The organism is Haloplanus sp. XH21, from assembly GCF_023276355.1.
GTDB classification, from domain to species: Archaea; Halobacteriota; Halobacteria; order Halobacteriales; family Haloferacaceae; genus Haloplanus; species Haloplanus halobius.
The window spans coordinates 890,466-948,136 of the sequence record NZ_JALLPL010000001.1 but is presented as its reverse complement, the minus strand read 5'-3'; the positions used below and the strand labels follow the sequence as shown (position 1 = coordinate 948,136).

At 62.8% G+C, this 57,671-nt stretch carries 49 protein-coding genes and 1 tRNA gene (2 of these 50 cut by a window edge); 28 read left to right on the top strand and 22 right to left on the bottom strand.

The window, feature by feature from the left end:
- Positions 1-694 carry the 3' end of a type I restriction endonuclease subunit R gene (locus MXB53_RS04845; RefSeq protein WP_248896095.1) on the top strand. The gene continues 2,282 nt to the left of window position 1, outside the view, so the window shows 694 of its 2,976 coding nt (coding positions 2,283-2,976); its start codon lies beyond the left edge, outside the window; the stop codon is at positions 692-694.
- 61 nt (positions 695-755) lie between these two features.
- Positions 756-2,723 carry an ATP-binding protein gene (locus MXB53_RS04840; RefSeq protein WP_248896093.1) on the top strand — a complete coding sequence of 656 codons (1,968 nt, stop codon included), beginning with the start codon at positions 756-758 and terminating at the stop codon, positions 2,721-2,723.
- A 38-nt stretch (positions 2,724-2,761) separates the two neighbouring features.
- Here the strand turns inward: MXB53_RS04840 and MXB53_RS04835 are convergent, their stop codons facing one another.
- Entirely contained in the window at positions 2,762-5,344 is a 2,583-nt protein-coding gene (locus tag MXB53_RS04835) for a GmrSD restriction endonuclease domain-containing protein (protein WP_248896091.1), read from the bottom strand.
- Positions 5,345-5,730: 386 nt separating this feature from the next.
- Between MXB53_RS04835 and MXB53_RS04830 the strand changes: the two genes are divergently transcribed.
- The 3 genes from MXB53_RS04830 to MXB53_RS04820 are packed head-to-tail and all read left to right on the top strand — an operon-like array spanning position 5,731 to position 7,608.
- The gene (locus tag MXB53_RS04830; protein ID WP_248896090.1) at positions 5,731-6,972 is read left to right on the top strand and encodes a tyrosine-type recombinase/integrase; all 1,242 of its coding nucleotides are present in this window, start codon (positions 5,731-5,733) and stop codon (positions 6,970-6,972) included.
- Positions 6,973-7,029: 57 nt separating this feature from the next.
- Positions 7,030-7,182: a hypothetical protein gene (locus MXB53_RS04825; protein ID WP_248896088.1), complete on the top strand. Its 153-nt coding sequence runs from the start codon at positions 7,030-7,032 to the stop codon at positions 7,180-7,182.
- A gap of 33 nt (positions 7,183-7,215) precedes the next feature.
- On the top strand, positions 7,216-7,608 hold the full coding sequence (locus MXB53_RS04820) for a DUF8104 domain-containing protein (RefSeq protein ID WP_248896086.1): 393 nt from the start codon (positions 7,216-7,218) through the stop codon (positions 7,606-7,608).
- Here the strand turns inward: MXB53_RS04820 and MXB53_RS04815 are convergent.
- Positions 7,591-8,232 carry a hypothetical protein gene (locus MXB53_RS04815; protein WP_248896085.1) on the bottom strand — a complete coding sequence of 214 codons (642 nt, stop codon included), beginning with the start codon at positions 8,230-8,232 and terminating at the stop codon, positions 7,591-7,593. The genes MXB53_RS04820 and MXB53_RS04815 overlap by 18 nt on opposite strands.
- 7 nt (positions 8,233-8,239) lie before the next feature.
- Positions 8,240-9,262 carry a Cdc6/Cdc18 family protein gene (locus MXB53_RS04810; protein ID WP_248896083.1) on the bottom strand — a complete coding sequence of 341 codons (1,023 nt, stop codon included), beginning with the start codon at positions 9,260-9,262 and terminating at the stop codon, positions 8,240-8,242.
- Positions 9,263-9,384: 122 nt separating this feature from the next.
- Here MXB53_RS04810 and MXB53_RS04805 point away from each other — a divergent pair, with 122 nt between their 5' ends.
- Together MXB53_RS04805 and MXB53_RS04800 are read left to right on the top strand one after the other, a co-directional pair.
- Complete coding sequence (locus MXB53_RS04805; protein ID WP_345779717.1) at positions 9,385-10,233, top strand: Cdc6/Cdc18 family protein; 849 nt, start codon at positions 9,385-9,387, stop codon at positions 10,231-10,233.
- Positions 10,234-10,906: 673 nt separating this feature from the next.
- Positions 10,907-11,623, top strand: a complete 717-nt coding sequence (locus MXB53_RS04800) for a ZIP family metal transporter (protein WP_248896081.1) — start codon at positions 10,907-10,909, stop codon at positions 11,621-11,623.
- A 106-nt stretch (positions 11,624-11,729) separates the two neighbouring features.
- On the opposite strand, the gene MXB53_RS04795 is transcribed toward MXB53_RS04800, so the two are convergent.
- Positions 11,730-11,888 carry a hypothetical protein gene (locus MXB53_RS04795; protein ID WP_248896079.1) on the bottom strand — a complete coding sequence of 53 codons (159 nt, stop codon included), beginning with the start codon at positions 11,886-11,888 and terminating at the stop codon, positions 11,730-11,732.
- 67 nt (positions 11,889-11,955) lie between these two features.
- Between MXB53_RS04795 and MXB53_RS04790 the strand changes: the two genes are divergently transcribed.
- Entirely contained in the window at positions 11,956-12,507 is a 552-nt protein-coding gene (locus MXB53_RS04790) for a hypothetical protein (protein WP_248896078.1), read from the top strand.
- A 121-nt stretch (positions 12,508-12,628) separates the two neighbouring features.
- Positions 12,629-12,703: transfer RNA gene (locus MXB53_RS04785), tRNA-Glu, on the top strand.
- 137 nt (positions 12,704-12,840) lie between these two features.
- On the opposite strand, the gene MXB53_RS04780 is transcribed toward MXB53_RS04785, so the two are convergent.
- From MXB53_RS04780 to MXB53_RS04765, 4 genes are read right to left on the bottom strand one after another with little or no spacing between them, the layout of a single operon-like run.
- The gene (locus MXB53_RS04780; RefSeq protein ID WP_248896077.1) at positions 12,841-16,026 is read right to left on the bottom strand and encodes a SpoVR family protein; all 3,186 of its coding nucleotides are present in this window, start codon (positions 16,024-16,026) and stop codon (positions 12,841-12,843) included.
- A complete protein-coding gene (locus tag MXB53_RS04775; RefSeq protein WP_248896076.1) occupies positions 16,023-17,360 on the bottom strand; it encodes a YeaH/YhbH family protein in 1,338 nt (445 codons plus the stop codon). Before MXB53_RS04775 ends, MXB53_RS04780 begins: the two co-directional genes overlap by 4 nt.
- Positions 17,351-19,606 carry a PrkA family serine protein kinase gene (locus tag MXB53_RS04770; RefSeq protein ID WP_248896074.1) on the bottom strand — a complete coding sequence of 752 codons (2,256 nt, stop codon included), beginning with the start codon at positions 19,604-19,606 and terminating at the stop codon, positions 17,351-17,353. Before MXB53_RS04770 ends, MXB53_RS04775 begins: the two co-directional genes overlap by 10 nt.
- A 1-nt stretch (position 19,607) precedes the next feature.
- Entirely contained in the window at positions 19,608-21,674 is a 2,067-nt protein-coding gene (locus tag MXB53_RS04765) for a PrkA family serine protein kinase (protein WP_248896072.1), read from the bottom strand.
- Positions 21,675-22,120: 446 nt separating this feature from the next.
- On the opposite strand from MXB53_RS04765, the gene MXB53_RS04760 reads away from it, so the two are divergent.
- Both MXB53_RS04760 and MXB53_RS04755 read left to right on the top strand, forming a co-directional pair.
- Complete coding sequence (locus MXB53_RS04760; protein ID WP_248896069.1) at positions 22,121-22,501, top strand: DUF5820 family protein; 381 nt, start codon at positions 22,121-22,123, stop codon at positions 22,499-22,501.
- 25 nt (positions 22,502-22,526) lie between these two features.
- Complete coding sequence (locus MXB53_RS04755; protein ID WP_248896067.1) at positions 22,527-22,976, top strand: UPF0179 family protein; 450 nt, start codon at positions 22,527-22,529, stop codon at positions 22,974-22,976.
- Here MXB53_RS04755 and MXB53_RS04750 read toward each other — a convergent pair.
- Positions 22,919-23,785 (bottom strand): M14 family metallopeptidase, encoded by an 867-nt coding sequence (locus tag MXB53_RS04750; RefSeq protein ID WP_248896066.1) that lies wholly within the window; start codon positions 23,783-23,785, stop codon positions 22,919-22,921. The two genes, MXB53_RS04755 and MXB53_RS04750, sit on opposite strands and share 58 nt — an antisense overlap.
- 88 nt (positions 23,786-23,873) lie before the next feature.
- Between MXB53_RS04750 and MXB53_RS04745 the strand changes: the two genes are divergently transcribed.
- Positions 23,874-24,368 carry a DUF309 domain-containing protein gene (locus tag MXB53_RS04745; RefSeq protein ID WP_248896064.1) on the top strand — a complete coding sequence of 165 codons (495 nt, stop codon included), beginning with the start codon at positions 23,874-23,876 and terminating at the stop codon, positions 24,366-24,368.
- Here MXB53_RS04745 and MXB53_RS04740 read toward each other — a convergent pair whose 3' ends face one another.
- The gene (locus MXB53_RS04740) at positions 24,369-24,854 is read right to left on the bottom strand and encodes a pyruvoyl-dependent arginine decarboxylase (protein ID WP_248896063.1); all 486 of its coding nucleotides are present in this window, start codon (positions 24,852-24,854) and stop codon (positions 24,369-24,371) included.
- A 90-nt stretch (positions 24,855-24,944) separates the two neighbouring features.
- On the opposite strand from MXB53_RS04740, the gene MXB53_RS04735 reads away from it, so the two are divergent.
- The gene (locus MXB53_RS04735; RefSeq protein WP_248896061.1) at positions 24,945-25,457 is read left to right on the top strand and encodes a gamma carbonic anhydrase family protein; all 513 of its coding nucleotides are present in this window, start codon (positions 24,945-24,947) and stop codon (positions 25,455-25,457) included.
- Between the two features lie 23 nt (positions 25,458-25,480).
- On the opposite strand, the gene MXB53_RS04730 is transcribed toward MXB53_RS04735, so the two are convergent.
- The 5 genes from MXB53_RS04730 to MXB53_RS04710 form a co-directional block, all read right to left on the bottom strand.
- Positions 25,481-26,251, bottom strand: coding sequence for a CehA/McbA family metallohydrolase (locus MXB53_RS04730; protein ID WP_248896060.1), 771 nt, complete (start codon positions 26,249-26,251; stop codon positions 25,481-25,483).
- Between the two features lie 41 nt (positions 26,252-26,292).
- Positions 26,293-27,210, bottom strand: coding sequence for a dihydrodipicolinate synthase family protein (locus MXB53_RS04725; protein WP_248896059.1), 918 nt, complete (start codon positions 27,208-27,210; stop codon positions 26,293-26,295).
- A 38-nt stretch (positions 27,211-27,248) separates the two neighbouring features.
- Positions 27,249-29,564, bottom strand: coding sequence for an efflux RND transporter permease subunit (locus MXB53_RS04720; RefSeq protein WP_248898068.1), 2,316 nt, complete (start codon positions 29,562-29,564; stop codon positions 27,249-27,251).
- A 54-nt stretch (positions 29,565-29,618) separates the two neighbouring features.
- Positions 29,619-31,247 carry a COG1361 S-layer family protein gene (locus tag MXB53_RS04715; protein ID WP_248896058.1) on the bottom strand — a complete coding sequence of 543 codons (1,629 nt, stop codon included), beginning with the start codon at positions 31,245-31,247 and terminating at the stop codon, positions 29,619-29,621.
- A gap of 128 nt (positions 31,248-31,375) precedes the next feature.
- The gene (locus MXB53_RS04710; RefSeq protein ID WP_248896057.1) at positions 31,376-32,428 is read right to left on the bottom strand and encodes a lamin tail domain-containing protein; all 1,053 of its coding nucleotides are present in this window, start codon (positions 32,426-32,428) and stop codon (positions 31,376-31,378) included.
- Positions 32,429-32,543: 115 nt separating this feature from the next.
- On the opposite strand from MXB53_RS04710, the gene MXB53_RS04705 reads away from it, so the two are divergent.
- The 6 genes from MXB53_RS04705 (at position 32,544) to MXB53_RS04680 (ending at position 37,864) form a co-directional block, all read left to right on the top strand.
- Entirely contained in the window at positions 32,544-32,900 is a 357-nt protein-coding gene (locus tag MXB53_RS04705) for an Hsp20/alpha crystallin family protein (RefSeq protein WP_248896056.1), read from the top strand.
- Positions 32,901-32,906: 6 nt separating this feature from the next.
- Complete coding sequence (locus MXB53_RS04700; RefSeq protein WP_248896054.1) at positions 32,907-34,580, top strand: ABC1 kinase family protein; 1,674 nt, start codon at positions 32,907-32,909, stop codon at positions 34,578-34,580.
- 198 nt (positions 34,581-34,778) lie between these two features.
- Positions 34,779-35,153 (top strand): translation initiation factor IF-5A, encoded by a 375-nt coding sequence (locus MXB53_RS04695; RefSeq protein WP_248896052.1) that lies wholly within the window; start codon positions 34,779-34,781, stop codon positions 35,151-35,153.
- Positions 35,154-35,993 carry an arginase family protein gene (locus MXB53_RS04690; protein WP_248896050.1) on the top strand — a complete coding sequence of 280 codons (840 nt, stop codon included), beginning with the start codon at positions 35,154-35,156 and terminating at the stop codon, positions 35,991-35,993.
- A gap of 31 nt (positions 35,994-36,024) precedes the next feature.
- A complete protein-coding gene (locus MXB53_RS04685) occupies positions 36,025-36,783 on the top strand; it encodes a Nif3-like dinuclear metal center hexameric protein (RefSeq protein WP_248896048.1) in 759 nt (252 codons plus the stop codon).
- A gap of 67 nt (positions 36,784-36,850) precedes the next feature.
- The gene (locus tag MXB53_RS04680; protein ID WP_248896046.1) at positions 36,851-37,864 is read left to right on the top strand and encodes a deoxyhypusine synthase; all 1,014 of its coding nucleotides are present in this window, start codon (positions 36,851-36,853) and stop codon (positions 37,862-37,864) included.
- 1 nt (position 37,865) lies between these two features.
- On the opposite strand, the gene MXB53_RS04675 is transcribed toward MXB53_RS04680, so the two are convergent.
- On the bottom strand, positions 37,866-40,127 hold the full coding sequence (locus MXB53_RS04675) for a hypothetical protein (RefSeq protein WP_248896045.1): 2,262 nt from the start codon (positions 40,125-40,127) through the stop codon (positions 37,866-37,868).
- 201 nt (positions 40,128-40,328) lie between these two features.
- Positions 40,329-40,454: a hypothetical protein gene (locus MXB53_RS15605; protein ID WP_283102230.1), complete on the bottom strand. Its 126-nt coding sequence runs from the start codon at positions 40,452-40,454 to the stop codon at positions 40,329-40,331.
- Between the two features lie 33 nt (positions 40,455-40,487).
- Here MXB53_RS15605 and MXB53_RS04670 point away from each other — a divergent pair, with 33 nt between their 5' ends.
- The 4 genes from MXB53_RS04670 (at position 40,488) to MXB53_RS04655 (ending at position 45,781) form a co-directional block, all read left to right on the top strand.
- Positions 40,488-41,489 carry a BtrH N-terminal domain-containing protein gene (locus MXB53_RS04670; RefSeq protein ID WP_248896043.1) on the top strand — a complete coding sequence of 334 codons (1,002 nt, stop codon included), beginning with the start codon at positions 40,488-40,490 and terminating at the stop codon, positions 41,487-41,489.
- 425 nt (positions 41,490-41,914) lie between these two features.
- Positions 41,915-44,695, top strand: a complete 2,781-nt coding sequence (locus MXB53_RS04665) for a DUF262 domain-containing protein (protein WP_248896041.1) — start codon at positions 41,915-41,917, stop codon at positions 44,693-44,695.
- Positions 44,692-45,261, top strand: coding sequence for a hypothetical protein (locus MXB53_RS04660; RefSeq protein WP_248896040.1), 570 nt, complete (start codon positions 44,692-44,694; stop codon positions 45,259-45,261). The genes MXB53_RS04665 and MXB53_RS04660 overlap by 4 nt, the downstream gene beginning before the upstream one ends.
- A gap of 325 nt (positions 45,262-45,586) precedes the next feature.
- Positions 45,587-45,781 (top strand): cold-shock protein, encoded by a 195-nt coding sequence (locus MXB53_RS04655; protein WP_049937282.1) that lies wholly within the window; start codon positions 45,587-45,589, stop codon positions 45,779-45,781.
- Positions 45,782-45,893: 112 nt separating this feature from the next.
- Here the strand turns inward: MXB53_RS04655 and MXB53_RS04650 are convergent, their stop codons facing one another.
- A complete protein-coding gene (locus tag MXB53_RS04650) occupies positions 45,894-47,465 on the bottom strand; it encodes a spermidine synthase (RefSeq protein WP_425601192.1) in 1,572 nt (523 codons plus the stop codon).
- Between the two features lie 178 nt (positions 47,466-47,643).
- Between MXB53_RS04650 and MXB53_RS04645 the strand changes: the two genes are divergently transcribed.
- A complete protein-coding gene (locus MXB53_RS04645; protein WP_248896036.1) occupies positions 47,644-48,084 on the top strand; it encodes a universal stress protein in 441 nt (146 codons plus the stop codon).
- Between the two features lie 17 nt (positions 48,085-48,101).
- Here the strand turns inward: MXB53_RS04645 and MXB53_RS04640 are convergent, their stop codons facing one another.
- Positions 48,102-48,425, bottom strand: coding sequence for a hypothetical protein (locus tag MXB53_RS04640; RefSeq protein ID WP_248896034.1), 324 nt, complete (start codon positions 48,423-48,425; stop codon positions 48,102-48,104).
- Between MXB53_RS04640 and MXB53_RS04635 the strand changes: the two genes are divergently transcribed.
- Positions 48,424-48,567: a hypothetical protein gene (locus MXB53_RS04635; protein ID WP_248896033.1), complete on the top strand. Its 144-nt coding sequence runs from the start codon at positions 48,424-48,426 to the stop codon at positions 48,565-48,567. The two genes, MXB53_RS04640 and MXB53_RS04635, sit on opposite strands and share 2 nt — an antisense overlap.
- Before the next feature lie 65 nt (positions 48,568-48,632).
- On the opposite strand, the gene MXB53_RS04630 is transcribed toward MXB53_RS04635, so the two are convergent.
- The 3 genes from MXB53_RS04630 to solA all read right to left on the bottom strand — a co-directional run bounded on the left by MXB53_RS04630 (position 48,633) and on the right by solA (position 54,452).
- Positions 48,633-50,489, bottom strand: coding sequence for a BCCT family transporter (locus tag MXB53_RS04630; protein ID WP_248896031.1), 1,857 nt, complete (start codon positions 50,487-50,489; stop codon positions 48,633-48,635).
- Positions 50,490-50,720: 231 nt separating this feature from the next.
- Positions 50,721-53,216 carry a GcvT family protein gene (locus MXB53_RS04625; protein ID WP_248896029.1) on the bottom strand — a complete coding sequence of 832 codons (2,496 nt, stop codon included), beginning with the start codon at positions 53,214-53,216 and terminating at the stop codon, positions 50,721-50,723.
- A gap of 93 nt (positions 53,217-53,309) precedes the next feature.
- Complete coding sequence (gene solA / locus MXB53_RS04620) at positions 53,310-54,452, bottom strand: N-methyl-L-tryptophan oxidase (protein WP_248896027.1); 1,143 nt, start codon at positions 54,450-54,452, stop codon at positions 53,310-53,312.
- Between the two features lie 162 nt (positions 54,453-54,614).
- Here solA and MXB53_RS04615 point away from each other — a divergent pair, with 162 nt between their 5' ends.
- The 3 genes from MXB53_RS04615 to MXB53_RS04605 form a co-directional block, all read left to right on the top strand.
- The gene (locus MXB53_RS04615; RefSeq protein WP_248896026.1) at positions 54,615-56,000 is read left to right on the top strand and encodes an aminomethyltransferase family protein; all 1,386 of its coding nucleotides are present in this window, start codon (positions 54,615-54,617) and stop codon (positions 55,998-56,000) included.
- Between the two features lie 161 nt (positions 56,001-56,161).
- Positions 56,162-57,013, top strand: coding sequence for a methylenetetrahydrofolate reductase (locus MXB53_RS04610; protein WP_248896025.1), 852 nt, complete (start codon positions 56,162-56,164; stop codon positions 57,011-57,013).
- 110 nt (positions 57,014-57,123) lie between these two features.
- A protein-coding gene (locus MXB53_RS04605; RefSeq protein WP_248896024.1) for an aromatic ring-hydroxylating oxygenase subunit alpha crosses the window boundary here: on the top strand, positions 57,124-57,671 show its start. The gene runs 619 nt beyond the window's last position; the window shows 548 of its 1,167 coding nt (coding positions 1-548); it begins with the start codon at positions 57,124-57,126; its stop codon lies beyond the right edge, outside the window.

Here is a 57,671-nt window from a genome sequence, read left to right as displayed (position 1 = left end):
TCTTGACAGCATCAGGAGCATGGAAAATCCTGGAGGCGATGAAGATGTCGAAGAGCTTGATTCTGCGATGAAAGAACTCGTTGCAGAAGGCGTTGGAATAGAGGACTTGGTGGAGCTTTCGGGGTTCGATACTTGGGAAGAAGAGAAGCCGATTCTCGGTGAGAAGTTCATGTCGGACGTTGAGGAGGTGGAGTTCGAGAATCTTCAGGTGAAGATGCTGGAGCAGTTGATCCGTAACGAGATATCAACTCGGAAGAAGGGTAACTTAGCGAAGTACGAGTCATTCGAAGAGGAGTTGGAAGAGACTATTGAGGAGTACAATAATGACTTTCTTTCTACTCAGGAGGTCATCAAGGAGCTCAAGGGTTATGCAGAGGAGATTCAGGAGACGGACGACCGACAAGAGCAGTTGGACTTGAGTGATGAAGAGCTAGCCTTCTATGATGCGATTTCAGCGAATACTGATACGGATATCGACGAAGAGACGCTGAAAGATATCGCTCGGGAGCTAAAGCAGAATCTGAAGGATAGTATCGAAGTTGATTGGACGAACCGTGAGAAGATTCGTGCCGAAATTAAGACCGAAGTGAAGGCAGTTTTGAGAGATAATGGCTTGAATCTCTACCAGCACGAAGATTTGGTTGATCCAATCGTAGCTCAGGCCGAAGCGTTCTATGGTGGTGCAGCGGCGTAGAATTTCAAAAGAAACTGTGCCTATCTTTGTATAGAAGAGAATTCCTCGTTTAGTCTTCGTAGTGAGTGTTGACGGCGAGAATCTACTCAACGTAGCGAAACGCAATGATCTCCTCGATGATCCAGAGGTACGGAAGCTGGTCTTAGCCGCCGGTATTTCCGACAATCATCACCTCCAAGAGACTGCCTCGAAAATTGTTCTGGGGAAGTCGGTTCGGCACTGGGAGTATCCTTTCGACCGGCAATCACACGTAGGAGATATCGAACTGGGAAGGACGTTCCAGAATCAGCGTTTCCAGCTTTCGCAGGAAGATCTCACTAAGCATCTTCTCGCTGTCGGGCAGTCGGGTTCGGGGAAGACCACGCTGTTCTACTCGTTGATGGAGGAGATTGAGAAGCCGTTCTGGGCGTTCGATCTGAAGCAGGACTACCGGCACGTCGACGACATCTTGGTACTCCCGTGGTCGGAGCTCCGGTTCAATCCGTTGAAGCCGCCGGAGGGTGTTTCGCCCCGGCGCTGGGCCCAGGTTTTCGCCGAGATCTTCGGCCACGCTACTGCTCTCCTCAGCGGTTCGAAGAACTATCTGGTGAAGAAGATTGTCGAGCTGTACCAATTGTACAATCTGTTCGACCGAGTCGAAAAACCGTATCCCAGTCTCCACGAGTTGGAGATGCTGATCAACTCGGATGGTGTCAACTTTGTCAGGAAACAGTCAGACTACCGCGATACACTGCTCAACCGTTTGGAGGCGATGAACCTTGTCGCTGGAACCGTCTTTGACTGTAGTCAAGGTTATTCGATCCAAGAGCTTCTACAGCGGGATGTTGTCTTCGAGTTCGACGGTCTTTCCCGAGACATTCAGAACTTCCTGATGGAGATTCTCTTTGCGTACGTCTTTGAGTACAGGTTGGCGCAGAGTCACAGGGACGAGGGGCTCAACCACGTCTTCTTCCTCGACGAGGGAAAGCGAGTTTTCTCGGTGTACAAGGAGCGGCAGGATGCTTCTGGTATTCCGGAGGTTGATGAGTTGACGGCGAAGATGCGGGAGTTTGGGGAGGGTTTGGTGGTTGCGGATCAGGAGGCTTCGAAGCTGACTGATTCGATCAAGGCCAATACCTACACCAAACTGCTACTGCCTACGGCGGGGAGGAAGCAGTTCCAAGCGGTTTCGGAAGCGATGAATCTCTCGGAGAGGCAGGCGGAGTTTGCCCAAGGCCTCGAAGTTGGCGAGGCGATTGTCCAGGTCGGAAGCGGTGACCCAGTCCCGGTCAAGCTCAAGAACTACGAGATAGAGAAGCAGGTTTCGGATGAAGTGCTCGAAAAACAGCAAGCGAAGAACTGGGACGAACTCGACTCAACTCCGAGGGATGCGACACCTGAGTTCGAACAGGCCGTCCTCTCCGACCAAGAGCCAAGAGAAATCCCTGACGACCCGGAAGGAGAGATCGAGGTCTCAGAAGACGCGGATCGGTTACTGGAAGATATCGTCGAGAATCCGTTCAAGTCTCTGACCGAGAGGTATGAGGAGTTCCCTAGCAGTTACAAGGGAAACAAGGCGAAGAACGACTTGGTCGACCATGGCCTTGTCGTCGAGAGGAACGTCCGGGTGGGGGAGCAGAGGAAGCTGCTTCAGTTGACGGAGAAAGGCCGGGACTACGCCGAGTCCCTAAATCTGGAAGTGAAACATATGGGTCGAGGCGGAGTAGTTCATCGGTACTGGCAGCATCGGATCAAGGATGCATTCGAAGAAGCGGGTTGGGATGCCTTCCTCGAAAAGTTCGATGCCGATGTCTACGTCAACATGGGAAACACAGAGTTAGTGGTCGAAGTAGCGATGGGCGATAACCCAAGAGAAATCGGCCACGTAGAGGATCACATCGAACGCGGATTCATCGTCTGGATCGCCTGCCGAAACAAGGAGATTCGAGACGGACTGAAGCAGAGACTGGAAGAGAACGGATTGGATTCTGATTCCGTGGTGTTTCGACTGTTTCGGCAGTTCAACGAGTTAGAGATCGATACCGAGTGAGCGTTTCGGGGAGTTCGGCGTATCGGAAAGTATGGTTGTTAGTTGATAATCCTCTGTACTTCGTTCCAGTCTTCTAGTATGTCGTTGCCTTTGTTCCACCACTCTTCGAATGGTGGTCGGGATGCTGCTTCGGTGATCTCAGCGTATTGTCCTCTTCCAATGGTGTTGATTGAGGGGATGTTGTAGGCGTGGTTCTCCGAGATCAGCCATCGGTCGTGTATTTCGGCTGCTGTGTCGCCTGAGATGACCCGCATCTCGGCGTTGATTCCTTTCTCTTCGAGTTCTTCTTTGAATCTCTCGAAGTCTGCTCTGAGGTTGTGGTCGGTTTGTGGGGTACCGGTGAGGATGCGGACTTCGTCGATATCGTCTGTGTCGATCTCTTGGATGATGTATTCCAGGCCTTTCCGGGTGAAGTACTTGTCAAACCAGTAGAGGTAGGAGTCTGATTTGCGGACGAGTTCCCGAATGTTCATTTCGTTAGTGAACGGTGTTTCCGGTGAGAGAGCTCTAGCACCTCCCGAAATATCTTCTTCGCCGGTAACTTCCTCTAGCTTGTTCAGTATTTGTTGGGCTCTGTAGTTCAGGAATCGGTCGTAGTTATTCTCCATCAAGCCGGACTCGTCTAGGTTCGGGATGAGGTGTGTTTCGAGCGCGTCTTCGAGCTGCGGGTTGTCAATCTCGTTCAGGTATTCTTGCGGCGAGTCGCTGAAGTCAGAAGATTTGTTGATGTTTGCCGGGAGGAACATGATGTTCGCTATACTGTTGATCATCTCGTCCTCCACTCCCTGGGTACGGAGGTAGTTCCGTGGGAAGATGTGGTGCATCTCCGTCTGTTTGTATTTGGAGAAGTTGTCATGCGAGACCGGAGCGTTGTTTACGGGGTTAGCCGGGTTTTGACTGGCGAATAGGCAGATTATGGTTTTGACAAATGCGTTTCTCAGGGAGTAGTTTTGGTCGATGATGTCTTCGGCAGTTCTCTGGATATAGCTATACTTGAACTCGACAGGTTCCTCTTTGACTATCTCTTCCATCGACTGTCCGTCTTCCTCTAACTTGCTGGCGACGGCAGAGTCGAATCGGTTGGAGATGGCGGATTTCCAGAACCAGCGGATGAGCTTTTGTTTCTGTTCTTGGCTTGGTTCCTTGTTGCCCATCAGGTAGAAGAATCGGCTTAGAGGCACTACCTGGGCAGGGTATGGGAGCAGGTCGAGGGTTGGAAGGCTGAGGTTGTTATCGAGGAAGTCGATGGATTTCTTGATTGATTCAATAACGTCTTCCCACTCTTCTTTGACCTCTTCGCTATCCAGTCCGAGGATGTCCTGTCGACGGCAGCGTCCTGCGATGTTGAGGGATACTGCTTGTAGGATAGTTATGTCTGGAAGGTCTTCCCCGATTTCATCCTTGAATTTGGCCAGCTCGTCGCGTAGATTGAATTCTTGGCCGCTCCACGTCTTCGCGATCATTAGGTCGACGACGGTCAGAGTCTGGCCCTTTGTGTTGATCCGTTCGAAGATATCGCAGACTGCCTCCCAGTCAGCTTTGTTGGCGAGTATAATTGAGAAGTCGTAGTCGTGGAAGACTTTTCTCAGGTGGTTAAGTTTCTCTCGCCGCTCTTCTGAGAACTTACTGAGGTACTCGAAGTCTAGATCTGATTGATCTACGAGGATCTGCTCTAAGGGAATGAATCGTGATTCGATCTCTTTCTCAGTTTGCTGTATATCGTCGAGGATGGCCTCTCCTGAGTCTGTGATATAGTATCCGCCGTCTTCTTTTCTGATTAGTTGTAGTGGTCGAAGCCATTTGCACCGTTTCCCAAATTCGTGGTAAGCTGTTGAGGAGGATCCACCGTAGATTTCTTGGAACTCTGGTTTAGCCCCGTTTCGGGTGATGCCAGGATTCTCTTGGATGATTTCGAGTGTTTCCTTGATGAACTTGGTCTGGTTGACGAGGATGTTAGCAACGTATTGGTAGTCGCGGTTCTCCAGCGCATGTTCGCCATCCGGAGTGAGTTCGTAGTCCTCCTCCGTCTCTGAAAGAATATTGATGTCTACTAAGCTGCTGAGGAATCCATCAAGAGGACTATCTCCGAGGTCAAGGTTCTCTTGGACATCATCAAGCGAGTTATTTTCTACGCCCTCAAGAACCTGCATCAGCATGTCGTCGGACTTGACTCCGGGAACAGAGTACATACTCTTTTTTCGATCCCGGATATCCCCTTCTAGGATGAATTTCTCCTCTTCTAAGTCGAAGACGACGTCTATCTCCTTCTCCCCGCCCTGCATTTCCAGTTCCTCGCTCTTTGCGGCATAGTAGAGGCTTTTCAACCTCTGCTGGCCGTCGATTACAAAGAATCGGTATTTGAGGGTGGAGGAGCTTGATTCGCCGTCTCCAATTGGTGCAGAGTATGTGAAGTCCTCGTTCGTAACCCAGAAAATCAGGCTGCCAATAGGGTAGTTCTTGTAGATGCTGTCGAGAAGGTCCAGGATCTTCTGCTCATTCCAGACGAATTCTCGCTGGAACTCTGGGATATGAATACTTCCGTCGTCGATATATTTGATGAGATCTCGGTAGTTGAGATCGCCGTTCGTAATCTCCCCCTCTTCAGGGACCTCAATTCCCATGGCTTGGATAGAAAATCGCAGATGAGTTATTTCATTCTTTGCCCGTAGTAGCGATAAACACCAACCTAGATTATAAAAAAGCTAAACACCAATTTTCTCTTGAAAATCCAAACGAAAGGAGGAGAGCAGAGAAGAGGGAAGTGAACGGATAATAAGCTGGTCCACCCGAGAACCTTATTGAGGGTTCGGTGGTCCGCATCCGAATTGAGGTCCTGAATGGCCAAGAGAAAGGCGCTGAGATTTTTCGAGGGAGGGATCCGTACGCTTGGTAACGGTCTTCGGAAGACCATCAAACCCTTCTTCGCTTGAGTGTCTCAGCGACTTCCGGCCAAGAGAAGCCAGGGCTGACCGTGTTCTCCTCCAGTTTCCGGAACGGTATCTAATCTATGAGCACAACCGAGTACATCAACGTCAACAGAACCATTCAAAATCTCAAAGAAGAGGTAAGTCAGGAGAACTTCGAGGCGATACGCGACTTCATCAATCATTGTGCTGCAGAAGGAATTGGCGACAGTCAGCAGCAACGACACGTCTACAGTCTCAAGACGCTGCTTCAAAAGTTCGCCCCCGAGGACTTCGAACTACGTGGAGCCTCGGAAGAGGAGCTCAAGTTGGTGCTGGGCGAAGTCAATAGAAGCAGTTACGCGGAGTCGACGAAGGCGAAGTTTCGAGCCGCGTTGAAGAAGTTCTACAAGGTAGAGAACGGCGGAACAGAGCATCCCGAGAAAGTAGATTTCTTCTCAGTTCACAACGGCAACCGAAGCGGTTCAAACGTCTCTCGCGACGACCTGTTCACTGATCAGGAGCTGAAGGCTCTTCTCAGGGGCTTCAACAACGTCAGGGATCGGGCGTTCACGATGGCGCTCTATGAGACTGCTTCAAGGCCTGGAGAGCTTCTTAACTGTAGTATAGGCGATTTCACGGCTAACGGCAAGGGCGACTTCATCTTTCTTGAGGGGCTGAAGGGGACGCCCGACCGCACCAATCAATTGGTTCGAGCGGGGCGAACCTTGCGTGAGTGGCTTGCTCACCATCCCTTTGGAGGCGAGGTCGGCGATATCGACGATTCTTCAGCTCCACTATGGGTGAAGCTCCAGCAACAACAGTGCAAGAAGTGCGGCGACTCATTCCATCGACACAGGGATTCCTGCGATTACGTACCTGACAAGCGGGATAAGATGAACTATCCTGCCTATCGACGCCGATTCAAAGACGCCTGCGAGGAGGCCGGTATCCCAGAGAACAAGCGGAGGCCGTACAACCTGCGGCACACTCGATTGACGGAGGTGGCGACGTTCATGGGGTACGAGCAGTTGAACAAGTTCGCTGGCTGGGTGCCCGGATCAGGCCGAGCCAAGGTCTACGTCCATCTCAACAACGACGATGTCAACCAGGCCATCCGGGACGAGTTCAATCTCGAAACAGAGGAGGACGAGGAAGAGCAGATGCAGGAATGCCCGTTCTGCGGCACCACAAACCAGCCGAACTACAGCGAGTGTCGGGAATGTGGACGGCCTCTCAGCTTGGAAGGAGAGGCGGAGAAAGAGGAGAAGCAAGAGGTGTTAGAGCGTCTCACAGAGCTGGAAGAGAAGGGTGTACTGGAGAAGTTGGAGCGACTGGAGAGTTAGCTTCAGAAGTCCGGTGTGGTGACACCGGTATATTTTCCCTCCTCTCGTTGTTGTGGTATGACCCGCATTGCGTCAAGCGAAGTCTTCGAAGCCGAGGAACTCTTGGACAAAGTCGAGTCCTGGAACGAGGAGGAGATCAAGGAGTTGCCGAAGCTGTATCAGAGGAAGGCAAGGAAATTCCAGCGGCTTCGGAACCGAGGCGAGGAATAACCAGTAACCCAGGTAGTCACCCATTAGTTCCATGTGGAATACTTCGACTACGGAACTGAGAACTTGGACACTGGATTCGACGTGGAGGAGTTTCTGGAGAAGTCGCAGCGGCATCAGGAACTGCGGTTGGAACAGGAGCTTGAGCGAATTGAAGAACAGTTGGAGGAGCGGGATCGAATATTTGAGGAGAATCGTAGCGAGTTAGAGTCAAAGCTGGATTGGTATCTGGAGCGGTTACAGGAGGAGTACAATTCGGTCGGACCGGAATCCGTCGATAAACTGAAAGAGAAAATTGAGGGATTTTACGAGTCGCTCAGAGTGGAGAGACGTCGGCATTGGCGTGACAGGCAGGAGCTGGAGAAGGAGAGGCGTGAGTTACAGAGAGAGCTTGATGAGATCGACAGTTCTCTATCTGAGATTCTCTGAGATCCATACTATGAAACAGGGGAAAGGATATCTGACGCGGTGTATGATCTTCCTGTAGATGGGTCTATCTGCGTGTTCTCGTATTTCTTGATGGGATTGCAGGTATGTTTCCTTTCCAAGTCTGTTTAACGCGAATAGCTCTGCGTATCCTTCATCGATCCAGGAAACCAGTCCAAATGCCGAGGTGGTAATGCCTACGACTATGAGGCTTGCTGCTCCTTTGAGCGCGGTCAGTCTGAGTGATTCGGTCAGTACAAAGACGGATATTGTTTGTGCTACAGCGAAGAAAGGGGCCGCGATTGCCATAATGATCGTCGGGAAGAGTGCTGCGTATAGCATGACCCGTAAGATTGGATGTTGGTTTGCGTGACCGGATTCGTGCAGGAAGACATAATCTGTGACCTTTTTTGAGACTTCTTCGAGAGGGTTCTGATTCATTAAGATCGTGTTGAAGGGTGTGCAGTGTCCACCTCTGTTTGAATCCGAGTTGTACCAATATATGGAGTCCTCGACGCCCTCAGCAGAGTACTCTTGGATATCGAGTATCTTCCTGTGAGTCCATCTAGCGTAGTGTATAGTCAGCCAATCTATGACTCCATCTGTCTCTACGCCTTTGCTGCCCATCGCTTGATCAGATATTGTCGGCTTGGTCTGTTAAGCGTACTTCCCGTGTTTTCCCTTTCTCTCCGCCGTAGTGGTATTCAGCTTTAATCAGATTCAGCTCTTCAAGCTGTTTGAGGTAGTCGCTGGTTCTCCGGTTGGAAAGTGGTTCTCTGCCTCGCTCTTCGGTGATTTTCTGGTATCTCTGGTAGATGCTTCCTGCGTTGACGACCGGGCCTTTCTCTTTGGAGAGCTCTTGGATAGCTTGGTAGAGGTTTCGGTGGTGCTGTGAGAGTTTTTCTAGGTGTTTCTCGATGTGGAGGTTGTAGGCGTCTTCTCGTATTTCTTGGACGAGTTCTTCGGTTACGGCTTCGTCTGCGTGTTGGGCTGCTGTTCTGAGCCAGGTCAGGGCTAGTTCCGCGTTCTGTGTTGAGGAGGCGATGTAGGTTGCGGCGTTTCGATGCAGTGACTTCGGTTTCAGGGTTTTTGAGGCTCTGTCAGCGAGTATTTCATAGATTTGCTGTCCAGTGTAGGGTTCGAACTGGATTCGCCGTGGGTGGAGGGAGCTGTATGTGCGGGGTTCTATCTGTTGTTTCAGGTCTTCTGTGTTGGCGGTGATGGTGATGATTCTGGGCGGGTTGTTGAGGCGTGAGAGGAAGTATAGTAGGTCGTCGCCGTCGTTCAGCAGCAGGAAGTCGAGTTCGTCGAGTACTACTGTGAAGTCGAGGACGTCGGTGTGTTCTTCGATTTTGCGCTGTAGTTCTGAGGTGTGGTGGCCTGTCTGGATGGAGTCGTGGGTGAGTTGGGAGACGAGTTGTTGCAGGATTTTGTACTGGGTGTCGTGTTCGAGGCAGGAGATGTAGCAGGCCTTCCCGTCTATATCCTCCACGTATTTTTTGATGAGGTGGGTTTTCCCGGTTCCGCGTGGGCCGTGGATGTGGAGGTTCTGGTCTGTTGGCGCTTTTTGGAGTTGTTCTCTTTCACTCTCTCTGTCGATGATTTCGTCGGGTAGATGGTTCTGTTGTAGGGGCGTCGAGTCTTCGATTACGGTCATAGAGATACAGGATAGGGTTGGACGGTTACACTGGCTGAGATTGACCGGGTTTCACTTGAAAAATCTCGCTGCCTAATTCTGAAATAGATTGGTCAAGCGAAACACGGTGTGGGTAAGCCGGGATCAAACCCACATCATATACGTTCTCCATAGAGGGGGAGGGGATTATACTGTTCAACAAGTCGAATAGTTCGAAGGGCGTACTCAGAAGCGAAAACTATCTCACCAGCACCTATCATCCCGATCAGCCGGTCGGGAGAGACGTTGAGGTGCAGAGGATAGCCGAGGCAGTCAAGCCTTTAGCAAGGAGGAAAAAGCCGGATAACCTCTTGATTCATGGCCCGGCGGGGGTCGGGAAAACGACCTGTGTCAAGCACGTTTTCAATCGTTTAGAGAAGGAGACCTCGGCTCGGTCCGTCTACATCAACTGCTGGCAGTACAATACTCGTTCATCCCTTCTCACTCAGTTGCTTATCGAACTCGGATATCCTGCACCGAGGAAAGGGAAGCCGGTCGACGAACTTCTTTCCAAGATCCGGGAATGGCTGGACAAGAAACGGAACGTCGCTGTCGCTCTCGATGAGTTCGACCAACTGGAGGAGCGGACAGAGGTTATCTATGATCTCCAGATGCTGAATCAGGAAGCGGAAAACAAGATAGGAGTTGTCATGGTCTCCAACCAGCACCCCTCTAAACTCCAACTCGACCCGCGAAGCCGGAGCCGGTTGAACTGCCAGACACTCCAGTTCCAACCATACAGTGCCGTCCAGCTGGAACAGATTCTGAAGCAGAGAGTGAAACAGTCCTTCAGACCAGGAACCGTCCCTGACGAAGTCATCGAGGAGATCGCAGAATCAGTCGCTGAGAAATCCGGTGACTGTCGAGAAGCCCTGGAGACTCTGTTGCGGGCAGGACGGAAAGCCGATCAGGAAGGCGAGAGCGAAGTCGGGTTGGAAATGCTCCAAATGTAGTACAGCCTCGATGACCTCTGCAACCATGAGCTGGCGGTTTTATGTAGAATGCTGTAGTATAACTCAGGTAGCGAAAACGGACGCTGACAACGGAAATCACGGGACGGTGAGGCGATCCCTGAATTCAGCAAATCAGATTCGGTGCGAAATCCGGAGAGATTTGCTGGAAAACCGCTAGTCTGTCCGACAGGGCTTGCCATGGTCACAACCTGGGTTCAAATCCCAGCCAGCGCATTTTCAGGATTCAACAACGACGAGCGAAGCGAGTCGTCTGAATCCTGAAAATCGTCTCCTGCGGATTTGAATCAGGGAGTGGCGCGAACGAAGTGAGCAGAACGACCGTGGTTCAAATCCCAGCCAGCGCATTTTTGCCGAAGCAAACCGACGAGCGGTGCGAGACGCGTTTCGAGGCGAAATCGTCCCTGATTCGAACCCTACCAGTCGCGCGCAGCGACCGAAGGGAGCGAGCACGTCTGGTTCTGGTTCACAATCCCAGCCAGCGCATTTTTGCCGAACACGACGAACGAGGAGCGAAGCGACGAGTGAGCGGTGAGGGAAAAATCGTCACCTGTGGATTTGAATCAGGGAGTGGAGCGGAGCGGAACGACCGTGGTTCACAATCCCAGCCAGCGCTCACTCAAGCTTCTTTGCGCTTCAGGCAGGATGGAGCCCCATGGTACTGGTTCAGGCGTTGTCGTACACCGCGCTCGCGGTCGTCGCTGCCCTGGTCGGCGGAGTGATCGCCGTTTACCACGCTCCGGATCCACAGATGGAAAGCAACATCCAACATTTCGCAGCGGGGGTCGTTACCGCCGCCGTCGCCGCTGAGCTACTACCGGACGTTCACGGACGGGCGCCGCTGATCGTCGTTCTCGGGTTCGCCATCGGGGTCGCGACGATGCTGAGCATTCACCAGTTGAGCAAAACTATCGAGAAGCGCGACATCGGCGGACAGTTCGCAGGTGCGGCCGGGCTACTCATCACGGTCAGTATCGATATGCTCATCGACGGGGTCCTCATCGGAGTGACGTTTCTCGACAATCCCGACACTGGCATCATTATCGCCGTGGCGCTGGCCATCGAGGTGCTCTTTCTCGGTGTCGCTGGCGTCGTCGCGCTGCCACGGGACCTCGGCGTCGTCCGGAAACTCGCGGTCCCGGCGGTCTTCGGACTGCTGCTCGTGTCGGGGGTGATCGGTGGCGTGCTTACACTGGACGGCGTGACCGGTGCCCCGATCGCGCTTATCCTCGCGTTCGGCTCTGCGGCCCTGCTGTATCTCGTCACCGAGGAACTGCTCGTGAAGGCCGGGGAGGTCCCCGAGACACCGGTGTCGACGACGCTCTTTTTCGCCGGGTTCCTCGCTATCTTCCTGCTCGATATGCTCCACTGAGGGATGGGCGAAGCGACGGGACGGTCCGCGCTTTCGGATATCTCCGCACCACCGTACACGGTTGGGTCGGGCAACACCGACGAGTGGATCGCGACCGACATGACAGTCACGCCGCCGGAGTAGGGCACCCGAACTGGTCGCCCGGTTCGCGACGAACCAGCGTGTCGTCCGCGAGATATTTGACGAGTACGTTCGCGTCTTCTTCGAGGGACTTGAGATGCTCCCGAAGGAGTTCATCCGTATAGCACCGCACGTAGTACGGCATCCACGGATGACATCGTGCCGATCCCCCGCCCGAAAACCCTTATCAGGCTGACTCACTCACGGCGACCATGGATCGACGCGCGTTTCTGACCGTCGTGGGCGCCGGCCTCTCGGGCATGGCTGGATGTGGGGAAGGCGGGGACGGAGCGGCCACGCCGACCGACACGGACGGGACGGAAACGCCGACGAGTACCGCGACACCGACGACAACGACGGCGACGCGGACGCCACCGGAACGCCAGTACCAGCCACAGTTACTGGACGCGGCGCTCGTTTCTATGTGGAGCGAACCCGGCGATCTGCAGGCGAATCAGGTCGAGAGCGTCCGGCGCGGGCAGCCCGCGGTCGTCGCCTTCCGATACCGCCTCCGGGTGCCCGAAGGGACGATCAATCTCAAGGAGGGCGTCGACATCCTCCACGACGGTGACCTGATCACCCGACAGTTCCGGGACATGGACCGCCAAGTCGACGAGGCGGGTCTCTACACCTGGGAGGACGCGATGACGTTCGAGACGGCCGAGTGGCCGGTGGGCGACCTGACGGCGACGGTAGCCATCGGCGAACTCCAACTGCACCGCACCTCGGCGGAAGTGTCGACGCAGTTCACGGTGCGGGAGTGAGCGATCCGGGGCACGGCCGGACTTCGCGGTCGTTGCGTGACGCCGTACCACGCTCTCGCGACCGAAAGAGACGGATTTATCAATAGCCATCCCATCCACCGAAGTACGGGGAAACCCGAACGCTCGGTTGGTGTAGTCCGGCCAATCATGTTGGCCTTTCGAGCCGACGACCAGGGTTCAAATCCCTGACCGAGCATGGTTCTTGAACGAGCGGAGTGAGTAAAAGCACGCACAGATGGGGGTTTGAACCACGCGAGACGAGCAGCAGTGAGTCTCGCAATCGGGGCCACCCCTGACCGAGTAGGTCTCTCAAACCACTCCGCGAGCGCCGCCCTAACTCAACCACCCGTCGGGTCTGGTGTCGTAGTCGATATCGTCGGCCGCAATGCGCGCTTCGAGGTCCGGGTCGAGGTCGTGGGTCTCGAACCCCTCGCCGTCGTATCGGATGCGCTTGCCGACCTCGGTTGGCGTCGGTTCGCGGTTCCGCCGCCGGGCGATTTCGAGTTCGTGGTCGTCGTACTCTTTGACGATGGTCATCAGGTTGACCGGCCGACCCCACAGATCGTAGGTGCGTTCGAGGACGCGCTTTGCCTGGTCGGTGTCGAGACCGATGCCGTTGTACTGGTGGCCGAGGAGCAGTTCGTTCCGGTTGTCGTAGTTGCCGTCGTAGACGGCGATAGTGGGCTTCCCGAAGTTGGTGAGCTGGAGGAGGAGTTTCTTCTTCACGTCCTCGGGGTCGTCGGAGGCGACCCGGAAATCGCCCGTCGCCTGCGAGAACTCGTACGTGAAGTAGTCGTTCTCGTAGACGAACTTCGGCGAGAGGAAGGCGTCGATGAAGGTCACGTCGTTGTGACTCTCGCGAACCTCGCGCATCCGCTCCCAGCCCGCGACGTAGTCGACGTCCGCGATGGCGGCGGCCACCGACTCGTATTTCGCGTCGTCGAACATGTACCGCGCCAGCCGTTCGAGTTCGGAGCGAGGGATGGACTGGAGGAAGCCGCGGTTCTGTGGTCGGCACAGCGAGAAGTGACGCTCGGCCAGGCCCGCCGTCGTCAGCACCTTCCAGGGGTAGCGCTCGATGTCGACCTCGCTCGCCCGCGCGCGTTCGAGTCCCTCGGCGTCGATGCGCGGATCCGACGGATCGAGGTCGGCGAGCGACTCGGGGTTGATCGACGCGACGGCGGGATCGGGCGCCAGCAGGTCCGCCACGTCCTCGAAATCGATCACGTCGTGGAAGTTGCGCCAGGTGACGCCCTCGACCCGCAGGAGGTGATCGGCCACCTCCCGCCGGTTGGTCACGTTCTCGACGTGCTCCCAGAGTTCCTTCCCGAGTTTGTAGGGGTTGAGTCCGGGCGACCCGAGGACGCGCGCCATGTGGTCGGCGTAGGTGACGAACTCGTCGGCCTCGGCGAAGCCCTCGTCGCTCATCATGCGCGATTCCCAGTACGAGTTGTGGTTCACGAATCCGCCGGCTGCGTATCGATGCGTCTCCTCGACGGAGATGTCGTACACCTCTCCCGTGCCAGACGTCACTGAGACGACTTCGTCGGCCCACCGTTCCGTCTCGAACCATTCGAGGTCGTCAAGATACGTCTGGAGTGCAGCGTCTTTGGCGGCGTAGCTATAGCCGATTTCCTCGTGGAAGCGCCGTGCGGACTCGCCGGTCAGGTGGACGTGCTGACAGCCGTCGGCCTGTTCACGACGGCGAGAGACGATATTGAAGTTCGTCAAGAGCAGTTGCACCGTCGAGCCGATGGCGTCACTTTTCGTACTCAGAATCACGCCGTGGTCACCGGCGTAGCCGTCCGCATCGAACAGTCCCTGCAGGAATGCGGCAACCACGGCCTTCGGCGAGCGCTGGATGGCTTCGGGGACCACCTTGTCACCGGCACCGACCGTCGCGTCGAAGGCGTCGGTGAGCAACCGGACGAGGTTCGCCGAGTAGACGTACGCCCGCCAGCGCGCCCCGTCTTCGCTGACTGTCGTCGGGACGCCGAACAGTTCTTCGACTAACCCGGCGAACTCCGTGACTTTCGCCCGCTCGTCGGCAGTGAATCCCACCTGATTCGAGGCAGCCGAGACGTGGCCGTCGCCGACAAGCAAACCGAGGAATCGAGCGACATCCTCGGTGACCGCGTCGGGCACCCGAATCGGATTGCTCGCCGCTTCGGACTGCGGTGGGCCATCGTACTGTTCCAGCGCTCGTTCGATGGCTTCGCTTTTCTCAGCCCTTCCGAGCTTTCGGTATCGAATCACCGTCGACAGCGAGACACCAGCAACGTCCGCGACGTCGCCGAGTGTCGTGGTCTCGGGGTGTTCCCAGTCGATGTCGACGTACTCGGTCGGCCAGAGGCCGTTTCCGCCGGACACCTCGATTTCGTCGCCGGGAGCCAAGTCGCCGAGTTCGACCCACGAACCGTCGGGTCGTCGCACCCGATGGTTGTCGGAGCCAGTCAACTCGAATCCGCGCCGGGTTTCGACCGTGACGGTATCGTGATCCGAGATGACATTCGTGTCGTAGACCCGTCGCCGTCCGTCGCCGTCCGAGACATCGGCCCCGTCGACGACGACCTCCCGCATCGGAATCAGCCCTCGCTCCGTGAATACGGGCGTCTCCGGTGCGACACAGGCCCACCCCTCGTTCATCACCTTCGTCATTTTCTGCCCCGCGAAGTAGTACGCCTCCCGCCGGAGGATGTCGAGCACGTCCGTCTGCCACGGTTCGAACGCGACGGCCTTGCCGGACTCGTCGTCGTACTGCTGGCCGTGGTCGCGGAGGAAGGCGAGCACGTCGGCGTGCGGCTCGTCGAGGCGGGCCGCCGCCTCCTCGGCGTCCGAGAGGTCGTCCAGCCACGCCTCGTCGAAGGCGTGGCGGCGAACGTCCTCGGAAACGTCGAGGTCGTCGAGTCGGTCACCGAGGTCAACGGGGGCGTCTCCCTCGCGGCGTTCGTCCGCGCGGTCGAACGCGCGGTGTTGGTCGATAGTGTCCTCCAGACAGAGGACGGCGTCGATGAACCGCTCGACTTCCTCGCGGTCGATATCTGGGTCCTCGGCGTAGCCACGGATGGTCTCCGCATGGCGTTCGAGCATGGCCGCGGCGTCGAGCGCCGACCGGTCGTCGCCCTGGCCGTCGCCGAACAGGCCGAACCACTCGTTGTTGGCGAAGAAGTCGGCGTGGGCTTCGACGTGCGTGATGACTGCCTTCTGGTCGGCCAGCGAGTTGGACTCCTGGAGAAAGGCGTGGGCAGGGTTGTCGTTGTTGACGATTTCGAAGGCCTTGCCCATGCCGAACTGATCCTGCTTGCGCTGGCGGTCGTAGGCCATCCCCCACCGCCAGTGGGGGTAGCGGTGCTGGAACCCGCCGTAGGCGATGAGTTCGTTCATCTCGTCGTGGTCGACGACCCAGTAGTTGACGGGGGAGGGGTCGAGTCCTAGCCGTCGGGCCAGATCCGCGGCCTGTTCGACCGGTTCGGTGAGGCGACTCGCTTCCCGTCGGGCGTCGATGCGGTCGTCTCTCATGCGTCGTCCTCCGTGCTCAGGATGTGGTAGATGGCGTCGGTCACGTCCGACGGGTCGGCGACGTAGGCGACGACGACATCCTCGCCGTCGTCGAAGGCGCTCTCCACCTCTTCGGCGTGGGTGGCGTTGATGGCCGTCCCGCCCGGCTGCGTCTCGACGTACGCGTGCAGGTTCGCCGGGATCTCCCGCATCAGGGGGATGACGTGCTCCCGGGTGTCGTTGCTGGAGTTCTCGCTGTCGCCCGCCGCGAAGACGTAGCGGTTCCACTCCGCCCACGGGTAGCGTTCCGCAAGGACCTCCGCGGCGAGTTCGTACGCCGACGAGATGCGCGTCCCGCCGCCGCTACGGATGCCGAAGAAGTCCTCCCGCTCAACCTCCCACGCTTCCGCGTCGTGGGCGATGTAGACGAACTCGGCGCGGTCGTACTTGCCGGTGAGATACCAATCGAGCGGCGTAAAGGTCCGCTCCACGAGTTCGCGTTTCCCCTCGCGCATGCTTCCGGACACGTCGCGGATGTTCACCACGACCACGTTCTTCTCCGTCTTCTCGACGACCTCGGGGTGGCGGTAGCGTTCGTCCTCGCGGCGGAAGGGCACGTCGCGGAGGCCCTCCTCTCGGATGCGGTCGAGCGTGGTCGTCCGGTCGACGTGCTCGGCCATCGACTCGAAACTCTCCCAGCGGTCGCGTTCGTCCGCGGGAATTTCGTCCCACTGGTCGTCGATCCACGCCTGGGAGACGAGGACGTTCTGCTCGCGGCACCACCGGAAGACATCGTCCGGCGTGGCCCCGGCGACGCGCATCGCCTCGCGGACGAACGACTCGTCGAAATCCATCGCCAGTTTCCGCTTGAGGCCTTTCTTGAACAGGCGCTCGAAGTCGAGCGTGCTGTTCGGCCCGGCGCGGGTGAGTTCGGTGAAATCGCCCTCCATCTCCTCGACCACTTCCTTCCCCTTGGGCTCCAGGTCGAGACCGAGTTCCTCGTCGAGTTCCTGGGCGAACTCCTCGGGGTCCATCTCGTAATACTCGTGCTCGCCGCGCTCGTCGCCGGGGTCGCCGTCTTCGTCCCCATCCTCGTCGCCGTCAGCGTCGACATCGGCTGGCTCGGGCTGACCGACCGGGTCGCCGACATCGGGCGTTCCGTCCTGTCCCTGACCGACGCCTCCCTGTTCCCGCGGGTCGTAGACGAACTCCGGCAGGTCGACGACTTTGATCGGGATCCGGATGCTGTCCGGGTCGCTCCCGCCGAGGTCACCGTGCTGGATGAACGCCGCCAGGTCCTCGCGGCGCTCTTCGCCCACCTCGCGGAAGCGGTCGAGATCCTCCCTCAGTCCCATCGGTAACTCACCTCCCGCATCACCTTGCGGCTGGTCAGCTCGGCCGATTCGGGCGTGTACCCTCGTTCGCGGAGGGCCGCGAGCGTCCGGTCTTTGACCCGAGCGGTCTCCGTTCCCGATGGCGGATCCGCCCACTGCGTGGGATCGAACTCCTCGAAGAGGCGCTGTACGTCGCTCCAGTCGTGGGCGTCGAGCACCGCCCGGATGACCGGAATCTCCGCGACGTCGACGTTCTCGATGGCGAAGTCTTCGTCGCGGTTCTCCCACGCGTAGCGGTTGATGGCGGTGATGACCTTCTCGTTGCGGAACGCCACGACGGGGGCGGTCGGCGTGGCGCCGTCGTAAGCACCCTCGTCGAACCGGCCGAGATGCTCGGTTTCGAACACCTTCAACAACAGGGGGTCGGGATCGACCGCGCCGCGGTCGGTGGCCACCTGCTCGTCGTTGGCCCACGCGAAGACGTGTTCGACGTACTCGTTGACCGTCTCCTCGTCGACGCCTTTCTCCGCGAGCACGGCGTCGAGAACGTCGGCCTCCTGCCGGTCGAAGACGTGACTCTTGACGACCGCGAGGCGGTTTTCGTACTCCGCGGCCTCGGCGCGGGAGAAGACGGGCGCGTCGTCCAGCCCCTCGGCCATCGCATCGAGGATGTCGTCGGGCATGATCACTCGTTCCACCGGCAGGTCGGGATGCTGGCGGTCGGCGTCGGTCTGGAGCAGGTCGGCGACGATATCCCGCGTGTACGTGACGGGGATGCCGTGACTGCCGTCGTCGCCGTCGAAGTCGAACGATTCGGCCTCGATGCGCTCGTCACCCTCCTGCAGGTAGCCCTGATCGAACAGCAACGCCTTCTCGACGAGCGTGCGGTCACCGGGGCAGTCCTCGCCGTCCAGGCGGGTGACGACGCTGTACAGCGCCGCCGCCTCGACGGAGTGGGGCGCGAGTTCCCGGTCGACGACGCGGCCGTCGCTCCCGCGCACCGAGAGCGTCACGCCCTCCCGTACCCGCGCGTCCAGATCGGCGTACCCCTCGGCCTCCCAGACGGCGGTTTCGCTGGTCAACTCCCGGCGGACGAGTTCCGCCTCCAACGAGAGCGTCGTCAGGTAGCCGAACTCGTGTTTGTCGAGACGGCGCTTGAGCGCCTTCAGCGGGTCGCGCCCGTTGCGATCGGCGTACTTGTCGAGTTCGACATCGAGGTCGGGGTTCGAGATGATGAGCAGTTGCGTGTCGATGTCCATCCCGATGCCCTTGTCGAGTTTGACCCGTCCCTCGTCGGGGACGTTCAGGAGTTTCCGGAGCAGATCCGCGTGCTGGGCGGCGTCCTCGACGACGGTCAACAGGCCGTTGCCCTGCGAGAGGACGCCGTCGTAGGAGAACGCCTGTGGGTTCTTCCGCCCGCGGGAGTCGAGTTCGCGGAGCATCCCGGGCATCCACGACCCGACGAGGCGCTCTTTCGGCGACCCGTCGTCCTCGGAGTGGAGGACGCCGATTCCCCGCCCCACGTCGACGACGTAGTTTTTCACCCGGAGGTGGCGCGGGTCGGTGATGGAGGAAAACAGGGCGGTCCCCCCGTCCCGGCGGTAGCGCTCCTCCAGATGCTCGTACGCCTCGCGGGAGAAGGGATCGAGGTCGGCGTCGACGCTGATCGGAACGTGGTTCCCCTCGTTGAGATCGGCCAGGATCGACGCTCGCACCTCTGCGGGGAACACCGACAGCGGGTGTGTCTGGACGGGGCTCTCGTACCAGTCGTCCTCGCGGTCGGTCCCGCCGCCGTAACTCAGGCCGCGGTCCTCGGTGGCGCTGGCGACGTTCCACTCGACGGTGTAGCGCCGTCCGGCCTCGGTCTTGGAGTACTCCCGGAGCCCGTTGATGAGACAGCGCTTGAGTTCGGACTTGCCGGTCGCCGTCGGCCCGTCGAACCAGATGATCGTCTCGCGTTTGCCGCGGTCGGCGGCGATGGTCCGCAGGTCGTCGACGAAGCCGTTGAGCACGGCGGTGTTGCCAAGAATGGCGTGCTCGCCGTCGTTGGCAGGGTCGTCGAAGAAGCGGTAGCGCTCGCGCTCCTCGCCCTCCTCGACGACCGTTCGCGTGCCCATCGATTCGATGGCTTCCAGCAGGTATTTCGGTGCGTGCGACGCGATGGAGGGGCGGGCGAGCGCCCGGTCGACGTACTCGGCGAGGCGCATCGGCTCCTCGTAGGCTCCGGAGAGCGCCTCGTCGCCCGCGCGGATGTACTCGTGACCCATCCTATCCCTCGAGTTCACTCTTTGCGACCTCCGCGCCGGCGAACTCCAGCACCTCCGTAGCACCCTCGCGGGAGTAGCCCTGTTCGATGAGCGCATCGATCCACGCGCTCCGCTCGTCGTCGTCGAGTTCGTTCGCCGACACCAGCGCGGAGAAGTTGATGTTGTGTTTCTTGTCCTCCCAGAGTTTGCGCTCCAGCGCCCGGCGCAGGCGGTCGTTGTCCTGCGGGTCGAATCCCTCGCCCTCGCGGGCGCGCCGACTCACCCAGTTCGACACCTCCTGGCGGAAGTCGTCCTTGCGGTCGCTCGGAATCGCCAACTTCTCCTCGACGGACCGCAGGAACGTCTCGTCGGGTTCCTGCTCGCGCCCGGTGAGTTCGTCGGTCACGGTGGCGTCGTCGATGTAGGCCATCACGTGGTCCATGTACTTCTCGCCCTGGCGCTGGATCTCGTCGACATCGTACGCGAGCGCGTGGCGCACGTCCTCGATGGCGCGCTCCTTGTACTCCTCGCGGACGAGTTCGAGATAGCGGTGGTAGCGGTCGACGTTCGACTCGGGGATCGAGCCGTGGTTCTCGAGGTTCTCCTCGAAGTGGGTGAACACCGAGAGCGGGGAGAGATACTCCCGCCCGCGGTGGGTGGCGTCCATGATGGCCTCCGCGATCTCGTCGCCGATGAACCGGGCGGAGACGCCGTCCATCCCCTCGGCGACGTCCGCGGCCTCCTCGCCTTCCTCGCGCAGCTTCTTCACGTCGACATCGTCGGTCTCGTCGATTTCGCCGTTGTAGGCCTTGGCCTTCTGGACGAGCGTGACGTTCTCGCCGTCGGGGTCGGTGATGCGCGTCAGGACGCCGAAGAGGCCCGCCATCTCCATCGCGTGGGGTTCGATGTGCATGTCCGGCACGTCGGCGTTCCGGAGCATTTTCCGGTAGATTTCGGCCTCCTCGCTGTACTCCAGAACGTACGGGAAGTCGATGCGCTTGGTGCGGTCGTTGAACGCCTCCATCTTCTCGTCGCCTTTCTTGTCCCGGTATTCGGGCATGTTGGTGCGGCCGACGATCACCTGGTCGATGTCGATACGGGGGTTGTTTTTCGGCTTGATCGTCTGTTCCTGGGAGGCGTGCAGGAAGTCATAGAGGAACTCCCGCTGGAGTTTCAGGAGTTCCTCGCCGCTGAACAGCCCCCGATTGGCGTTACAGAACGCGCCGGAGTAGTCGAACGCACGCGGGTCGGACTCGCCGTAGACGGCGATCTTGGAGTAGTTGACATCGCCGGTGAGTTCGGTCTCGTCCTGATTTTTCTTGTCTTTGGGCTCGAACGTCTCGACGCACTGGCGCTTGTTCTCGGAGGCAACGAGGCGGATGATCTCGATGTGCTCGTCGAGGACGGCCTTCAGGTCGTCGTCGTACTGCGCCAGCAGGCGATCCATGTAGAACTCGCTGGCGGGGTCGAGCGACTGCTCGTTGCGAATGGTGTAGGGCGCGTCGAGGGTCTCGTTCAATCGCTCCAGCACTCGGTCGCGCTGTTCCTGTGGGAGGAGCACGAGGGGATCCTGGTTCATCGGCGAGACGACGGTGTCGTCGCTGGGATCCTGTCCGCGGATGATGTCACCGAGGTTCACCCACTGGAACGTGTACATCCGCCCGTCATCGCTCGCCGTATAGTCCTCGAAATACCGCCGCACCATCCAGTCGAAATGCGACTTCCCGGAGCCGACGGGCCCGAGCAACAGTTTGATGCGTTTCTCCGGGCCGAGCCCCCGGGCGCCGCTTTTCACCTTGTTGACGAACTCGTGGATCGATTCGTGGACTTCGCGGCCGTAGAAGGTGTTCTCCCCGTCGTGTAACGGGTCCTCCGAGGCCATGCGGTACTCCACGACGCCGGCGTCTTCGTCGTACGCCGTCCCGTAGTAGTCGAACATGTCGGCGACGCGCTGGTGGGCGTTGCGAGCGATCCGCGGGTCGTCGTACACCTCGTCCAGATACCAGTCGAAGCGTTTGGCTTCGCGGAGGTCCGACGGCACCGATTCCTTGTAGTCCTGGCTGAGGTCGTCGAGGGTTTCCTTCGTCATTGTCTCGTCGGTGTCTCGGGCCCGAGCCGCACCGTCACGGCAGTCCGTGGGTTGTGAACACGTATCACAGTACGCGCCCGGCGACGGCCTCGTCGGGAAGCGACAACACACGACGGATGGGCGGCGGGGAGCGGCCGGTTGACGGTGACCCGGTTCGCTGGTAACCGAGACTATAAACACTGTCAGGAGTAGAGACAGATAAGTCTTGTTCCGCCATCGGCCGAACGTCCCGCGATTTTCGGCGAATAGACGGGGGTGTGAAAGCGGTATGAGGGGGGTGCTGGGCGCCCAACACGCCGGTTCGTCTGAGCGTTTCGCATCAGCGGCCCGATCCGGTGTGATGGGACGCGTTCGACGGGGCTGTCGACTGGAACGTTCGTCATCCCGGATGATCCCCGTCGACCGTATTCCAAACGCTCCTATAGACGGCGGCCGAAGGTGGCCCCGTGAGTCTCGAATCGCTCCCCGACGGCTGGACGGTCTGGCACGAGGAGCCGGCGGGCCGGGCCATCCTGGCCTATCGCCCGGACGTGTTCGACACGGCAGCGTTTCCGGCGGCCTGCATGCCGACCATCTACCTCTCGCCCGGGAAACCCGGGCGACGGCCGAGCGCCCGCGAGGCCGACGGCTGGACGATTACGCTCTTTCTCGAACCGGAGGTCGACGCACGGGTCGAATCCTGTGAGACGCGCGAGAAGGCCGTCGAGACGGCGCTCGACCTGGCGCGGGCGTTCGCGACGGGCGATATCGACTACCGCGCCGCCTATCAGGTGCCCCGCGAGGCCTACCTCGACCGCCTCGACGAACTCGTCGGTCGCGAGGCTTAACCGGGCGGGGGGAAAACAGGCGTCCATGTCGGAGGTCACGCTCATCGGAACGCGCCTCGCCGAGGTGGGCCGCGAATTCGTCTTCCGCGGCGAGTCGACCGCGTGCGAGGGCTGTCCGTACCGCGGGCAGTGTCTCGACCTCTCGCCGGGAACCCGCTACCGGATCACGGACGTTCGCGAGAACGCCCAGACGCTCGACTGCGCGGTCCACGACGAAGGCGTCCGCGCCGTCGAAGTCGAACCCACGTCCATCACCGCGAACGTCCCCTCGAAGGCCGCCTACGCCGGCAGCAAAGCGAAGCTAGCCGGCTCGTGTCCCTACACCGACTGCCCGAGCCACACCTACTGCGTCCCCGACGGCGCCGACTTCGACACCGAATACCGCATCGAGGACGTGATCGGCGATCCGCCCCACGACTACTGTATGCTCGACCGGGATCTCACGCTGGTCGAACTCGCGCCGTCCGAGGACTGACCCCGCGCCGACTCGTCGCCGATGTCGGCCAGTCGGCCCCGACGCTCGGCCGCGTACCCGAACACGGTCTCGTAACCCTCCGCCGACATCAGGATCGGATAGAACGGATCGTCGGCGACGTGGTCCTCGCCGTCGGCCGACGCGAACGGCACGCCCGGCGGCACGCGCTCGAAGTTCTCGACGAACACCTCGTGTTCCGAAGCGGGCGCTTTCGGCACCCGGCCGGTGAGTCGGAACACCGGCACGTCGTCGTTGGGGGCGCTGTCCGCCGTCGCGGGGAGAACGCCCGTCGCGCGCAGGAAGGCCGTGACGAGCTGTTCGGCGTTCGCCGCGGCTTGCTCCGACCACTGTCGGCCACATTCCACTTCGATCGTCCGCGGGTATGAGATGAGACGGCCGTCGGCGTAGTCACCCGTCTCGACGAGGGTGTCGATGGGAAGCGCGGCACACAGGTCGGCCGTCTCGGGGTCGACCGTATCGACGAGCGCGAACGGGTGCGCGTACGACTGCGTGGAGTGAAGCGCGAGCGTCGTACACCCCTCGAGTTCGGCCAGTAGTTCGCTCGCGAGACGGCGTTCGTGACTCGCGGCCGCCTCGTCGCCGGGGAACGCCCGGTTGAGGTCGTCGTCCAGATACCGCACGCCCCGGTCGAGGGCGCGCTCGTTGGCGACGATGAACTTCACCGGCCGTTCGAAGGCAGGTGGGTCGGCGAGAATCGCCTCGACCGCTCGCGGGCCACAGGGTTCGTCGCCATGGATAGCCGCGACGACCGCCACCTCGGGGTCGTCGCCGAACTCTCGAATCCTCATTACCAACTACTAGTCGCGGGCGTTAAAGTGCGTTTCCGTCCGCGCGCCCCACCACAGACGTTACTTCCGTCGGCCCCGTACGAACACCATGGACGATCACACCCACGACTACAGCGTGGCGCCGCCGCCGACCGGCGCGCCGACCGGGTGGGATCCACAGCGTCCCGAATCGAACGGGTGGGAACACGGTACGCTCCGGCGTGGGGTGATCCACGGCGTCCGCCTCTACAACGCCGGTGCGTTCCACGAAGCCCACGACTGTTTCGAGGACGAATGGTACAACTACGGCTCCGGCACGACCGAGAGCGCCTTCCTGCACGGAATGGTCCAGGTCGCCGCCGGCGCGTACAAGCACTTCGACTTCGAGAACGACGACGGGATGCGCTCGCTGTTCGAGACGGCGCTCCAGTATCTCCACGGGGTCCCCGAGGACTACTACGGGGTCGCCGTCGGCGACATTCGAACGACGCTTGACGCCGCACTCGATGATCCAACTGTCCTCCACGGGTGGCACATCGAACTCGACGGGGAACGTCCGGCGGCGACGGCCGACGACTTCGAGTACGCTGAGTCGTTGGAGTGATCACCGTAGCTCGCCGTCAGCGTACGACAACGGCCCGTACACCGCGCCGACGACGACGGCGCCCGTGCGGTCGACGGTGTACTCGTGGACCACCAGTTCGGGCTCGCCCTCCCAGTTCCAGTCCCGGATCCGTTTCGCGTCGGCGAGTTTCTCGCGCAAGTCGGCGCGACACGCCGCCGCCGACCCCGCGCTGCTCTCCATCATCACGCCCCCCTCGTCGGCGCGGATCCAGCCCAGACCGGCGGCGATGGTTTCGTCGGTCCGGGTCGCCTCGTTTTCCGCGAGCACCGTGCCGACCGGCGCACCGACGCCGTACGTCGCGTCGAGACGCTCCGCTTCGACGACGCGACGGCCCGGCGGGATCATCGACGAGTAAGTGACGAGGTTGTAGTTGTGGATGCCCGCATCCGCGAGCGCCGCGTCGAAGGCGCTCAGCGGCGTGCCCGCCTCGCCGTCCCCCCAGACGACATCGATGGTCTCGTTCATGCCGACCACAGGCGGGTGAGCCTTAAGGGCGTGTCGTCGCGCGCCCGCGGCGGTCGGTGTTCTTTATACCACGGCGGCCGACGACGCGGTATGGTGCTCAGAGCCGTCGATGGCGTCGAACCGACCGTTCACGAGGAGGCCTACGTCGACGACGCGGCCGTCGTCGTCGGCGACGTCACCCTCGAGCGCGACGCCTCGGTGTGGCCGAACGCCACGCTCCGCGGCGACGATCCGATCGTCGTTCGGGAGGGCGGAAACATCCAGGACAACGCGGTCTGTCACGAGGACGCCGTCGTCGGCCCCTACGCCACCGTCGGCCACGCGGCCATCGTCCACGGCGCGACGGTCGAGGAGCGAGCGCTCGTGGGGATGGGCGCCGTCGTCCTCAACGACGTCACCGTCGGAGAGCGGGCCATCGTCGCCGCCGGGAGCGTCGTCACCGAAGGGACGGAGGTTCCACCCGAGACGCTGGTGGCGGGGACGCCCGCCGAGCCGGTCAAGGAGGTGCCCGACTCGGGGTGGGCCGACGCCGGAGAACGGTACGTCGAGCGAGCGAATCTGTACGCCGAGACCTCGCACGTGGTGGATGCGGGGAGGGACTGAGCGAACGGGCAGTCCCCCGGCGGTCACCGCGACGAGATGTCGGACAGCAGCCGAGCGCCCTGCACGACACCGGTTTTGGCCGCCGCGTGCCCCTTGAGCGCCCCCAGTTTGGCGTAGTAGCCGCTCTTTCGCATCGAACCGACCGCGTAGTGGCGGGCCGACGCGGGGATCGGCTGGCGTCGACCGCGCATCCGCGTCGCGCCACTCCGGACAGCGTCGAGCACCGCCTCGCCGTCGAGCGCCGATCGGTCGGCGTCCGGCATGACGAGTTCCGTATACGCCCGCCCGACGTGGGGCACGGAGTGGGCGTCGCTGGCGGCGAGAGCAGGGTAGTCGTGCTCGGCGGCGAAGCGCCGCGCCCGCCGGTTGCGAAAGCCGGTGAACAGCCACGAGTTGAACACCTCGATCGCGTCGCAGTCGGCGAGATGGCGGCGAGGGACACCGTGGCGACTCCGCTGGAACGGGTGGGGAACGACCGCGAGGCCGCCGTGGTCGCGCACCCACTCAACCGTCGCGTCGAGCGGCGCGCGGCGGGGTGGCATCTCCCGGACGCCGATGGCCAGCAGGTGGCCGACGGCCGTCGACACCTCGACGCCGGGGATGCCGAGCAGGCCGTACTCGGGGGCGAGTTCCGCCGCCCGAACCGATTCGTGGATCACGTCGTGATCCGTGATGACGACGCCGTCGAGACCGATCTCGGCCGCCTGCTCCAGCAGGAGCTCCACGGGGTCGTGGCCGTCGTAGGAGGCGTCCGAGTGAACGTGCGGGTCGATCCGGATCGTCGTCTGGCTCACGGAAGTCCGTTATCGCCGCCGAGAGATAAGTTTCGTGGCGGCTACTCCCCGACGGCGTCGACGACGCGGTCGACGGCCGTGCACACGGACGCCGTCGCGTCGTCGCCGAGTTGGACCAAGGGCGGTCGCACCGTGTCGTCGTCGATCACGCCGCGAGCGACCAGCGCGGTCTTGGTCGCGGGAGCGAACCCGTACTCCAGACACTCGCCGAAGAAGGGACCGAGGTGGTCCAACTGGAGATCACGAGCGTGGGCGAAGTCGTCCGCGTCACCCGTCGCCGAATCGATTGCGTCCGAGACGACGCCGGGGAAGACGTTGGTCAGCGCGTTGATGCCGCCGGTCGCCCCCATCGACATCGCGGGGACGAGCTGGCTGTCGTACCCCTGGAACAGGTGGAAGTCGTCGTCCGTCCGGTGGATGATGTCGAGGAGGTGGGTCAGATCGCCGCTGGTGTCTTTCATGCCGACGAGGTCGGGATGGTCCGCGACGGCTTCCACCAGATCGGCGTCGATGGACTGCCCGACACACGAGGGGATGTTGTAGAGGATGATCGGCAGCGACGTTTCGGCGAGCACCGCGCGGACGAACCGCTCGTTGCCGCCCGGGGCGTTCTGGCCGTGGAAGTACGGCAGGACGATCAGCACGGCGTCGGCGCCGCAGTCGGCCGCGATGTCGATCCGGTCGAGCGTGTCGGCGACGCTCGTCGCCGCGGCGCCGGGGAGGACGGGCGCGCCGTCGGCGGCGTCGACGCTCGCCGCGACGACCGTCTCGTACTCTTCCTCAGTGAGACTCGCGAACTCGCCGGTGGTTCCACAGGGGACGAGACCGTCGGCGCCGTTCGCCAGCACGAACTCACAGAGGTCGGCGACCGCCTCGACATCGACCGAGCCGTTCGAAAAGGGGGTGACCGTGGGTACGAGGGCGGTTCCGTACGCCGAGTCGGCGGGTGCAGTGGGCATAGTTGCCGTCTGGACCCGGGGTCAGTTAGTCGTTCCCATCACCGCGCCGTCACGTCGCCCCCACGCGAGCGCTCGAACAGTGATCGGAGGCGCTCGGCGGTCGTGTCGAGGAGGATCAGCGTCGGCGGCAGCGTCGCCAGCGCGGCCACCAGCGTCAGGAAGATGACGCCGACGGTCAGGTAGCCGAAGTCGCCGAGGATGGGGAACGGCGAGAGCGTGAGCGCCGAGAAGCCGAAGACGGTGGTCATTCCCGAGACGGAGATGGCCTTGCCGACGCGGGTGGCGGCCGTCTCCACGGCGTCGAGTTTGCTCGAGCCCGGCCGGGCTTTCTCCTCGTAGTATCGCTCCATCACGATGATGGTGTATTCGGCGCCGATACCGACGGTCATGGCGCCGAGCGAGGCGCCGAGCGGCGAGACGGGGATGTCGAGCGCCGCCATATAGAGGTTCTGCCAGCCGATGACGAAGAGCATCGGCACCAGCGGCGCGACGGCTTTCACGAGGTTCCGGTAGTACAGCAACAGCAGGCCGAAGACGAACAGGACGCCGAGCCCCGTCGTCACGTTCCGGCTCTCGATCTGGTCGACGATCGACGGAGGCGTGATGGCCGCCGTTCCGGTGAGGGTCGGGTCGACGCCCGGCGGCGGGTTGCTGAACGCGATGGCGTCGTTGACGTTCGAGATGAACGACAGCGTCTCGCCGGTCGTCATGTCCTGGGCGCCGATGACGGTAATGTGGGCAACACCGTCGTTGTAGTAGTTGGCGCGCTCCTGTGCGGGCACGTCGGCGAGGACGCGCTCGACCCCCGTCTGCGTCTCGGGTATCTCGCCGCCGTTGTGCTCGGCGACGAGCGTCGCGGGCGAGTCCACCCCCTGAATCAGTGGCGCACCGACGGCCACCTGCTCGAACTGCTCCATCCAGTGCAACACCGCGGGATTGGTGAGATCACTCCCGGTGACGAGGACATCGTACTGGACGGCCGCGCCGCCGCCGGTCTGGGCGCGGAACTGCTGGAGATCGACGTACGCCGGCAGATCCTGTGGGACGAACCCCTCGGTGTCGGCGAGCGTATCCAGCCCCTGTCCGGCCTGAAATCCGGCGCCCATCAACAGCAGGGCGACGAGTAACACGATCCCGGGGTTGGCCGCGAGCGTCCGCGACATCCGCCCGAGCGTCCGGCCAACGACGCCGACCCGTTCGGAGTCGGTCGGATCGGTGACTTCCCGCTCGGCGGGGTCCACACGGGGACCGTCCGCCGACTCGGTCTCGTCCGTGTCCGACTGCTGGCTGTCGCTCTCGTCCGCATCGTCCGGCCCCCGATACCGCGCGTACAGCGTCAGTATCGGGAGTAAGACCAGCACCCCTGCGAGGAAGGTGAGCAACACGCCGAAGATGGACGTCTGGGCGAACCAGACGAACGCGGGCGTCCCGAGCGTCGACACCCACGTCGCCCCGAAGCCGAGGGCGGCGGCGAGCATGGCGATGAACACCGGCGGCCCGATGCCCGACAGCGCTCTCGGCAGCGCTTCACGTGGCTCGTGACGCTCCAGTTCCTCCTCGTATCGCTCGTGGAACTGGACGGAGTAGTCGATGCCGAGGCCGATCAGGATGGGGAAGACCGAACTCGTCAGCGTCGAGTTCGGCACCCCAGCGTAGCCGATCGCACCGAACGTGTAGAGAACGCCGGTAAACACCGCGACGATCGGGAGCAGACGCAGCCGCACCCCCCGAAAGAGGAAAAAGAGCGCGACGATCATCAGCCCCACGGCGAGGCCGAGTAACTGGTTGGTGCTCTGCCCGATCAGCTCCGACAACTGGGCGGAGAACGCCGCCGACCCCGTGATGATCACGTCCACGCCGACCGGGAAGCGCGCCCACTCTTCGGCGTTCAGCGCTTCCGTGTAGATGGGCCGCGTCTCCGCCTGTGAGAGGCCGGGGTCGAACACTACCTGCACGAAGACGGTGTCCGGGGTGCCGATGACGCGCTCGATCTTCTCCTGTGAGTCGGGGATCCGGCCGTACTCCGCCCTGACGCGGTCGGCGGGACTCGAGACGTACGCGACGTCCTCGACGGACGACATGCGGTCGTCGAACCGGGCGATCGCGCTGAGCGTCGCAGGATCGGTGGTCTCTCCGCGGACCATCACCGAAATCGAACCGCGGTCGAACGCGTCGTCGAACGTCTCCAGCGTGGGATTCTCGCCGGTGAACGCCGCGTCGCCGGTGACGCTCGTGATCTGTGCGGCCCCACCGAAGGCGGTGAACAGTAACACGGCCGCGATCAGCAGCGTCGCGACTGGATGCGCCTGGATCTCGTGACCGATCGTCCGAAACAGCGTTCGAAGCGTATGCACGTTAGTCACTCTCCGCGTGTCGACGGCAGCGTCCGGCGACCGTCGAGCGTCCGGTCATCGTCGTCGATACCACACAGTGGCGCCGATCACCAGAAGGACGATCACGGCGATGGCGATGGGGAGCACCGGCGGACCGCCGGACGGTTCGTCCACAGCCACGCCGATCGGCATCCCATCGGTGAACGCGGTGTCACCGTCGGCCTCGTCGTAGCGGGCTTCGATCGAGGCGCCGTACGCCTTGGGAAGCGCATCGCTCGTGGCGCTGATACGGAACGTGGCGGTCGCCGTCTCGCCCGGATCCATCGCGCCGAGATGCGCGCCGTCGTCGGACGTCGACAGCGGATCGCTGGTGAACAGGCGGGCGTTAACCGCCGTGATCGGCTCCTCGCCGACGTACCGAACGTCGACGGTGAGGCGGGCCGTCCCGCCCGGCGTCACCGTCGTCGAGACGTTCGACACGGCAAAGCGGTCCTGCGAGGGACCGATCTCCACCGTCTTTCGGATGGGTTCCGAGGCCGTCCGTACCTTTCCTTGGGCGTTCTCGTACTCCACGCCGAACGAGAGCGAGTTGGTGCCGGGGTCGGCCTCACCGGGGATGGCGGCGGTGAAGGAGACGAGGGCCGACTCGCCGGGGTCGAGCGTTCCGACCGCCGACTCGCCGTTCGTCGGCGTGACGATGCCACCGTTCTGCAGCCGGACGACGACGTTCCGCGCGGGCGCCGGCCCGGTGTTAACGATGCGCCCCGAGAGTGTGGCCTCCGACTCGTCGACACGGAACATCGACGTGGAGAGATCCTCGAGGGCGAAGGAGCGCTCGGGGCGCACGTTCACGCCGGTCGTGAGCGTCTCCGATCGACGGGTGATGTCGTTCTGATCGCGGTAGCTGACGACGGTATCGATCGGATACTCGCCGGGCGAGAGGTCCGTGTCGGCGCCGACCTGTACCGAGACGCGGCGCGTCTCACCGGGGGCCAGCGACCGAACGAACACGCTCGTCTCGGCCGCTGGCGCCGACGCGCTCCCGAAGAAGAGCCCCGACGCCTGAGACTGGAGGTTCACGGTCGCGTTCGACGCGGTCCGCGTGCCCGTGTTCTCGATCGTGAAGTCGAGCGACCCGGTGTCGCCAGCGAGCAGTTCGTTCGAGCCCTCGGAGACGATATCGAACGACGCCTGCTCCTCGATCCGGATCTGCAGGTCGACGGTCCGCTCCTCGTCGAGCCAGACGTACTCGATGTTGGCGGGGCCACTGCTCGTCTCGTCATAGATGACCGCCCGAGCGTGGCGGTAGGTGACGCGGACGGGAACGGTGTAGGTGCCGGGGTCGGCGCTCCCGATCTCCAGATCGAAGTCGAACCGGGCGGCGCCACCGGGACCGATGCTTCCGGTCGTCACCGTCCCCGTCTTGACATCGATCGGACCCTCGACCTGGGACTCGACGACCCGCATCTGCACGCTCCGTGCGCTCTGGACCTGGTCTTCGAACCGGCCGATACCCCCGTCCTCGATGTTGCCGTCGTTGGTCGTGACGACGGTGAGCGTCGCGTCCTGATTGGCCTGGAACGTGTTGTCGGCCACGCTGTGACTCAACTGCGGGTTCCCCGTCACGACGCTCGACCCGACCGCGGGAACGATCGGCGCGAGCAACAACAGGACGACGACGCCAAGAATCGTAATCCGCCTCATTGGAGGCACCTGCAGGTGGCCGATGATAACGATGACGATTGGCTGAACAAAACTGAAACAAGGTTAAACTTTCTTCTTGTTTTATTCGACAGTGGTTCAGTCAGAACTTCGGTACCAGCCGATTTTAGTCAGTACGTCAGCCTGACTGACCGGTTGGAGTCACCATCGGAGAGTTTCAACGTTCCATGAGCGTTTCCGAGGAGGGGCCTCGTGGCGCCCAAATACAGGTGGCCGTCGGTGTCCCGTCCCGTCCCGACGTGAACGACGAGGTTCGTGCCGGGATGGAGTGCCGGGCCGTCGAGGAGGACCACCGTGTCACCGACCGTGAGCCACCAGTTGGAGAGGTCGACGGTCGTTCGACCGGTGTTCTCGATGACGACGTACTCCTCGTTCAGGGCCGCGGCGTCGTCGCCGGGCGGGTTGGGGTGGACAGCGGCGATGCGCAGGCCCGTGCTGGCGTCGGCCCGAATCGGGCGGTCGGGTTCGACGAGCGTGCACGACCAGACGCCGAGGGTGGCGCTCCGGGCGGCGCGTTCGGCGTCGTCGTAGCGCCCGTCGGTGGCCCGGACGTATCCTCTGGCCACGAGATGGCGGTTGATCGACCGGCTGTCGTGTGTCACCACGGCCGTCGGCGTTCCGCGCTCGTCGACCACACGGACGGTCACCGTCTCGTCGAGGAGGCGACCACGGAGGGCACGCACCGACCGCCGGCCCTGATCAGCGAGACACGCGCGGCCACGGCTTCCCGTCAGCACGCCGTCGAACTGCCGGGGTGACGCGCCCTCGACGCCGGGTGCATCGACCCCCGCGAGCCGCACCGTTCGTTTCGCGCCCGACGCCGTTCGGTACGTGAGTCTGTCGCCCGCGGCGACGCTGACGACGGTCGACGCGGTGGAGGGAGAACGCGGGGTGTCGGTCGGAGTGGGGATCGCAGTCGGCGTCGCGGTCCCCGGCGCCGGTGTCGTGGTGACCCTCGGTTCGGAGCCGTCAGCGGCCGCGGGTTCGCCCGCGGGAGCGACTGACACCGCGGTCACGGCGGCGCCGCCGACGGCCACCGCCACGGCCGCAGCGAGGACGGCCGTCCGGTAGTCGAGGCCGTCGGTCCGCGAGGCGGCGTACGCGCCGGCCGCAAGCGTGAGCATGAGGGCGACGCCGACGGCGGCGGGAACGAGCGAGAGCATTGGAGCAGTGCCGGCTAGACGTGGGCACTGGACGGGCGACCGACTTAGTTATTCGGCCGCGGTCGCCACCACCCACACCACGGCCTTTTTCGCCACCCACTCCCTATGCGGGGGCATGTCAGCACTTCGGGACGCGCTTCGAGAACTCCCCGAGGCCGTGTTTGCGGACCTGCTCGAAAGCGACGACGCCTACCTGCTCGTCCTCGACCTGCCGGGCGCGACCGCCGAAACCGTCGACGTGCGTGTCGAACGCGGCCGCCTCCACATCGAGGCACGCCGCGAGAAGACGCTGCCCGAAGGATTCGACTACGTTCGGGAGGATCGCTCCCTCTTTCTCGACGCCGAACTCCCCCTGCCGCCGGATGCGACGGGGGCGGGCGCCGAGGGGTCGGTCGAACGGGGCGTTCTCGAACTCCGCCTCCCCAAACACGAGGCCGCGCCGGAGCAATCCATCCCCATCGAGGACGCGTAAGCCCGGGTGGTCACGCTGGTCAATCTCCGCGCCTACTGGCGGTTCGTCCGAGTCGTCCACCAGTTTCTCCCCCTCCTCGTCGCCTACGCCCGCGATCGGCGGCGCTTCCTCCTGTTCGGCGGCCCACGGAGCGTCGACCCCGCGACACAGCGAGAGCGAGCCGACCGCCTCCTCGACTCGCTGCTCACCCTCGGGCCGACGTTCATCAAACTCGGTCAACTGCTGTCGACCCGCCCCGATGTCCTCCCGCCGGCGTACATCGACGTGCTCACCTCGCTCCAGGACGACGTCCCGCCCGCCGAGTGGGCGGAGACACGGCCCATCATCGAAGACGAAGTCGGTCCCGTCGACGAGGTGTTCGACGACTTCGAACGGGACGCCATCAGCGGCGCCAGTCTCGGGCAGGTGTATCGCGCCACCTACGAGGGCGACACCGTCGCGATCAAGGTGCGGCGTCCGGGCGTCGAGGCCCTCGTCGAGGCCGACCTGCGGGCGGTCCAGTGGCTCCTTCCCATCCTCCTGCGGTTCATCGACGAGTCGCGACGGTTCTCCCTCTCGAATCTCGCCGACGAGTTCGACACCACGATCCGACAGGAGATGAACTACGACCGCGAACGACGGATGCTCGACGAGATTCGGGGAAACTTCCAAGATAACGATCGGATTCGGATCCCGTCGGCCGTCAACGACCTCTCCGGCGAGCGCGTCCTCGTCATGGAGTACATCGAGGGCGTCAAGATCAACGACATCGACACGCTCGACGAACGGGGACACGACCGCACCGCCCTCGCCGAGAGCCTGCAGCGCGTCTACCTCCAGATGATCATCGAAGACGGTGTCTTCCACGCCGACCCCCACCCCGGGAATCTGGCGGTCGACGACGACGGCGCCATCATCTTCTATGACTTCGGCATGAGCGGGCGCGTCGACGCCTACTTCCAGGAGAAAATCGTCGACTTCTACGTCGCCGTTGCCAACCAGGACATCGACGGCATCCTCGACGCGATGATCGAGATGGGGACGCTCAGCCCCGAAGCCGACCGCGAGGTGATGGGCAACGTGATGGAACTCGCCATCGCCGACGTCCGCGGCGAGAACTTGGAGCAGTACCGCGTCCAGCAGGTCATCCAGCAGGTCGAGGACACCATCTACGACTTCCCGCTGCGGCTCCCGCGGAACTTCGCGCTCATCCTCCGGGTGGCGACGGTGGTCGAAGGCGTCTGTGTCACGCTCGACCCCGACTTCGATTTCATCGCCGTCGCCACCGACTACCTCACCGAGCAGGGGTATCGCGAGGAGGGCGTGCGACAGGCCGTCGAATCGGCCGGCGACCAGCTAGAGGATACCGCGCGGTCGCTGGTGACCGTCCCGCCGAAACTCGACGACGTGCTCGACCGGGTCAAGCGCGACGACCTCACGGTGCAGGTGCAACTCGACGACGAACACGACGTGCTCGACCGCCTCGCCAAGCGCATCGCCTACAGCATCCTCGTCGCCGTCGGCGTGCTCTCGACATCCCTGCTCTACGCGTTCAACGAGACGCCCGAGGCGGCCATCGTCGCCGGCGTGATCACCGTCCCCGTCGCCGTCTTGCTCTATCGTTCGCTCCGGGAACGGCGCGGGGTCACGGCGCGGCCACAGTTCACCCGCCAGGAGATGCGGCGGCGACGCGAGAAGTGATACGGATTATTGTAACTGTCTCGGGATATCCGTCATCGCGGGATGGCGGATATCTTGATTGACTTCCAGCCGGCAGTATTACTGTCGGTTCGCCGGGGCGTCCGGCGACCCACCGGTACTGACTGACAATAAACCGTATGAACGGGCCGATAGCGGGTTTCCAAACCGTTTATACACCGGCTTCCGTTATCGCTGGATATGGCTAAAGAGCAAAAGCAGGTGCGTGAACTGCAAGAGGGAAGCTACGTGATGATGGACAGCGCCTCGTGTGAAATCAAGTCGTACAGCACTGCAAAGCCCGGGAAACACGGCAGTGCCAAGGCACGAATCGAAGGACAGGGCGTCTTCGACGGCAAGAAGCGCTCGCTCAGCCAGCCGGTCGACGCGAAGGTGTGGGTGCCGATAATCGAACGGAAGGGCGGCCAGGTCGTCTCCGTCTCCGGTGACGACGCCCAGATCATGGACCTCGACACCTACGAGACGTTCACGATGCGCATTCCGGAAGACGAGGACCTGTCGCCCGACGACGAGATCGAGTACCTGGAGTACGAAGGCCAGCGGAAGATCGTGTAGATGTTCCCCGGTGCGTCCGCCGGCCGCGACGCGGCCGACTACGTCGTCGTGGGCGCACCGCTCGGCATCTCGACGACCTTCCAGCCAGGAACCCGGTTCGGGCCCGATCGGATCCGGAAGTTCGCCGCCTCGTTCGAGGATTACGATCACCGAACCGGCCATCACTTCTCCGGCCTCTCCGTGCACGACCACGGCGACATCCACGCGTGGGACGACGCCGCGGAGTACGTCGACTACCTCGCCGGAACACTCCGTGATATCGTCACGGACGGCGCCGTCCCCCTCCTGCTCGGCGGCGAACACACCGTCTCCATCGCCGGCGTCCGGGCGGTCGATCCGGATCTCTTCGTCTGTCTCGACGCCCACCTCGATCTCCGGGCCGACTTCGACGGCAATCCATGGAGCCACGCCTGCGTGACCCGGCACGCGCTCGAAACGGCCGACCACGCCATCGTCGTCGGTGCCCGTGCCGGTAGCGAGACGGAATGGGACCGGGCGGCCGACGACGACGTGACCGTCATCTCCCCGGAGACGGTGACTGCACAGGGCGTCGCCGCCGTCCGCGACGCCGTGACCGACGCCGTCGACCCCGCGAGCGCCACTACGTATCTGAGCGTCGACATCGACGCCGCCGACCCCGCCGCCGCGCCCGGCACGGGAACGATGGAACCCGGCGGGCTCTCGGCCCGCGAGATGCGCTCGGTCGTCCGCGCGGTCGCCCCCCTCGCCGACGGCGGCGATGTCGTCGAGGTGAACGACCGCGACGACGGGCAGGCGGCGACGCTCGGCGGGAAACTCCTCCGTGATCTCGTGTTCGCGCACGCCGACGGCGAGCCCTAGGCTACAAACCCCTCGCGACCGGAGACGACGTATGGACCGCAGCGAACTCGTCGCCCGACTCGACGACCGGCTTCGCACCAACGACTACGCCGACATCGACGCGAGCGCCAACGGCCTGCAGGTCGGCCGTGAGACGGGGACCGTCGACCGCGTGGCTCTCGCCGTCGACGCCGCCGAAGCGACGATCGACGCGGCCATCGACCGAGACGCCGACGCGCTACTCGTCCACCATGGCCTCGCGTGGGGCGGGTTCGACCACCTCACCGGCCTCAACTACGACCGGATCGAACCGCTCGTTCGCGAGGACGTGGCGCTGTACGTCTCTCATCTCCCCCTCGACGGCCACCAAGAACTCGGCAACGCCGCCGGTCTCGCGGACGTGTTGGGTCTCGAGGACCGGGCACCGTTCGGAACGTTCGGCCCCGAATACGTCGGCACGCGAGGGACGGCGAGAGATTCCTCCGGCGTCGACGAACTCGCCGCGCTGCTGGATCGGGAACTCGACACCGAGACGCAGGTGCTCGGCTTCGGCCCGGATCACATCGAGGACATCGGCATCGTCACCGGGAGCGGCGTCGACTGGATCGAGGAGGCGGCCGACGCCGGACTCGACGCCCTCGTCACCGGCGAGGGCAAGCAGAAAGCGTACCACGAGGCCCGCGACCGCGGGCTGAACGTCTTCCTCGCGGGTCACTACGCGACCGAGACGTTCGGCGTCCGCGCGCTCGGGTCGCTGTGCGAAGAGTGGGGCGTCGAGACGACGTACATCGACCACCCCACGGGGCTGTGACGCGGCGGCGACCGACGCCCACGAAACAATCGCGCCGTTGAAACCGCTGGAGCGCCGATTCCGGCGCATGACTGACGACGACCACGACGCGGCGGGCCACGGCGCCCACCGCGAGGAGTTCCACGACGATCCCCTGGATCACGCCGAGGTGTGGGCCGAGATGAGCGTCGGCGACCTCGCGACCGAGTACGGCAAGGCGGGCATCGGCGCCGCGGAGCTCTCGCGCGCGGTAGACATCTATAGCGAGATGCTCGGCGACGACGACGTGACCAACTTCTTCGGCCTCGCGGGCGCGATGGTCCCCGGCGGAATGCGACGAGTCGTGTCGGATCTGATCCGCGACGGTCACATCGACGTGCTGGTGACGACCGGCGCGAACCTCACCCACGACGCCATCGAGGCCATCGGCGGCAAACACCACCACGGTCGCACCGCCGAGGAGGGGGACGAGCGCGAGCACGACGAACAGCTCCGCGACGAGGGCGTCGACCGCATCTACAACGTCTACCTTCCGCAAGAGCATTTCACGCTGTTCGAGGGCCACCTCCGCGACGAGGTGTTTCCGGCGTTCGACGGCCCGGTCGCCATCAGCGAGTTCACGCGCGAACTGGGGCGAGCCAACCTCGACGCCAACGCCGACGTGACGGAGGATCCCGGCATCGCCGCCGCAGCCTACGAGCACGACGTCCCCATCTTCGTCCCCGCGATTCAGGACTCCGTGCTCGGCATCCAGGCCTGGATGCACTCCCAGGTCTCCGAGTTCACGCTCGACGCCCTCGCCGACATGACGAACATCACCGACATCGCCTTCGACGCCGAGCAGGCCGGGGCGACCGTCGTCGGCGGCGGCGTCCCGAAGAACTTCGTCCTCCAGACCATGCTCACCGTGCCCGAGGCCTACGACTACGGCGTGCAACTCACCACGGATCCCGCCTCGACCGGCGGCCTCTCGGGAGCGACCCTCGACGAAGCGCGGTCCTGGGGGAAGTTGGAGAAATCCGCGAAAAACGTCACCGTCCTCGGCGACGCCACCATCACGCTGCCCTTCCTCGCCGCCGCCGCGAGGGACCGAATCGAGTAGGTCAGGACTCCCCGTTCTGTAGCCCGTCCTTGAGGCCGCGAACGATCGCTTCGAGGTCCTCCGAGTCGATATCGAGGTCGAGTGAGATCGCGTGCGGTTCGGTCGCGGGCGTCGAGCCGTCGCTCCCGTTCCCGCCGGCCGCCTGCTGGGCCGCCGTCCGGGCCTCTTCGGCGGCCGATTTCGCCTCCTCGGCCGCCTCTTTGGCCTCCGTCGCCGCATCGCTAAGAGTGGTCACGAGCTCCTCGGTCGACGCGACGTCGTCGAGGGCTTCGAGCTCCTCGATCGTGGCCCCCGTTTCGCCCTCCGCTTCGGCTTCAGCCTCGGCTTCGTCCGCCGATTCTTCGGACTCACTCTCCGTCTCCTCCGCCGCCTCGGCTTCCGTCGCTGCGGGTTCCTCCGCTGCTTCCGGCTCTGCTTCTTCGGTTTCGGCTTCGCCCTCTCCTTCCGCTTCTTCACCTGCTTCCTCTCCTTCCGCTTCTTCGCCACCTTCGCCTTCTTCCGCACCCTCTGACCCGGCTTCCTCCGTTTCACCCTCTTCGCCACCGACGGCGATAGTGATGCCCGGTCCGGCGTCGACGTCGATGCGAACGCCGTCGTCCGTCTCGGTCAGTTCCACCTCGTTACCGCCGTCAGCGGCCAACTCGTCCACGCCGCCGTCGGTTTCGAGGGTCTCGTCCGACGCGACGCGAACCCCCTCCGGGAGGTCGACGTTCTCCAGATCGACGTCGCCATCGACGCCGATCTCGACCCCGGAGTCCTCGTCGACGGTGATCTCGATGCCCGAATCCTCGCCGACCGAAATCCGAAGCTCCCCGGCGTCGGTCAGGAGTTCTCGGGTCAACTCCTCGGCAGTGCCTTCGACATCGCCGGCCGCGCCCTCGACCGCGTCGGCGATCTCCGTTTCGGCGGCTTCCGACGGGGCGGTTTCCGCCGCTTCAGCCTCGACTGCCTCTTCGGTCTCCGGTGCCGTTTCGGCGACGGCACCGTCCACGTCGCCGACCCCCTCGGCGGCCTCTACCGTCGACTCACTGACACCCTCTACCTCCTCGGCGAGCGACCGGACGGTCTCCGCGGCCTCCGATGCCGTCTCCGCGGCGCGTTCTGCCTCCTCGACCGCGTCTTCGATGACCCCCGCCGCCGTCTCCTCGGCGGTTCGTTCGGCCACGTCGCGGGCCGTCTCCGCCGCGGCGTCCGTCGCCTGCTGGACGAGGTCGTCGGTAGCGTCGTCGACCGCCTCGTCGGCGACCGTTCGGGCCACGTCCTCGGCCACCCCACGGGCAACCGACTCGGCCGTCTCCGTCGCCGTCTGCTCGATCGCTTCCTCTTCGGTCGTGGCGATTTCCTCGGAGCGCTCGGCCGCCTCCGCCGCAGTTTCGGCGGCCTCCGTCACTTCCTCGGACAACTCCTCGGCGACGTCCTCAGCGATCTCTTCGGCCGTCGCTTCCGCGACATCCGCCGCCGTTTCCTCGGCGATTTCCGCCGCTCGCTCGCGGGCCGCCTCCTCGGCCACCGACCGAGCGGTCGCTTCGGCCGTCTCAGCCACCGCCTGTTCGGTCACGTCCTCGATGGTCTGTTCGATGGTTTCGGCCGCATCCGCGGAGTCCTCCGCCGTCGACTCTGTCGGTTGCTCGGCCGCCGAGACCGCCGTCTCCGCCGCGCCCGCGGCCTCTTCGGCCGCTTCCTTGGCTTCCGATATCTCCGCGTGGGCGTCCTCGGCTGGGCCGCCGGTCTCCTCGCCGGGTTCCGTCTCGGCTTCCGCCTGCGCCGATTCCGGGAGTCGGTACCGGCCGTCGGCGTCGCGCTCCAGCAGGTTCGCCCAGTCGTAGAGGTCGAGCAACGTCCGGATCCCCGTCTCGACGCGACTCGTTTCGAGGTCCTGATCGGCGAGGTCGGCGACGATCGGGACGAGTTCGTCCTCGTCCATCGGATTTCCGCCGACCACGCCGCGAACGTCCTCGGTGAGGTCCCAGTCGGCGAGCAGCTCGCGGGCCTGCTCTTTCGCCCGGTCCTCGTCGCCGGTGGCGAGCGCGTCCGCGAGTTCCCGCCCGGCGTCGGTCAGTCGGTGTTTCTGTTTGTGTGGCTCGAGCACCCCGATCTCCTCGAGAAACCGCGTCTGCCGTCCGACCACGTCGGAGACGCTGATGATGTCCTCGACGTCGGCGGTGTAGCGTGGCTCGTCGGCTGCCCCCGCCTCGCTCCAGCCGGTCAGCACCTCCTGTAACGTCTCGAGGCCGGCACCTTTGGGTATGTGGTGTGCGGTCATCGGCAGAGTGCTTCGACAGCGGGTCCCAAAAATTCCGGGCCAAGTCGGCCCGCCGTCGCGTCCGTCCTCGCCTCGAAAATACCCGCCACTAACTCACCGTCCCCAGCACTGCCCCGGCGACGATGGCCGCCGCCCCCACGAGCACGCCACGGGTCGCGCCGCGAGAAGTCCAACGAGCAGGACTGTGAGTGCGGGGACTGGTTAGTGGACGCGCCCGTAGATCCGAGTGTGCTCGTCACCCTGTGTGGCCCGCCGGGCGTGGGGAAGACGGCGCTCCGACCCGCCGAGGCGGCCCCGCCGGACGAAGTGGGTTGGTGGAGTGTACATACATGTCCCCTGCGACATGCCGGAGTACGATCCATGTTCCAACTCTCCGGATTCGATCACCGAACGGGGCACCACTGCGGAACGAGCGCGCTCCGAAACCTGTCCGAGTTTCACGGCTGGAACTTCGACGAGGCGACCTGTTTCGGCCTCGGCGGCGGCATCGCCTCGGTCACGCTCGACCGGGCGGACCGCGACTGGCACGAGTTCCTCGGGCGTCCGCTCTGGCTCGAAGAGCAGTTCTTCGAATCGCTCGATATCGACTACGTTCGCCGCGAAGAGGACAGTTTCGAGGACGCCTGGGAGAGCATCACCGGCCGTCTGGACATGGAGGAGCCGGTCCTCCTCTTTCTCGATCCGACCGAACTGGACCACGTGCCCGCGACAGGCCACATCTCCCCGCACGTCGCCCTCGCCATCGGCTACGGCGACGACGCGCTCCTGCTCTCGGACGCCACGGAACCCGACGCGTTCGAACTGCCTATCGCCGATCTGAACCGCTCCTGGAGCGGCGGGCAGATCCGCGATCTGAACTACTCGCACATCGTCGTCACCGACGTTCAGACGGGCGTCGACCTCGAAACCGCGGCCAACCGCGCCTTCCGCGAGACGACGACCTACATGCTCGACACCCGCTCCTACGAGCGACGGCTTGGCGCTGCCGGCGACCACGGTCCCGACGCGATCCGGACGTTCGCGAACCGCGTGGGGTCGTGGGCCGATCGCGACGATCCGATTCCTCCCGCCCGCCACGCCCGCTACTCCATCGAGGAACACGGCCGCGGCGCCGCCTTCCGCCGACTCTACGCCGACGCGCTCGACGTCCTCGCACCGGAGGCGGGCGTCGGCGGCCCCGTCGCCGACCGGATGCGCACCATCGCCGAAGAGTGGGAGGCCGCGGCCGCAGCCTTCGGCACCGCCGTGAGCGCCGACGACGACGCCGAGCGCCGGACCGCCCTCAGCGAGGCCGAGGGGGCACTGAACGGCATCGCCGAACAGGAGCATCGCTTCTTCAAACACGCTCGCGACGAGTTCTGATACGGATTATTGTAACTGTGTACCGGCGGTTCGCCGAAACCACCGGTACTGACGTCCAATAAACCGTACGAGGCCGGCGGTACGTCGACGGGGACGTTCACCATTCCGAGACGACGGCGTGCAGAAGCCTCTTTCCGAGCGCATCACGTAGGGGCCACTGGCCGATGACGAGCGCACCGCTCCGAGTCGGGGTGGCTCCCGATGGTGACGAGCCCTATGAGTGCCGAGGCCAGCTTTCTATCCATACGTTTCGGGAAATAAGTGGACGAACGTCAGAGAATCGCGTCTGCTACCCGCTGAGAGAGGACAGTCGTAATCAAAAGGCGAATAGAGTACACTCTGAGGCGTCATATAGGGCTCGTCACTTTCAGAACAGTTTCACCGTGGGGCAAAGTCTGTTTAAATATGCTTTCTTCTATAGTGCTATGTCGCTACGGCAAGATATCCTAAACTCACGAGGTTGCGACCAGAACGAACGAATTATTGCCGATAATTATCACGAGCAGCGTGTAAAATCTATTCGAGATGGGGGCGGTGTCTACGATGCTGAAGATACCTCGGGGTTAGTCGTACACATCATTGATTCGGGGGCGTTCGACGCCGACGCAGCATACCGACTAGAAGAAATCGAAGAACCGCACAAGTCCATCCCAGTACTATCGAACCCATTTGGGGGAAGCAGGGGTAGAGGCGACGAGCTTCGCCACACTGCGACCGGGCCCGGTGTAGTAACAACAGACGATGGTGATGTTGTACGATATACCCATATCGCAAACAACGGAATTGTGGAGGCCGTCACGCTGAATATCGCTAATTCAGGCGAACGTAGTCGGGTTGATGGCCCATACATCGGCGCGTCGACTTTTGAGGGAATTGTCGTGGAACGAACTGCAAGGATGCTAAATGTCGTTGATGAAGCTGGTATTGATGGACCCTATTTCGTTGCATTTTCTCTCTGGGGAGTCTCAGGTATGAAATTCACATATCAGCAAGGACGAGGCCCGATGCTGGGAGCATACGAGTTTGGACAAGATACCGTCTCCCCGTTCGGCATTGAAATAGAGTCTACTATAGCCCCGGTTGAATTTCGGGAAGCGTTGTCGGAACCGCTGACTAGTCTTTGGAAGGTTGCTGGTTACGATATTCCATCCTACCAACGTAGCTACTCGTGGGAGGAACCGCAGTTAGAAGACCTCATCGATGACCTTCGATATCTCCCCGAGGAAACCAACCACTTCTTCGGGAACATCATCCTCGACAAGAAGGACGAGCAGTATCAAACAGACCGAGGTAGGCGCTTCGACGTGTATGATGTTGTTGACGGGCAGCAGCGATTGACGACCGCGCTTATCCTCCTTCACGTCGCCACCCAGTTCGATGACGTGGTTGACGAAACCGTGTCAGAAGATAATTTGATATTCCCCGTTGACGAGCGTCCCCGACTGATGCCTCAGGACCAGGACGGTGAGTTCTTCCGAGACAGCCTGTTCGGTTCTGCGAGTCTAGAGTGTGAAACCCCGTCACAGGAGCGTCTCGAATACGCCAGGGAGTATTTCGAGTCGGAATTTGAGGACCTGCCTGTTCGAGAGATATCAGAGCGTCTGCGATACGACTGCAAAATCAACGTCGTAGAGATAGACAGTGATTCCGAGGCGGCATCGATTTTCGAGAGTCTGAATGATCGGGGGAAGCCGCTGTCGTCGCTCGACAAAACGAAGAGCTTCCTGATGTATATGGACGACCGTTCCAGCAACCGTGGCGCTCTCGAAACCAAAATCAAGCAGCGTTTCGGGAGCATCTACCGCGAGCTATTCGTCCTCTCTAACGGGCATGACAGAGTGAGTGATTTCGACGAAGACAGTGTGCAACGGTTCCACTGGGGAATCTACGACGGATATGATTCAGACGAGTACTTCAACAGTCTCGACACCCTCAAAGACCGGCTCCGAGAAAGATACCGGAACGGAGAGTACGATACCGTTCAGGACGAAATTGACGAGTACACACAGAACCTTCGCGAGGCCGCATCAGCGTTCGCGGCGCTGTTCAACCCCTCGCAACGCCCTGATGAAGTCGATTCAGCACTGAAACGCTTGCTCGCACTCGGCAGGGTTGCGAACGTTCTCCCCGTCCTGATGGCGGCACAGATGGTGTACGGTGACGATGAATCCGACAAGATGGCGGATATCATTCGGGCGTGCGAAACGCTCGTCTTCCGCGTCTATGCAACCGATGGCAGACGGGCCGATACGGGACGAGGCAGATTAGTGCGCCTCGCTCATTCGATTCATGCAGACGACTCGTATCTGTTCGAGGACGTGCTCAATCGTCTCGACTCGATTACCCGCATCTACACCGACGATGACCGCTTTGAGCGTAATCTTCGTGACCCTGACTTCTACGAGTCGATGTCGAGTCAGGATATTCGCTACTTGTTCTACCACTACGGACAGAACTTGGATATCGAGGTACGGGAAGACGTACAGCGTGACCTCGAACAAATCCTCTCAACCTCGTTCGAGGTCGAACATATCCTCGCCCGGAAGCTCCCCGAGGAGCATATCCCAGAGAATCTTCGTGAGGAGTTCGACGACCACGTTCACCGTCTCGGAAACCTCACCATTGCGAGCGAGTACTGGAACAAGAACTACGGCAACCTGCCCTTCGAACAAAAGAAGATTGCCCCCGGAGGACGCGAAGCAGAATACAAATCATCGAACCTGCGAGTGCAGCAGAGCCTTGCCGATTATGACGAGTTCGGACGCGACGAGATCGAGGAGCGGGAACAGAAGATAGTCGACTTTGCACTCGAAGAGTGGGGGATTGCGTCTGAACCACAGCCATCGGGCGGATCGAGTACCGACGACGGCTCTGATATAGAGTACGAAAGTCTGCCAGACAGTTTCTTCCGGCGGTTGACGAACCGACAGGAGGCGTTCATTCGAATCCTGCTCGATAACGGGGGTTGGATGCTGAACGAGGATGTCCGTCAACGGATGGAGGACGAATATGACCTTTCGACGGGCGGTGGTCAAGCGATATCCGGCATCCTCTCGGGGGTCACCCGGAAATACAGCGAGGACTTCACGTACCGTCTTATCGATTACGAATGGATGGGAGACCAGATGCAGTATCGTCTACATCCCGATTCGGGATACATTGACGAACTGCGTGAGCGACTCGTGCGCTCCGCTGAGGAGTCATGATTCAGACACAGATTGGCGAACTAATTGTCGGGGCATACCTCCGGGTCATCAACGACTGCGAACTCGTCTCGTACAATCAGCGGTCGAAAGAAGCGGGTAGACAGATGGAACTCGACGTGCTTGGCGTCAAATCAATAAACGGGGAACAGACGGTCTATGCTTGCGAGGTCGTCACTCATATTCGAGGCTCGCTATATTCAGGCTCTCCCGACGAGGAAGGATGGTGGAGCAAATACGGAAATGAGAGTTATCAGCACTCGCTCGAACGTATCTTCCATAAATTCGAGGAGGACTACGACTTAGTCACCGACGTTTTTGACGATGCTGAGGAGTACAGGTTTCAGTTCTGGTCGCCGTATGTATCCGAGGGTCATCTGACCGACGGGTTGGAAGAGATGACGCAACAGTTCGAGAGCGACTATGACGAATCAATTGAACTCGTAATCAACGGCGAGTACAACAACCGGGTGAGTGAGATCCGGGAACGTGCATCAGAAACAAAGAAGAGTTTCGATGAACCCGCATTTCGATTCTTCCAAATTCTGGCACACATGCGAGAGGAGTAGCAAGAGAGTGAACGGATTACGGATTGAGCGGCGTCTATAGCCGCGCTAAACACATTCACTATGGATAGATTGTGGGTGCCGAGGCCAACTATTCGACAGGAGAAGTCCGATAACGCACGACAGCGGCGGCCCACCAGGAAGGTTAACGGACTCGTCGGAAAGACGCCCTCGTATCGGAGAGATCCCAAAAAAATCTGTGGTAGAAGACGTGGTTCGTGCAAATGAACAGAAAATAATTCTGATCGCGGATATTCGTTTTCTATTCACGCGTATCTGAAGACGAATAGGAATCCTTAACCGTCTACTTGGCGTCAATCGAATTGCAATGGCAAACGGTAAGGTTGATTTCTTCAACGACACAGGCGGCTACGGTTTCATCGAGACTGAGGATGCTGACGACGACGTTTTCTTCCACATGGAAGACGTTGGCGGCGAGGATCTGACCGAAGGGACCGAGATCGAATTCGACATCGAACAGGCCCCCAAGGGCCCGCGCGCGACCAACGTCGTTCGCGTATAATATTTCGCACCGTCGCCTGACGGCGACACCGCGTTACTCCGTTTTTTGTGGCGTACTCCGAGCGCGATAGCGAGCGCTGATCGGAGAGAATCGAATGTAGTGACCCCGACGATCAGCCAGTAGCCGTCGCCGTCCCGTTCTCGACGGTTCGTTGCACGACGTATCGGCGCCCGACCATCGGATTGAGGAGGCTGTCGACGGGCGCCCGTTCGTCCCGAAGCAGGGGCACGTCGTCGGTCGGTGGTGGATCGCGGTAGGTGTCGACTTCCGTAGAGAGGTCGATCCCGATATCGCGGCGTTCGTTTCGTCGCTGTAACGTCCGTGGCGTGAGCCGATCCTCCCGTTTGGTGGCGATGACTTCCACGTTCTGGACGGCGTTCGTCCCGGCAGTGGCGAACGTGTACACCTGCGGATACACCCGCGACATGGTCTTGTACTCGGCGCGGTAGAACTTCGAGGCGGGACCGCTGGGTGCCGAGATCAGGTTGGCGAACAGCACGCCGTCGTCGTCGAGTCGCTCCCCGGCGAGGCGCATGAACTCGACGGTCGTCAACTGGAAGGGAACTTTGTCCTTCTTGTAGGCGTCGAGGACGATGAGGTCGTACGTGTGGTTGGTCTCCTGGAGGAACTGCCGCCCGCCGGTGTTGTGGACGCGCAGGTTCTCGGACTCCTCCAGCGCGAAGTGGCGCTTCGCGGTGGCGATCACCTCGGGGTCGATCTCGGCGACATCGACGGTGACGTCGTACTCCTCCGCGAAATGTTTCGGGCCGGTGAACCCGCCGCCGCCGACGAACAACACCCGGTCAACGTCGTCGGTCATGAGCAAGGGCAGGTGGAAATAGCGGGTGTAATCGAAGACGTGGCGGTCGGGGTCGTTCACGTCCATCGCGCTGTGTGGCTGCCCGTCGAGATACAGGGTGCGCACGTCGCCGAGTTGCGTGACCCGGAGTTCCTGGTACGGCGTCTGGGTCTGGTAGATCACGGGACCACCAGCGGAGACGCCGACCGCGCCGCTGACGCCGGCGCCGACGACCATGAGCGCGACGACCACGCCCGCGAGGGTCGGCTCATGGCGGTCGCTCCGGCGCGTGAGCCAGAGCGCCGTGCCGACGAGCAGGAGGCCGAAGCCGACCCCGATGGTCTCGACGCGCAGCGCCGGGATCAGCACGAACGTCGTCAGAAAGGCGCCGATGATGCTCCCGACGGTGCCGACGGCGTAGACGTGGCCGGAAGCGGCGCCGACCCCCTCCGTTGCGGACAGCTCCGCCGCGTAGGGACTGACGTAGCCGAGCAGGTAGGTCGGTGGGCCGAACAGCAGCGTCACGGCGGGCAGCGACGCGAACCGGCCCGGGAGCGGTATCGCCGACGCCGCGGCCAACAGCGTGTCGGTCGCGAACACCACCACGGCGACGTAGGCGGCGGTGCCGAGCAACAGCCACGCCAGTCGTTCGTCGCTGGCGCGGCGGGCCGCGCGCTGTCCGCCGAGGTGGTAGCCGAGGCTCAGGGCGGCGAGGAAGACGGCGATGATGCTCCCCCAAGTGTAGATGCTGCTCCCGAACTGCGGGGCGACGATTCGGCCGGCGAGGATCTCCAGCCCCATGCTGGCCACGCCGGAGACGAACACGGCAACGCCGGGCGCTGTCGGCCGCCGGTCGAACCAGTCGGAGGCCATTCGGCGTAGCATTGGCCACCGAGCGGTTAAGCCTTGGCTCGATGGCGCGTATCGACCCATCCGATCGAGGAAGATGGGGACGCGACCGATCGAGAACGCAGTGTGAGCGATACGGTCGAGGAGCCCGAATGCGCGGTTTCCCCAACTTATTTGCGCTTGACCGGAGAACCCCGATCCAGTGAACAGATAGATGTACGACACGATTCTGATTCCGACCGACGGGAGCAAAGAGGCCCGAAAGGCGGCCGAACACGGCATTCAGCTCGCGGCGGCCGTCGGTGCGACGGTACACGCGCTCTACGTCGTCAAGCTCCCCGGTGCGCCACGGACCGTGTACATCTGGGAGGACGAGGACGAGGTGCGCGAGGAGTACCGCGAGTACGGCGAGGAGGTCACGGCGGAGGTTGCGGAGATGGCGGCCGACGCCGGCGTCGAGGCTGTCACCGAGATAACCAGCGGATCGGTTCACGAGGGAATCGTGGACTACGCCGACGATATCGAAGCCGATCTCATCGTGATGGGCACCGGCTACCGCGGCAAGGTCGGCGGACTGCTCGGAACGACCGCCGAGAAAGTGGTGCGGACGGCGAACGTCCCCGTGACGACGGTGCGACTCTCGGAAGTGGACTGAGACGGATCGTTGTCGCGTTAGAAGTGTTCGAGTTCCCAGTGGTACTGACACTGCCGGCAGGTGGCGTACTCCGGGACAGCGATGACGTTCGGATGTCGCCGCCCAAACGCCATATCACACCCACAGACCGGACAGCGCATGGCGAGCAGTTCGAAGTCGGGGAACGCCTCGGCAGGTCGCTTGAGACGACAACCGGGGCAGTCGATCGGGGCACGAACCGTCTGGGAGATTTCGTCGCCGCAGCGGGGGCAGCGAACCCGAGCCGGCGGGCGACTCGTCCACCCCACGTCGCCTTTGACGGTCGTCGTCTGGGCCTCGGGAATCGAGAGGCTGAGATCCATGTCGGAGTCCGCCCGAAGCGGCGCCGCGAGCGTCGCCATCGCCGACCTGCGCGCTCCGAACAGGGTCGCGACGGCGGCTCGCACGCGGTGTGATGGCTCAGACATCGCCGAACGGATGCGGGGGCAAGCAGACGCGCTGTAGCGCGGGAAGCGAAATGAATCGCGTCCCAAACCGTGGCGTCGAAGCAGCGAGCCGGGTGGAGGAGGTCAGTCGCTCGGACTCGATTCACTCTCCTCCCGAATGTCAGTAACCATCTCGTCGCCGGAGGTCACCACGTCCACGTCCTCCTGTTCGGATATCTTCGCGATGCGGTCCCGGAACTCCTCGGATTCGAGGATCTGGTACTCGTGGCTGAGGCCGAGATAGACGGTGTAACACATCAGACAGAGGATAACTGCGAAGGGGAGTCCGGTCGTGATCACGGCCGTCTGCAGGGCGCCGAGTCCGCCACCCCACAGGAGGGTTGCGGCGACGACCCCTTCGATGATCGCCCAGAAGACGCGCTGGACTTTCGGCACGTCGTGTTTGCCACCGGAGGTCAGATGGTCAACCACCAGGGATCCCGAGTCGGAGGACGTGACGAAAAACGTGACCACGAGTATCGTCGCCAGGATACCCGACAGCGCCCCGAGCGGGAACTGCTCGAGCATGGCGAACATGGCGACGGTCTGGCCGACATCATTGTACGTGGCCAGGGCCGCTCCGTTGCCCACGAGCGAGTTGTACAGGGCACTCCCGCCGAACGTGGCGAGCCAGATGGTCGAGAACATCGCCGGCAACACGAGCACGCCCAGAACGAACTCCCGAACGGTCCGTCCTTTCGAGATGCGGGCGATGAACATCCCCACAAAGGGCGACCACGCGATCCACCACCCCCAGTAGAAGACGGTCCAGGCGGTGACGGTCGACCCGCCCTCGGCCAGCGTGCCGCGGAAGAAGGCGAGTTCGATGATGCTGCCGAAGTACGCCCCGAGCCCCTCGACCCACGCGCCGAGGATGTACACCGTCGGGCCGACGATGAGCAGGAACCCGAGCAGCGCGAACATCAAGTAGAGATTGAGCGTGCTCAGGCGCTTGACGCCGCCGTCGAGACCGGCCGCGACGGACAGGGTGGCGATGCCGGTGATGCCCGCGATGAGCAGGATCTGCACGAACGTGTTCGTCGGAATGGAGACGAGACCGAGGAGGTCACCGCCCACGTACGACAGCCCGGTATTCACCTGCGCGACGCCGAGACCGAGCGATGTCGCCAGACCGAACAGGGTCGCGAACACCGTCACGAGGTCGATGACGTGCCCCGGCCAGCCGTAGATCCGCTCGCCGAGAAGCGGCCAGAAGATGGACCGGAAGGTGAGCGGCAGGCCGCGGTTAAACGAGAAGAACGCGAGGCCGAGGCCGACGAGGCCGTAGATGGCCCACGGGTGGAAGCCCCAGTGGAAGAACGTCTGTGCCATCGCGGCGGAGGCCGCCGCGCCCGTCCCGCCTTCGGCGCTGAAGAAACCGGGGACGCTCTGGAAGTAGTACAGCGGTTCGGAGACGCTGAAGAACATGAGACCGATTCCCATGCCGGCGCTGAACAGCATCGCCATCCACGCGAAGTCGCTGAACTCCTTCTCCGCCCCGACGCCGCCGATCCGAATCTTGCCGTACTTGCTGAAGGCGAAAAACAGCAGCGTAGCGATGAAGATGTTCACCGCCAGCAGGTAGAACCAGCCGAAGTTGGCGCCGATGAAATTGAAAATGACGGTGTACGCGTCGCCGGCGGTCTGATGCACGACGACGCCATCCTGGACCTGGCGAAGGACCTCCCAGCCGTTCTCCCGTGCCGTCTGCTGAGTGACGACCATCGTCCATCCGAGCGCCTGCGCGACCGTTCGGAAGAAAACGGTGAGTACGATAAACAGTACGACGAGCACCAACGCCACGGGGAAGACGACCGGATGGATGTCGAATCCGAGTGCCTGAATGTTGGTGTCACCGGGCTCGCGGTCCGACTCCGGATGGAACAGCTCCACCTGGAGGCCGTCGGACATCTTCCCGGTCGAGTCGTCCGAATCAGTCATGCGATTCCCCCCGGCTAGCCCCGGTCGATCGTCGTAGGTCGTTCATATGTCGTGTGTCGATTCGCGTGGTCTGTCGTCCTGTGCGCTCCTCCCGCACGCGCCGGCGGCGGTACAGTACCGCCTTGGTGTGAGTGCTGATACCGTCCGCCACGGGAGATCCACACACTGTGCTATTCGTTGTACCAAATAAGCCTTGGCGTTCTGACGGGTGTGTCCGGGACGATACGGGCATCATCGGAGGAGTTTCTCCCGTTCGGGGTCGAACAGTGGTTCCTCGCGCACGGTGGCGTCGAACCGCTGGTTCTCGTATTCGACGGCGAGTGGCTGGCCGGCGTCGGCGTACGCCGTCGGCAGGTACGCGTAGGCGATACCGGCGTCGACGGTGTAGCCGTAGTCCGCGCGCGCGGTGTAGCCGAGCACGTCGTCACCGTCGGTGACGGGTCTGCCGGCGTCGACGATCGCCCCCTGCTCGTCGAGGGTCAGCGGAACGAGACGCTGATCGGGGTCTCCGTCGCCGAGTGCGTCCTTGCCGACGAAGTCGGTGTCGAGGTCGACCGCGAACCCGAGGTTCGCCTCGAACGGCGTGTGTTCGGGCGTGAGATCCGCCCCCCAGAGGCGATACCCTTTCTCCAGGCTGGTCGAGTCGAGCGCCGCCCACCCCATCGGGACGATGTCCTCCTCCTGGCCGGCCTCCCACACCGTGTCCCAGAGGCGGGTGCCGTACTCCATGGGCGTGTAGAGTTCCCAGCCGAGTTCGCCGGCGTAGGAGAGGCGCAGCATCGTCACGGGAATCCCGTCGAGGTACGTCTCCTCGACGGAGTAGAAGGGGAACGCGTCGTTCGAGAGGTCGGTCTCGACGAGCGGCTCCAGCACGGCCCGCGAGTCGGGGCCGAACACGCCCACGCCGGCGAGGCTCGAATCGTGGACGGTGACGGTCACGTCGGCTGGCGCGTGGTCGCGGATCCACCGCGAGTGGAGCGTCGCCGAGGAGCCGCCGCCCGTGAACAGCATGTATCGGTCCGGGCCGAGGCGCGAGACGGTCAGGTCGGCGAGCACGCCGCCGTCCTCGTTGAGCATCGTCGTGTACGTCATCCGGCCGACGTCGATGTCCACGTCGTTGGTGAGGAGGCCCTGCAGGAACGCCGGCACCCCGGAGCCGGTCACCTCGATGCCGGTGAAGGTCGTCATGTCGACCATCGCCACGTCCTCGCGGACGGCGTGGTGTTCGACCGCCTGCGCCTTCGACCAGTGGCGGCCGAGCCAGCCCGGCCGGTCGGGAATATCGTACTCGTCGACCCGCTCCTCGTTGACCCCGTACCACTGGGGCACCTCCCACCCGTCGCTCTCGTAAAACTCGGCGTCGAGGGCCGACGTCCGGTGGTGGAAGGGGCTCTGCCGGAGTTCGCGCTGGTCGGTCGGCTGCTGGCGCGGATGGATCAGCTGGTACACCTCCTGGTACTGCTGGGCGCCGCGGCCGTACGTGAACTCGCGGGAGCCGGTGTGGTCCTGGAACCGGGAGATGTGGGCGCCGGAGACGTCGACTCGCTCGCCGTCGAGGCGGGGGACGCCGTTCTCCATCCACTCGGCGATGATGTTGCCCGCGCCGCCGGACTGGGTCACCCAGATGGCGAGCGACCACCAGAGCCCGTCGATGTCCTCGGTCTCCCCGAGGATCGGCATCCCGTCGGGAGTGAAACAGAACATCCCGTTGATGGCCGACTCGAAGGACGCGTCCTCGAAGGCGGGGACGAGTTCACACGCCGCGTCGTAGGGCGCCTTGTCGTGGTCGGGATGGGTGTGCTCGTAGAAATGCTCCGCCGTGAACTCCCGGAGGGAGGGGTATTCGAGGCCGAGATCCGCGAGTTGCTCCGGCCCGTAGATGTCCTCCGGATCGACCAGCAGGGGTTCGTGGTTGTACGAGCCGATGCCGTAGGCGTCGCCGTGCTGGCGGAAGTACAGCGAGTAGTCCTGGTGGCGGAGGATGGGTTGTTCGATCTCGCGGTCGGCGCCCCGCAGTTCGTCGAGGTCGTCGCTGACGAGATACTGATGGGCACAGGGCACCAGGGGCACGTCGATGTCGACCATCTCGCCGAACAGCGGGCCCCAGATGTTGGTCGCCAGAAGCACCTCGTCGGCCTCGATGCGGCCGCGGTCGGTGACGACGGCCTGCACCTCTCCGTCGGCGGTTTCGACGTCGTCGACCCACGTGTTTCCGTAGAACTCGACGCCCTGGTCCCGGGCGCGGTCGGCCATCGTCGCGGAGGCGTCGACGGCGTGGGCCTTCCCGTCGGTCGGGAGGTAGTAGCCGCCGTGGATGACGTCGGCGTCGACCTGTGGAATGCGGTCGGCGACCGCCTCCGGGGAAAGGAGTTCGCCGCCGTCCAGTCCGTAGGCCCGCCCCCACTCCCGCTTTCGCTTGAGGAAGTCCCACCGGTCCTCGGTGTAGGCGACTTCGATCCCGCCGGACTGGCGGAAGCTGTCGAGATCGGAGTACAGTTCCCGCGTGTAGGCCGCCATGTCGCACATCAGTTTGTTGCCGGTCGTCTGGAAGACGAGCCCTGGCGCGTGCGAGGTCGAGCCGCCGGTTTCGAACAGCGGCCCGCGGTCGAGGACGATCACGTCCTCGCGGCCCAGCTGGCTCAGATGGTAGGCGGCGCTGCAGCCGACACAACCCGCTCCAACGACGACGGTTCCCGCGCTCCCCGGAAGTGTGTCATCCGCACTCATGGAACGCACGGGTATCTACTCGAATACAGCAAAAGATTCCGGGTTGTTCACCTGCGGCCTTTAACTTCGGCGTCGCCGTCGACGCCACGGCGGTCAGGCGAACCGGTCGAGACGGAACATCTCGATAGGGTGGTCGGTCTCGCCGTCGACCGCGAGATCCGCGAGTATCTCGCCGATGACGGGGGCGAACTTGAAGCCGTGGCCCGAGAAGCCCGCGCCGACGGCCACCTGGGGATGATCCGGGAGCGTATCGAGGATAAAATGCTCGTCGGGGGAGTTGGTGAACATGCAGGTGGCGAGCCGCATCGTCGGCCCGGCGGCATCGGGGAAGTATTTCTCGGTGAAATCACGGAGCAGCACCTCGTCGGCGGGCCGTGGCTCGGTGTCGTAGTCGTCCGGATCGACCGCCTCGTCGAGGTGGTGGTATTTCCCGAGTTTGAACCCGGGCACGTCGTAGATGGGGAGGCCGTAGAACCGCCCCTCGGGGACGGCGATGTTCCAGACGGGGAGTTCGTCGGGGCCGAACAGCGACGGCGTCTCGGGCTGGAACCAGGCGAGCACCTGTCGCTCGGGAGTCGCCAGGCCGGAGAGCGCGTCGGCAAGCTTGTAGTTCCACGCGCCCGCCGCGAGCACGAGCCGGTCGGCCTCGTAGGTGTCCCTGTCGGTCCAGACCCGAACGCCGCCGTCGGGGGTGGGCGCCCAGTCGTCGACGCCCTCGCGGGCGTGAATCTCGGCGCCGGCGGCCTGGGCCTCCTCCGTGTGGCCGATGATGGACTGCTCCGGCACGACGAACCCGCCGTCCGGCTGGTAGAGCGCGCGGTAGTCCGCCGGGAGGTCGTAGCCCGGGAAGCGCTCGTTGAGTTCCGCCCCCGTCAACACCTCGTGGGGGATGTCGTGTTCCTCACAGGAGCGAAGCGATCCCTCGAAGACGACGTTGTCGGCGGGACCCGCGTCGACGGAGCCGGTGCGGTGGATGACCGACCGCCCCGTCTCGTCGGCCAGGTCGTCCCAGAGGTCGTACGCCCGCTCGATGAGCGGGATGTAGGAGGGGTGTTCGTAGTACGCTCGCCGGATGATGCGGGTGACGCCGTGCGAGGAGCCCTGGGTGTGGGGCACGTCGAACCGCTCCAGCCCTAACACGTCGACCCCGCGGCGCGCGAGGTGGTACGCCGTCGCACTACCCATGCCGCCGACACCGACGACGATGACGTCGCGCCGGTCGTCACGCGAACTCATATCCCCCCGTTCAACGGGGACTCTCTTGACAGTTGTGTCGGCCGTTCGCCCGGCGCAACGGGGCAAATAGGCGGCATACGCACCGTCGTCAACGAGGGGTCACTTATACACCACAACCACCTGCGGTGTATCCTTATCTGGAGGGGTTGAATATCACGAACGATGACGAGCGATCAGGCACCGACCCCCGACGGCCACCCGAACCACCCGGAGATAGACCAGTCGGACCGGACGCTCCCACGAAACTTGCGCCAGACCGGCGACCCGGGCATCGAGATGCTCGTGTCGACGCGCGTGCGCAAGTCGCCGTTCTTCCACAAGTCGTTCAATGAGGAGGGGGCGTGGCGGTGTACGGTCTACAACCGCATCTACCACCCGCGCGGACTCGTCGAACCCGAGGACGGCGGCGCGATGGCGGAGTACGAGGCGCTCACGAACAGCGTGACGCTGTGGGACGTCGCCGTCGAACGGCAGATTCGGGTGAAAGGCCCCGATGCGGAGGCACTCACCGACTACGTCATCACCCGCGACGCCACCGGCATCGACCCGATGCACGGCAAGTACGTCATCCTCTGTAACGAGGACGGCGGCATCCTGAACGACCCGATCCTGCTGCGGGTCGCGGAAGACGAGTTCTGGTTCTCCATCTCGGATTCGACGCTCATGCAGTGGCTCCAGGGCGTCAACGTCGGGATGGGGTTCGACGTCGAAATAGACGAGATCGACGTCGCCCCGATGCAGATTCAGGGGCCGCTCTCGGAGGACGTGCTGGTCGATGTCGTGGGCGACGCGGTGAGCGACATTCCCTACTACGGGCTCATGGAGGCGGAGATCGACGGCTGTGACGTGCTGGTGAGCCAGACCGGGTTCTCGGGCGAGAAGGGGTTCGAAATCTACGTAAAAGACGCGACGAAGAACGCCGAACGCGTCTGGGATCCCGTGATGGCGTCGGTCAAAGATCATGGCGGGCGACAGATCGCCCCGGGCCACCACCGCCGCATCGCGGCGGGCATCCTCTCGTGGGGCCAGGACATGGACCACGAAACCTCGCCCTTCCAGGTCAATCTCGGCTATCAGGTGCCCGACGACAAGGACGCCGACTACGTCGGCAAGGCGGAACTCGAACGCCAACGGGACCTGATCGAAGCCGGCGAGTACCCGTTCACCCACAAACTGGTCGGCCTGAAAATCGCCGGCGAGCCGATTCGGGACTACGCGCCGGACTTCTGGATCATCTCCGACCCCGACACGGGCACGGAGTGTGGTTACATGACCTCGCCGTGGTGGAATCCGGACCTCGAGACGAACATCGGTCTCGGCTTCGTGCCCGCGGACAAACTGCAGGCGGAGACCGACGCCCTCCTGAACGACGACATCTACGAGCAGGACCTCGACCTCGAGTTCGCGGTCCACTTGCCGGACGAGTACGCCACGGCGTCGGGCGAACCCGCGTACGCGACGGTCGCGGAGGTGCCGTTCACGGAGTCCGTGAATCCGAGCGCACGCGAACAGGCGAAACTGAACGCTCGAAAGGACGCCGAGGAGTGACCCGCGTGGCCCGAGCGGGACGCGAAACGCCGATACTGCCGGCTGTACGCCGACACGGATATTCGCCACCCCGAGATGGCGACTCTCTCGAAACAGTTACAGCCGACAGTATGACCACACGGTGGTCGTCTAGAGCCGACGAGGCCTGACCCGTCGACCCCATGTCCCACACCAACACTGACGCCGACGGCGTCGCGGCACTGCTCACCGACCCGCGGTTCGAACTGATGCCCTTCGATAGCTTCGGGGAGCAGATGAACCGGCTGCCCGACGGCGCCGAGATCGCCGTCACCGCCTCGCCACAGTTGGGACTCGACGCGACGGTCGAGTGGACCGAGCGGGCGGCCGCACGCGGCTACGATCCGATTCCACACCTCGCCGCGCGGTACGTCCGCGACGAGGCGCACCTCGATGCGGTCGTCGGGCGGTTCGTCGACGCGGGCGTCACCGACATCTTCGTGCCGGGGGGTGACCGCGACGAACCGGTCGGCGAGTTCGCGTCCGCGCACGAACTCCTCGTGGCGCTCGACGACCTCGGCTACGCGTTCGAGGACGTGGGGATCACCGGCTACCCCGAGGGTCACGACTTCCTCGGCGACCGCACGCTGGTGGAGGCCATGGAGAAGAAGGCCCCGCACGCCACGTATATCACCACTCAGCTCTGTTACGACCCCGAGGCCGTGCGAGGGTGGATCGCGGACGTCCGCGAGCGGGGCATCTCGCTCCCGGTCGAGGTGGGCATCCCCGGCGTGATGGACTACCAGCGGCTGCTGAGCATCTCGCGGAAGGTCGGCGTCGGGGACTCGGTGCGCTTCCTGCAGAAGACGGACGGCGTGGTGTCGTTCGTCCGTCGGCTCATCGGCTCCCGCGGCAAGTACACGCCCGACGAACTCGTCGACGGGCTGGCGCCGTACGCCGAGGACCCCGAGTACGGGATCCGGGGGCTGCATATCTACACGTTCAACCAGGTGGCCGACACCGAAGCGTGGCGCCGCGAGCGCCTGAACGAGTAGCCGACGGGGGCGAGGACCGGCCGCAGCCTCGGGGGCGCCGCGCCGATACTTAAGGATCCCACGTGAGACAGGTGAGGAACTTAGATTCCCGACTGTGGATGTGGGAATACATGACTCGATGGAACGGCAACGACGAACGCGTGAGCGCAGTGAGTCCCGACATCACGGACGAGACGAACGCTCTCCCGGCGAAATACTTCACCGACCCGGACGTCTGGGAGATGGAGAAGGAGAAGGTGTTCTCGCAGTACTGGGTGTACGCCGGCCACGAGAACTGCATCTCCGAAGCGGGGGAGTACTTCACCCGGACCATCGGTGACAAGCAGGTCATCGTCGCCCGGGACGAGGAGGGCGAGGTGCGCGCGTTCTACAACGTCTGTGCCCATCGCGGGTCGAAGATGGTCGACGACACGCCGATGACGGATCCCGGCACCATGAGCCGCATCCAGTGTCCGTACCATCTCTGGACCTACGACCTGGACGGCGACCTGCGGAGCACGCCGCGGAGTTTCGAGGAAGCGGAACTCAACCCCGACCTCGACGACGATGACGTTTGCGGCCTCGATTCCGACGACACCGGCGGCCTAGATCCCGACGAGAACGGCCTCATGGAGGTCCACACCGACAGCATCGGGCCGCTCGTCTTCCTCAACTTCGC

Bases quoted from the DNA above. Each gene is read 5' to 3' on its own strand.
- MXB53_RS04835 (WP_248896091.1), bottom strand. From the start codon at position 5,344: ATGGGAATTGAGGTCCCTGAAGAGGGGGAGATTACGAACGGCGATCTC.
- MXB53_RS04830 (WP_248896090.1), top strand. From the start codon at position 5,731: ATGAGCACAACCGAGTACATCAACGTCAACAGAACCATTCAAAATCTC.
- MXB53_RS04825 (WP_248896088.1), top strand. From the start codon at position 7,030: ATGACCCGCATTGCGTCAAGCGAAGTCTTCGAAGCCGAGGAACTCTTG.
- MXB53_RS04815 (WP_248896085.1), bottom strand. From the start codon at position 8,232: ATGGGCAGCAAAGGCGTAGAGACAGATGGAGTCATAGATTGGCTGACT.
- MXB53_RS04810 (WP_248896083.1), bottom strand. From the start codon at position 9,262: ATGACCGTAATCGAAGACTCGACGCCCCTACAACAGAACCATCTACCC.
- MXB53_RS04800 (WP_248896081.1), top strand. From the start codon at position 10,907: ATGGTACTGGTTCAGGCGTTGTCGTACACCGCGCTCGCGGTCGTCGCT.
- MXB53_RS04795 (WP_248896079.1), bottom strand. From the start codon at position 11,888: ATGCCGTACTACGTGCGGTGCTATACGGATGAACTCCTTCGGGAGCAT.
- MXB53_RS04790 (WP_248896078.1), top strand. From the start codon at position 11,956: ATGGATCGACGCGCGTTTCTGACCGTCGTGGGCGCCGGCCTCTCGGGC.
- MXB53_RS04780 (WP_248896077.1), bottom strand. From the start codon at position 16,026: ATGAGAGACGACCGCATCGACGCCCGACGGGAAGCGAGTCGCCTCACC.
- MXB53_RS04775 (WP_248896076.1), bottom strand. From the start codon at position 17,360: ATGGGACTGAGGGAGGATCTCGACCGCTTCCGCGAGGTGGGCGAAGAG.
- MXB53_RS04770 (WP_248896074.1), bottom strand. From the start codon at position 19,606: ATGGGTCACGAGTACATCCGCGCGGGCGACGAGGCGCTCTCCGGAGCC.
- MXB53_RS04765 (WP_248896072.1), bottom strand. From the start codon at position 21,674: ATGACGAAGGAAACCCTCGACGACCTCAGCCAGGACTACAAGGAATCG.
- MXB53_RS04755 (WP_248896067.1), top strand. From the start codon at position 22,527: ATGTCGGAGGTCACGCTCATCGGAACGCGCCTCGCCGAGGTGGGCCGC.
- MXB53_RS04750 (WP_248896066.1), bottom strand. From the start codon at position 23,785: ATGAGGATTCGAGAGTTCGGCGACGACCCCGAGGTGGCGGTCGTCGCG.
- MXB53_RS04745 (WP_248896064.1), top strand. From the start codon at position 23,874: ATGGACGATCACACCCACGACTACAGCGTGGCGCCGCCGCCGACCGGC.
- MXB53_RS04740 (WP_248896063.1), bottom strand. From the start codon at position 24,854: ATGAACGAGACCATCGATGTCGTCTGGGGGGACGGCGAGGCGGGCACG.
- MXB53_RS04735 (WP_248896061.1), top strand. From the start codon at position 24,945: ATGGTGCTCAGAGCCGTCGATGGCGTCGAACCGACCGTTCACGAGGAG.
- MXB53_RS04725 (WP_248896059.1), bottom strand. From the start codon at position 27,210: ATGCCCACTGCACCCGCCGACTCGGCGTACGGAACCGCCCTCGTACCC.
- MXB53_RS04715 (WP_248896058.1), bottom strand. From the start codon at position 31,247: ATGAGGCGGATTACGATTCTTGGCGTCGTCGTCCTGTTGTTGCTCGCG.
- MXB53_RS04710 (WP_248896057.1), bottom strand. From the start codon at position 32,428: ATGCTCTCGCTCGTTCCCGCCGCCGTCGGCGTCGCCCTCATGCTCACG.
- MXB53_RS04705 (WP_248896056.1), top strand. From the start codon at position 32,544: ATGTCAGCACTTCGGGACGCGCTTCGAGAACTCCCCGAGGCCGTGTTT.
- MXB53_RS04695 (WP_248896052.1), top strand. From the start codon at position 34,779: ATGGCTAAAGAGCAAAAGCAGGTGCGTGAACTGCAAGAGGGAAGCTAC.
- MXB53_RS04690 (WP_248896050.1), top strand. From the start codon at position 35,154: ATGTTCCCCGGTGCGTCCGCCGGCCGCGACGCGGCCGACTACGTCGTC.
- MXB53_RS04685 (WP_248896048.1), top strand. From the start codon at position 36,025: ATGGACCGCAGCGAACTCGTCGCCCGACTCGACGACCGGCTTCGCACC.
- MXB53_RS04680 (WP_248896046.1), top strand. From the start codon at position 36,851: ATGACTGACGACGACCACGACGCGGCGGGCCACGGCGCCCACCGCGAG.
- MXB53_RS04675 (WP_248896045.1), bottom strand. From the start codon at position 40,127: ATGACCGCACACCACATACCCAAAGGTGCCGGCCTCGAGACGTTACAG.
- MXB53_RS15605 (WP_283102230.1), bottom strand. From the start codon at position 40,454: ATGTACACTCCACCAACCCACTTCGTCCGGCGGGGCCGCCTCGGCGGG.
- MXB53_RS04670 (WP_248896043.1), top strand. From the start codon at position 40,488: ATGTTCCAACTCTCCGGATTCGATCACCGAACGGGGCACCACTGCGGA.
- MXB53_RS04665 (WP_248896041.1), top strand. From the start codon at position 41,915: ATGTCGCTACGGCAAGATATCCTAAACTCACGAGGTTGCGACCAGAAC.
- MXB53_RS04660 (WP_248896040.1), top strand. From the start codon at position 44,692: ATGATTCAGACACAGATTGGCGAACTAATTGTCGGGGCATACCTCCGG.
- MXB53_RS04655 (WP_049937282.1), top strand. From the start codon at position 45,587: ATGGCAAACGGTAAGGTTGATTTCTTCAACGACACAGGCGGCTACGGT.
- MXB53_RS04650 (WP_425601192.1), bottom strand. From the start codon at position 47,465: ATGCTACGCCGAATGGCCTCCGACTGGTTCGACCGGCGGCCGACAGCG.
- MXB53_RS04645 (WP_248896036.1), top strand. From the start codon at position 47,644: ATGTACGACACGATTCTGATTCCGACCGACGGGAGCAAAGAGGCCCGA.
- MXB53_RS04635 (WP_248896033.1), top strand. From the start codon at position 48,424: ATGTCGGAGTCCGCCCGAAGCGGCGCCGCGAGCGTCGCCATCGCCGAC.
- MXB53_RS04640 (WP_248896034.1), bottom strand. From the start codon at position 48,425: ATGGATCTCAGCCTCTCGATTCCCGAGGCCCAGACGACGACCGTCAAA.
- MXB53_RS04630 (WP_248896031.1), bottom strand. From the start codon at position 50,489: ATGACTGATTCGGACGACTCGACCGGGAAGATGTCCGACGGCCTCCAG.
- MXB53_RS04625 (WP_248896029.1), bottom strand. From the start codon at position 53,216: ATGAGTGCGGATGACACACTTCCGGGGAGCGCGGGAACCGTCGTCGTT.
- solA (WP_248896027.1), bottom strand. From the start codon at position 54,452: ATGAGTTCGCGTGACGACCGGCGCGACGTCATCGTCGTCGGTGTCGGC.
- MXB53_RS04615 (WP_248896026.1), top strand. From the start codon at position 54,615: ATGACGAGCGATCAGGCACCGACCCCCGACGGCCACCCGAACCACCCG.
- MXB53_RS04610 (WP_248896025.1), top strand. From the start codon at position 56,162: ATGTCCCACACCAACACTGACGCCGACGGCGTCGCGGCACTGCTCACC.